At 70.3% G+C, this 54980-nt stretch carries 61 protein-coding genes (1 of these 61 only partly in view); 45 read left to right on the top strand and 16 right to left on the bottom strand.

Features of this window, described 5'->3' with window-relative positions; all coding sequences use genetic code 11:
• Together SOM19_RS10925 and SOM19_RS10920 are read right to left on the bottom strand one after the other, a co-directional pair.
• Positions 1–106: the 5' end (the start) of a GntR family transcriptional regulator gene (locus SOM19_RS10925; RefSeq protein ID WP_320486541.1), read on the bottom strand. It extends 266 nt beyond the left edge of the window; only the first 106 of its 372 coding nucleotides appear in the window; it begins with the start codon at positions 104–106; its stop codon lies beyond the left edge, outside the window.
• A complete protein-coding gene (locus SOM19_RS10920; protein WP_320486540.1) occupies positions 103–1026 on the bottom strand; it encodes a hypothetical protein in 924 nt (307 codons plus the stop codon). Before SOM19_RS10920 ends, SOM19_RS10925 begins: the two co-directional genes overlap by 4 nt.
• Positions 1027–1270: 244 nt before the next feature.
• On the opposite strand from SOM19_RS10920, the gene murC reads away from it, so the two are divergent.
• From murC to SOM19_RS10870, 10 genes are all read left to right on the top strand, one after another.
• Entirely contained in the window at positions 1271–2704 is a 1434-nt protein-coding gene (murC, locus tag SOM19_RS10915) for a UDP-N-acetylmuramate--L-alanine ligase (protein WP_320486539.1), read from the top strand.
• Positions 2705–2710: 6 nt separating this feature from the next.
• A complete protein-coding gene (locus SOM19_RS10910) occupies positions 2711–3718 on the top strand; it encodes an FtsQ-type POTRA domain-containing protein (protein ID WP_320486538.1) in 1008 nt (335 codons plus the stop codon).
• Between the two features lie 165 nt (positions 3719–3883).
• The gene (gene ftsZ, locus SOM19_RS10905) at positions 3884–5026 is read left to right on the top strand and encodes a cell division protein FtsZ (protein WP_320486537.1); all 1143 of its coding nucleotides are present in this window, start codon (positions 3884–3886) and stop codon (positions 5024–5026) included.
• A gap of 31 nt (positions 5027–5057) precedes the next feature.
• Positions 5058–5765: a YggS family pyridoxal phosphate-dependent enzyme gene (locus SOM19_RS10900; protein ID WP_320486536.1), complete on the top strand. Its 708-nt coding sequence runs from the start codon at positions 5058–5060 to the stop codon at positions 5763–5765.
• Between the two features lie 32 nt (positions 5766–5797).
• Complete coding sequence (locus SOM19_RS10895) at positions 5798–6259, top strand: cell division protein SepF (RefSeq protein ID WP_320486714.1); 462 nt, start codon at positions 5798–5800, stop codon at positions 6257–6259.
• A gap of 9 nt (positions 6260–6268) precedes the next feature.
• The gene (locus tag SOM19_RS10890) at positions 6269–6568 is read left to right on the top strand and encodes a YggT family protein (RefSeq protein ID WP_320486535.1); all 300 of its coding nucleotides are present in this window, start codon (positions 6269–6271) and stop codon (positions 6566–6568) included.
• 134 nt (positions 6569–6702) lie between these two features.
• Positions 6703–7287, top strand: a complete 585-nt coding sequence (locus SOM19_RS10885) for a DivIVA domain-containing protein (protein WP_320486534.1) — start codon at positions 6703–6705, stop codon at positions 7285–7287.
• Between the two features lie 10 nt (positions 7288–7297).
• Positions 7298–7897: a signal peptidase II gene (gene lspA / locus SOM19_RS10880; protein ID WP_320486533.1), complete on the top strand. Its 600-nt coding sequence runs from the start codon at positions 7298–7300 to the stop codon at positions 7895–7897.
• A gap of 1 nt (position 7898) precedes the next feature.
• Positions 7899–8819 (top strand): RluA family pseudouridine synthase, encoded by a 921-nt coding sequence (locus tag SOM19_RS10875; protein WP_320486532.1) that lies wholly within the window; start codon positions 7899–7901, stop codon positions 8817–8819.
• Positions 8820–8910: 91 nt separating this feature from the next.
• Positions 8911–9432, top strand: coding sequence for a GNAT family N-acetyltransferase (locus SOM19_RS10870; RefSeq protein ID WP_320486713.1), 522 nt, complete (start codon positions 8911–8913; stop codon positions 9430–9432).
• A gap of 6 nt (positions 9433–9438) precedes the next feature.
• Here SOM19_RS10870 and SOM19_RS10865 read toward each other — a convergent pair whose 3' ends face one another.
• Entirely contained in the window at positions 9439–9921 is a 483-nt protein-coding gene (locus tag SOM19_RS10865) for an NUDIX hydrolase (protein ID WP_320486531.1), read from the bottom strand.
• Between the two features lie 67 nt (positions 9922–9988).
• Between SOM19_RS10865 and SOM19_RS10860 the strand changes: the two genes are divergently transcribed.
• The 7 genes from SOM19_RS10860 to SOM19_RS10830 all read left to right on the top strand — a co-directional run bounded on the left by SOM19_RS10860 (position 9989) and on the right by SOM19_RS10830 (position 19352).
• Positions 9989–10594: an RNA polymerase sigma factor gene (locus SOM19_RS10860; RefSeq protein ID WP_320486530.1), complete on the top strand. Its 606-nt coding sequence runs from the start codon at positions 9989–9991 to the stop codon at positions 10592–10594.
• Positions 10569–11648, top strand: coding sequence for a hypothetical protein (locus tag SOM19_RS10855; RefSeq protein WP_320486529.1), 1080 nt, complete (start codon positions 10569–10571; stop codon positions 11646–11648). Before SOM19_RS10860 ends, SOM19_RS10855 begins: the two co-directional genes overlap by 26 nt.
• Before the next feature lie 249 nt (positions 11649–11897).
• A complete protein-coding gene (gene dnaE / locus SOM19_RS10850) occupies positions 11898–15368 on the top strand; it encodes a DNA polymerase III subunit alpha (RefSeq protein ID WP_414683650.1) in 3471 nt (1156 codons plus the stop codon).
• A 75-nt stretch (positions 15369–15443) separates the two neighbouring features.
• A complete protein-coding gene (locus tag SOM19_RS10845; protein ID WP_320486527.1) occupies positions 15444–16430 on the top strand; it encodes a hypothetical protein in 987 nt (328 codons plus the stop codon).
• 29 nt (positions 16431–16459) lie between these two features.
• The gene (gene hisD, locus SOM19_RS10840; protein ID WP_320486526.1) at positions 16460–17761 is read left to right on the top strand and encodes a histidinol dehydrogenase; all 1302 of its coding nucleotides are present in this window, start codon (positions 16460–16462) and stop codon (positions 17759–17761) included.
• A gap of 32 nt (positions 17762–17793) precedes the next feature.
• On the top strand, positions 17794–18285 hold the full coding sequence (nrdR, locus tag SOM19_RS10835; protein ID WP_320486525.1) for a transcriptional regulator NrdR: 492 nt from the start codon (positions 17794–17796) through the stop codon (positions 18283–18285).
• Positions 18286–18329: 44 nt separating this feature from the next.
• On the top strand, positions 18330–19352 hold the full coding sequence (locus SOM19_RS10830; RefSeq protein WP_320486524.1) for a quinone-dependent dihydroorotate dehydrogenase: 1023 nt from the start codon (positions 18330–18332) through the stop codon (positions 19350–19352).
• Between the two features lie 18 nt (positions 19353–19370).
• On the opposite strand, the gene SOM19_RS10825 is transcribed toward SOM19_RS10830, so the two are convergent.
• A complete protein-coding gene (locus SOM19_RS10825; RefSeq protein WP_320486523.1) occupies positions 19371–19970 on the bottom strand; it encodes a DUF3043 domain-containing protein in 600 nt (199 codons plus the stop codon).
• Between the two features lie 49 nt (positions 19971–20019).
• On the opposite strand from SOM19_RS10825, the gene SOM19_RS10820 reads away from it, so the two are divergent.
• The 6 genes from SOM19_RS10820 (at position 20020) to SOM19_RS10795 (ending at position 25979) form a co-directional block, all read left to right on the top strand.
• Positions 20020–21420: a dipeptidase gene (locus tag SOM19_RS10820; RefSeq protein ID WP_320486522.1), complete on the top strand. Its 1401-nt coding sequence runs from the start codon at positions 20020–20022 to the stop codon at positions 21418–21420.
• A gap of 86 nt (positions 21421–21506) precedes the next feature.
• Positions 21507–21872, top strand: coding sequence for a HesB/IscA family protein (locus tag SOM19_RS10815; RefSeq protein WP_320486521.1), 366 nt, complete (start codon positions 21507–21509; stop codon positions 21870–21872).
• 161 nt (positions 21873–22033) lie between these two features.
• Positions 22034–22924, top strand: a complete 891-nt coding sequence (gene ctaC, locus SOM19_RS10810; protein ID WP_320486520.1) for an aa3-type cytochrome oxidase subunit II — start codon at positions 22034–22036, stop codon at positions 22922–22924.
• Between the two features lie 2 nt (positions 22925–22926).
• Entirely contained in the window at positions 22927–24690 is a 1764-nt protein-coding gene (ctaD, locus tag SOM19_RS10805; RefSeq protein WP_320486519.1) for an aa3-type cytochrome oxidase subunit I, read from the top strand.
• Entirely contained in the window at positions 24691–25155 is a 465-nt protein-coding gene (locus SOM19_RS10800) for a cytochrome c oxidase subunit 4 (protein WP_320486518.1), read from the top strand.
• A 59-nt stretch (positions 25156–25214) separates the two neighbouring features.
• A complete protein-coding gene (locus SOM19_RS10795; RefSeq protein WP_320486517.1) occupies positions 25215–25979 on the top strand; it encodes a PP2C family protein-serine/threonine phosphatase in 765 nt (254 codons plus the stop codon).
• A 21-nt stretch (positions 25980–26000) separates the two neighbouring features.
• Here the strand turns inward: SOM19_RS10795 and SOM19_RS10790 are convergent, their stop codons facing one another.
• From SOM19_RS10790 to ctaE, 5 genes are all read right to left on the bottom strand, one after another.
• Complete coding sequence (locus SOM19_RS10790; protein ID WP_320486516.1) at positions 26001–26423, bottom strand: rhodanese-like domain-containing protein; 423 nt, start codon at positions 26421–26423, stop codon at positions 26001–26003.
• A 197-nt stretch (positions 26424–26620) separates the two neighbouring features.
• Positions 26621–28468 carry a cytochrome bc1 complex cytochrome b subunit gene (qcrB, locus tag SOM19_RS10785; protein ID WP_414683642.1) on the bottom strand — a complete coding sequence of 616 codons (1848 nt, stop codon included), beginning with the start codon at positions 28466–28468 and terminating at the stop codon, positions 26621–26623.
• Complete coding sequence (gene qcrA / locus SOM19_RS10780; RefSeq protein ID WP_320486515.1) at positions 28465–29544, bottom strand: cytochrome bc1 complex Rieske iron-sulfur subunit; 1080 nt, start codon at positions 29542–29544, stop codon at positions 28465–28467. The genes qcrB and qcrA overlap by 4 nt, the downstream gene beginning before the upstream one ends.
• Before the next feature lie 34 nt (positions 29545–29578).
• A complete protein-coding gene (qcrC, locus tag SOM19_RS10775; RefSeq protein ID WP_320486514.1) occupies positions 29579–30382 on the bottom strand; it encodes a cytochrome bc1 complex diheme cytochrome c subunit in 804 nt (267 codons plus the stop codon).
• Positions 30383–30402: 20 nt separating this feature from the next.
• Complete coding sequence (gene ctaE, locus SOM19_RS10770) at positions 30403–31044, bottom strand: aa3-type cytochrome oxidase subunit III (protein ID WP_320486513.1); 642 nt, start codon at positions 31042–31044, stop codon at positions 30403–30405.
• Positions 31045–31232: 188 nt separating this feature from the next.
• On the opposite strand from ctaE, the gene trpD reads away from it, so the two are divergent.
• The 5 genes from trpD (at position 31233) to SOM19_RS10745 (ending at position 35737) form a co-directional block, all read left to right on the top strand.
• The gene (gene trpD / locus SOM19_RS10765; protein ID WP_320486512.1) at positions 31233–32294 is read left to right on the top strand and encodes an anthranilate phosphoribosyltransferase; all 1062 of its coding nucleotides are present in this window, start codon (positions 31233–31235) and stop codon (positions 32292–32294) included.
• A gap of 101 nt (positions 32295–32395) precedes the next feature.
• Entirely contained in the window at positions 32396–32887 is a 492-nt protein-coding gene (locus SOM19_RS10760; protein ID WP_320486511.1) for an aromatic ring-opening dioxygenase LigA, read from the top strand.
• Between the two features lie 31 nt (positions 32888–32918).
• Complete coding sequence (locus tag SOM19_RS10755) at positions 32919–33914, top strand: PHP domain-containing protein (protein WP_320486510.1); 996 nt, start codon at positions 32919–32921, stop codon at positions 33912–33914.
• Between the two features lie 28 nt (positions 33915–33942).
• Complete coding sequence (locus SOM19_RS10750; protein WP_320486509.1) at positions 33943–34449, top strand: ClbS/DfsB family four-helix bundle protein; 507 nt, start codon at positions 33943–33945, stop codon at positions 34447–34449.
• 10 nt (positions 34450–34459) lie between these two features.
• Positions 34460–35737: an MFS transporter gene (locus SOM19_RS10745; protein WP_320486508.1), complete on the top strand. Its 1278-nt coding sequence runs from the start codon at positions 34460–34462 to the stop codon at positions 35735–35737.
• A 4-nt stretch (positions 35738–35741) separates the two neighbouring features.
• Here SOM19_RS10745 and SOM19_RS10740 read toward each other — a convergent pair whose 3' ends face one another.
• Together SOM19_RS10740 and SOM19_RS10735 are read right to left on the bottom strand one after the other, a co-directional pair.
• A complete protein-coding gene (locus tag SOM19_RS10740; RefSeq protein ID WP_320486507.1) occupies positions 35742–36683 on the bottom strand; it encodes a 5'-3' exonuclease in 942 nt (313 codons plus the stop codon).
• Between the two features lie 62 nt (positions 36684–36745).
• A complete protein-coding gene (locus SOM19_RS10735) occupies positions 36746–37354 on the bottom strand; it encodes a dihydrofolate reductase family protein (protein WP_320486506.1) in 609 nt (202 codons plus the stop codon).
• Between the two features lie 163 nt (positions 37355–37517).
• Here SOM19_RS10735 and SOM19_RS10730 point away from each other — a divergent pair, with 163 nt between their 5' ends.
• Genes SOM19_RS10730 through SOM19_RS10715 form a run of 4 tightly spaced genes read left to right on the top strand, consistent with a single transcriptional unit; the run spans position 37518 to position 41747 of the window.
• On the top strand, positions 37518–38432 hold the full coding sequence (locus SOM19_RS10730) for a hypothetical protein (protein ID WP_320486505.1): 915 nt from the start codon (positions 37518–37520) through the stop codon (positions 38430–38432).
• Positions 38429–39625: an acylneuraminate cytidylyltransferase gene (locus SOM19_RS10725; protein WP_320486504.1), complete on the top strand. Its 1197-nt coding sequence runs from the start codon at positions 38429–38431 to the stop codon at positions 39623–39625. Before SOM19_RS10730 ends, SOM19_RS10725 begins: the two co-directional genes overlap by 4 nt.
• A complete protein-coding gene (locus tag SOM19_RS10720) occupies positions 39622–40494 on the top strand; it encodes an N-acetylneuraminate synthase family protein (protein ID WP_320486503.1) in 873 nt (290 codons plus the stop codon). Before SOM19_RS10725 ends, SOM19_RS10720 begins: the two co-directional genes overlap by 4 nt.
• The gene (locus SOM19_RS10715) at positions 40491–41747 is read left to right on the top strand and encodes a DUF6716 putative glycosyltransferase (protein ID WP_320486502.1); all 1257 of its coding nucleotides are present in this window, start codon (positions 40491–40493) and stop codon (positions 41745–41747) included. Before SOM19_RS10720 ends, SOM19_RS10715 begins: the two co-directional genes overlap by 4 nt.
• 4 nt (positions 41748–41751) lie before the next feature.
• On the opposite strand, the gene SOM19_RS10710 is transcribed toward SOM19_RS10715, so the two are convergent.
• Positions 41752–42315, bottom strand: a complete 564-nt coding sequence (locus tag SOM19_RS10710; RefSeq protein ID WP_320486501.1) for a hypothetical protein — start codon at positions 42313–42315, stop codon at positions 41752–41754.
• Between the two features lie 200 nt (positions 42316–42515).
• Positions 42516–43052: a hypothetical protein gene (locus tag SOM19_RS10705; protein WP_320486500.1), complete on the bottom strand. Its 537-nt coding sequence runs from the start codon at positions 43050–43052 to the stop codon at positions 42516–42518.
• 363 nt (positions 43053–43415) lie between these two features.
• Between SOM19_RS10705 and SOM19_RS10700 the strand changes: the two genes are divergently transcribed.
• The 6 genes from SOM19_RS10700 to SOM19_RS10675 are packed head-to-tail and all read left to right on the top strand — an operon-like array spanning position 43416 to position 47513.
• Complete coding sequence (locus SOM19_RS10700) at positions 43416–43784, top strand: hypothetical protein (RefSeq protein ID WP_320486499.1); 369 nt, start codon at positions 43416–43418, stop codon at positions 43782–43784.
• Positions 43785–43821: 37 nt separating this feature from the next.
• A complete protein-coding gene (locus SOM19_RS10695; RefSeq protein ID WP_320486498.1) occupies positions 43822–44187 on the top strand; it encodes a TraR/DksA family transcriptional regulator in 366 nt (121 codons plus the stop codon).
• A gap of 1 nt (position 44188) precedes the next feature.
• Positions 44189–44626 carry a YchJ family protein gene (locus SOM19_RS10690; protein ID WP_320486497.1) on the top strand — a complete coding sequence of 146 codons (438 nt, stop codon included), beginning with the start codon at positions 44189–44191 and terminating at the stop codon, positions 44624–44626.
• A 52-nt stretch (positions 44627–44678) separates the two neighbouring features.
• The gene (locus SOM19_RS10685) at positions 44679–45455 is read left to right on the top strand and encodes an isocitrate lyase/PEP mutase family protein (protein WP_320486496.1); all 777 of its coding nucleotides are present in this window, start codon (positions 44679–44681) and stop codon (positions 45453–45455) included.
• A gap of 10 nt (positions 45456–45465) precedes the next feature.
• Entirely contained in the window at positions 45466–46374 is a 909-nt protein-coding gene (gene mmuM, locus SOM19_RS10680; RefSeq protein WP_320486495.1) for a homocysteine S-methyltransferase, read from the top strand.
• 44 nt (positions 46375–46418) lie between these two features.
• The gene (locus SOM19_RS10675; protein ID WP_320486494.1) at positions 46419–47513 is read left to right on the top strand and encodes an NAD(P)-binding domain-containing protein; all 1095 of its coding nucleotides are present in this window, start codon (positions 46419–46421) and stop codon (positions 47511–47513) included.
• Between the two features lie 40 nt (positions 47514–47553).
• Here the strand turns inward: SOM19_RS10675 and SOM19_RS10670 are convergent, their stop codons facing one another.
• A complete protein-coding gene (locus SOM19_RS10670) occupies positions 47554–48579 on the bottom strand; it encodes a serine hydrolase domain-containing protein (protein WP_320486493.1) in 1026 nt (341 codons plus the stop codon).
• A gap of 101 nt (positions 48580–48680) precedes the next feature.
• Between SOM19_RS10670 and SOM19_RS10665 the strand changes: the two genes are divergently transcribed.
• Both SOM19_RS10665 and SOM19_RS10660 read left to right on the top strand, forming a co-directional pair.
• The gene (locus SOM19_RS10665) at positions 48681–50099 is read left to right on the top strand and encodes an APC family permease (RefSeq protein ID WP_320486492.1); all 1419 of its coding nucleotides are present in this window, start codon (positions 48681–48683) and stop codon (positions 50097–50099) included.
• 91 nt (positions 50100–50190) lie between these two features.
• Positions 50191–50835 (top strand): NAD(P)H-binding protein, encoded by a 645-nt coding sequence (locus SOM19_RS10660; RefSeq protein WP_320486491.1) that lies wholly within the window; start codon positions 50191–50193, stop codon positions 50833–50835.
• A gap of 6 nt (positions 50836–50841) precedes the next feature.
• Here SOM19_RS10660 and SOM19_RS10655 read toward each other — a convergent pair whose 3' ends face one another.
• Complete coding sequence (locus SOM19_RS10655; protein ID WP_320486490.1) at positions 50842–51135, bottom strand: DUF503 domain-containing protein; 294 nt, start codon at positions 51133–51135, stop codon at positions 50842–50844.
• A 43-nt stretch (positions 51136–51178) separates the two neighbouring features.
• Entirely contained in the window at positions 51179–51388 is a 210-nt protein-coding gene (locus tag SOM19_RS10650; RefSeq protein ID WP_320486489.1) for a DUF1653 domain-containing protein, read from the bottom strand.
• Between the two features lie 45 nt (positions 51389–51433).
• On the opposite strand from SOM19_RS10650, the gene SOM19_RS10645 reads away from it, so the two are divergent.
• The 5 genes from SOM19_RS10645 (at position 51434) to SOM19_RS10625 (ending at position 54953) form a co-directional block, all read left to right on the top strand.
• Positions 51434–52483, top strand: a complete 1050-nt coding sequence (locus SOM19_RS10645) for a zinc-dependent alcohol dehydrogenase family protein (protein ID WP_320486488.1) — start codon at positions 51434–51436, stop codon at positions 52481–52483.
• A gap of 138 nt (positions 52484–52621) precedes the next feature.
• Positions 52622–53362 carry a glucose 1-dehydrogenase gene (locus SOM19_RS10640; protein WP_320486487.1) on the top strand — a complete coding sequence of 247 codons (741 nt, stop codon included), beginning with the start codon at positions 52622–52624 and terminating at the stop codon, positions 53360–53362.
• Positions 53363–53420: 58 nt separating this feature from the next.
• Entirely contained in the window at positions 53421–54005 is a 585-nt protein-coding gene (locus SOM19_RS10635; RefSeq protein WP_320486486.1) for a TetR/AcrR family transcriptional regulator, read from the top strand.
• Between the two features lie 124 nt (positions 54006–54129).
• Positions 54130–54297 carry a hypothetical protein gene (locus SOM19_RS10630; protein WP_320486485.1) on the top strand — a complete coding sequence of 56 codons (168 nt, stop codon included), beginning with the start codon at positions 54130–54132 and terminating at the stop codon, positions 54295–54297.
• Complete coding sequence (locus SOM19_RS10625) at positions 54294–54953, top strand: PH domain-containing protein (RefSeq protein ID WP_320486484.1); 660 nt, start codon at positions 54294–54296, stop codon at positions 54951–54953. Before SOM19_RS10630 ends, SOM19_RS10625 begins: the two co-directional genes overlap by 4 nt.
• The last annotated feature ends 27 nt before the right edge of the window (positions 54954–54980 follow it).

Here is a 54980-nt window from a genome sequence, read left to right as displayed (position 1 = left end):
GCAGCCGCGATCCGGCCGAGACCTCTCCCGACGCGACGGCGTCGACGAGCTGAGCGCGCAGCTGCTCGAACGGCGGGACGGGGGAGGCGGGGTCGACGACGATCATGCGGCGACCGGGACGGGGGGCTGGCGGAGGAACGCCGGGTAGAGGCGGTGGGAAAGACGACCCTGTTGCAGCGTGTACACGAGCTGGAGGACAGGGACGCCCCACCAGGGGAACGCTCCGAGCGTCGCCTCCCACCCCGTGGACGCGAACGGAAGACCTGCCCGGAGGAGGATCGAGAGCGCGAGCCCGAACGGCAGCCACGCGGCCATCGCGGTTCCCATCCGGAGGGTGGACAGGGCATCGCTGCGGAAGAGGTCGTCCCATGCGAGCTCGAGAGTGTCGGTGGCGGGCTGGGGCTGCGCGAGAACCCGGCTCTCTGCGGCCCGCCCGACCAGCGCCGCTGCGACGCCGAGCAGCACGGCGGCTCCCAGCCAGACGAGCAGAGTCGGCTGAACGGCTCCGAGACCGACGGCGACAACCACGCCTGCGAGGAGGAGGCCCGTGCCCCCGAGGACCGCTGCCGGGATCCGCGCGCGCCAGCGACCGATGTAGTCGGCGGTGGTCAGGGTCTGAGCTCGCGCGACGCGGGGCGCTGTCGGGGCGGGGGAGAAGAGGCGCTCCCGCGTGTTGACGACGGCAGCCGAGACCGTCATGACTCCGAGGAGGACGGCGAGGGCGACGAACCAGAGGAAGAACGGGCTCGCTCCGAGCGGCGTCAGGACGAACATCGACGCCACGACGGCCAGAGCGGCCAGGAGGCCCCACATGTTGGCGCGAGTCAGGGCGCGAGTACGGGCCCTGATGCTGCGTTCCGTGGTCGCCGCGCCGAGGGGAAGGCGGGCGCGCAGCGACATCTGAGCGACCCGGCCCGCTCCCCAGTCGGCGGGACGCGTGACGACGAGGAAGACGATCGGCACCAGCATGAACACCGCCAGAAGAAGGCCGTTGAAGATCTCCATCGGCATGTAGAAGGGCTCCATGCCTCCTTTGTATTCGGTCTGTACCAATGTGTCAACACAGACGGGGCGTCTCCACCAGCGGCCCGGCCCGGCGCGGTCCGGATTCAGGAGACGCGCCGTCAGCACGTCACCGGCCCGGCACTACCGCGGCGTGTCTCCTGAATCCAGTACGGCACGGGCCGGCGATGGGGGCCGGCCGAGGTCCGCGCCGCGGCCAGCGCGCCGGGACCTCGGGGGACCGTCCCCAACTTAGGATTGACGGGTCATGATCAGACCCGACCTCACGCTGCCCATCCCCGAGAACATCGAGGCCGCCCACTTCATCGGAATCGGCGGCTCCGGGATGTCGGGCATTGCCCGCATGTACCTGGAGCGCGGCATCCGCGTGTCCGGTTCGGACCGCGCCGACAGCCCCGGACTCCGCACGCTCGCCGACCTCGGCGCGACCGTCTACGTCGGCCATGACGCCGCGAACCTTGCCGACGACGTCGACACCGTGGTGCACACCGGCGCGATCTGGCCCGAGAACCCCGAGTTCGTGCTCGCCAAGGAGCGCGGACTGCACGTGATCCACCGCTCGCAGGCGCTGCACTGGCTTATCGGCGGCCGCCGGCTGGTCTCGGTCGCGGGCGCCCACGGCAAGACGACCTCGACCGGCATGATCGTGACGGCGCTGCGCGCGCTCGACGCCGATCCGACGTTCGTCAACGGCGGCGTCATCGCCCAGCTGGGCGTGTCGAGCGGCAGCGGCTCGGACGACCTCGTCGTGATCGAGGCCGACGAGTCCGACGGCACGTTCCTGCTCTACGACACGTCCGTCGCGCTCATCACCAACGTCGACCCCGACCACCTGGATCACTGGGGATCGCGTGAGGCGTTCTACGAGGCGTTCGCCCGATTCGCGAACGAGGCCCGTGAGGCCGTGGTGATCTCGTCGGATGACGCCGGCGCCCGCCTGGTCACGCAGCAGCTGACGCATCCGCACGTGGTCACGTTCGGCGAGGCGGAGGACGCGACGGTGCGCGTCGCCGACATCGTCACAGACGGTCCCGTCGCGTTCTCGGTCACGCACCAGGGTGCGACGGTCGCCGCGCGGCTTCCCGTGCCCGGCGCCCACAATGCCGTCAATGCCGCCGGCGCGATCGCGGTGCTCATCACTCTCGGCTTCGCCCTCGAGCCGGCCGTCCGAGCGGTCGAGGAGTTCGCCGGGACCGTGCGCCGCTTCGAGCTGCACGGCACCGAGCGGGGAGTGAGCGTGTACGACGACTACGCGCACCACCCGACCGAGGTCGCGGCGGCGCTGTCCGCCGCCCGGACGGTGGTCGGCGAGGGCCGCATCATCGCGATCCAGCAGCCGCACACCTACTCCCGCACGCAGGAGATGTATCGCGAGTTCGCCGAGGTGCTCGAGCGATACGCCGACCACACGGTGATGCTCGACGTCTACGGTGCCCGCGAGGACCCGGTGCCCGGCGTCACGGGCGAGCTGGTCAGCGACGCCTTCGCGGATCCGTCGCACGTCCACTACGTCGCCGACTGGCAGGCTGCCGCGGACTACACCGCGACGGTCGCGCGCGACGGCGACTACGTCATCACGCTCGGCTGCGGCAACGTCAACCTGATCATCCCGCAGGTGCTCGACGCGCTCGAGCGCACCACGTCCGACGGCGACGAGCGCCGCCCGGGCTCGGGGGAGTAGAGCCGGATGCGCCGGCCGTCCCCGCTGCCGTCGCCGCCCGCGCGCGGCCCCGAGCGGTCGCCTGCGCCGGACAAGAAGCCGGCTTCCGAGCCTTCGGCGGCCGAGAGCGGCACGGTCGGGCAGTCAGGCCCCCTCGATGCCTCGGGTGCGGTCGGCGCCACCGCACCGATCATCCCCCTCTCGGCGCCGACGCCCCTGCCGCTCCCGGCCGGCGTGGGAGAGCCTGACGCGATATCCACGGCCGACGAGCCGGTCGGTCTCCGCGAGGTGTGGCAGGCGGCACGCGCGCGGCGCAAGGCCCTTCGCGCCGAGGTGCGCCGTTTCACCGTGCGCCAGCGACGCCGGCGTGCGCTCTGGCTCGGAGCGGCGGCATCCGTTGTCGTCCTCGCCCTGGCGACGCTGGGGGCGGCGTACAGCCCGCTCTTCGCCGTCCAGACGATCACGGTCATCGGCGCCGCTCAGCTCGACGAGGCGGTTGTGGAGGCCGCGCTGGCCGACCAGCTGGGCACCCCCATGCCCCTCGTCGACGAGAGCGCCGTGAAGGCCGCGCTCATCACGTTCCCGCTCGTCGAGTCGTACACGCTCGAGGCGCGACCGCCGCACGAGCTCGTGGTGCGGCTCGTGGAGCGCACCCCGATCGGCCTGATCGAGACGCGCGCGGGCTACACGCTCGTGGACGCGGCCGGAGTGGCCCTGTCGACCTCGGCTTCCCCGAGCGCGGGCGTCCCCGTCCTCGACATCCGCGGTGGCGCCGGCTCGGAGGCCTTCACCGCCGCCGGCCAGGTGATGCACTCGCTGCCCGATGCCATCCGGGCGCAGGTCACCGCCGTCACCGCCTCGACGCCGGACGATGTCACGCTCACCCTCGGCGGCACGAACACGGAGGTCGTCTGGGGGAGCGCCGAGGCCTCGGCGTACAAGGCGCTGGCCCTCGAGAAGATCATGGCGGCCCGGCCGCCGGCCGGTGTGAGCGTGTACGACGTGTCATCCCCGAGCGCGATCGTCGTCCGCTGACCTGGATCGACCTGGTTTGCGACGGGATGTCGCGACACGCCCACGGGCATCCCGGCCAGGCGCAGGGCTCCGCTTACTTTCAATTCAGGAATTGCATACCGGGCAATTCTTTATACCTCTACTAGAGGTTGAAGGTTAGACAGGTCCAGGGCTACGGAGGCCGGCATGAGCCAGAACCAGAACTACCTCGCCGTCATCAAGGTGGTCGGAGTCGGCGGGGGCGGCGTGAACGCCGTGAACCGCATGATCGATCTCGGCCTGCGCGGCGTCGAGTTCATCGCCATCAACACAGACGCCCAGGCGCTGCTGATGAGCGACGCCGACGTCAAGCTCGACGTCGGTCGCGAACTCACCCGCGGCCTCGGCGCCGGCGCGGATCCCGAAGTCGGCCGACGCGCCGCCGAGGACCATGCGGAGGAGATCGAGGAAGCCCTGCGCGGCGCCGACATGGTCTTCGTCACCGCGGGTGAAGGCGGCGGGACGGGCACGGGCGGAGCGCCCGTGGTCGCCAAGATCGCCAAGTCGATCGGCGCTCTCACCATCGGCGTCGTGACCAAGCCGTTCTCCTTCGAGGGACGCCGTCGTCAGAGCCAGGCCGAGACCGGCGTCTCCAAGCTCAAGGAAGAGGTCGACACCCTCATCGTGGTGCCGAACGACCGACTCCTCGAGATCAGCGATCGCGGCATCTCGATGATCGAGGCGTTCGCCACGGCCGACCAGGTGCTCCTCGCCGGTGTCCAGGGCATCACCGACCTGATCACCACGCCGGGCCTCATCAACCTCGACTTCGCCGATGTGAAGTCCGTCATGCAGGGCGCGGGCTCCGCGCTCATGGGCATCGGCTCCGCCCGCGGCGCCGATCGGGCGATCAAGGCGGCCGAACTCGCCGTCGAATCGCCGCTGCTCGAGGCCTCGATCGAGGGCGCGCACGGCGTGCTGCTGTCGATCCAGGGCGGATCGAACCTCGGCATCTTCGAGATCAACGACGCCGCCCAGCTGGTGAAGGAGGCCGCGCACCCCGAGGCCAACATCATCTTCGGAACGGTGATCGACGACACCCTCGGAGACGAGGTGCGGGTCACCGTGATCGCGGCCGGATTCGACGGCGGCGAGCCCCAGTCCCGCATCGAGCCCATCACCGCGGCCCGTGTCGTTCCGGCGGCGCCCGCTGTGCCGGTGCTCGCCGCGGATGAGGCCGCCAAGGGCCGCGACGCTGAGCCCGTCTCGGTGGGCGCGGCGCTGCCCGAGTCGTCGTACGACTCGGGGTTCGGCGACGACGACCTCGACATCCCCGACTTCCTCAAGTAACGCCTCGACGGGCTCAGGAGCCTCCACCGCCGTGACACAGTCCACTGAGCCCGCCGATGCGATCGCCGCCCGCCTCGCCGACGTCGACGCCCGCATCGCGGACGCCGCGCGCGCTGCCGGGCGGGATCCGGCCGCGCTCACTCGGATCGTGGTGACCAAGTTCCATCCGCCGTCGCTCGTGGAGACCCTGTACGGGCTCGGAGTGCGCGACGTCGGCGAGAACCGGCAGCAGGAGTTCAGCGCGAAGGCGGAGGAGGTCGGTCCGCTCGACGGGCTGAGATGGCACTTCATCGGGCAGGCGCAGACCAACAAGGCCCGCGCGATCCGGAGAGCGGCATCCGCCGTGCACTCGGTGGACCGCGCGCGGCTCGCCGACGCCCTGGACGCGTCGGCCGAACCCGATTCGGCCATCCTGGACGTGCTCCTGCAGGTGAACCTCACGGACGACGCCGGACGCGGTGGCATCGCGCCCAGTGAGCTCGAGCCGCTCGCCGCTCACGTCGCCGGACTGCCCACGCTGCGCGTGCGCGGCATCATGGCCGTCGCACCGCTCGAGCAGGCTGCCGCGGCCGCGTTCGAGCGGCTCTCGTCGCTCGCCGCCACCGTCCGGGCCGTCGTCCCGGACGCCGACTGGATCTCCGCCGGTATGACGGCGGATTTCACCGAAGCGATCGCAGCAGGCGCGACACACCTGCGGATCGGCTCGGCAATCACGGGCCCCCGGCCCCTGCACGGTTAACCTCGGAACAGATGAGCACTACGGAGGATGCGATGTCGAACCCGCTCAAGAAGACCATGGTGTACCTGGGCCTCGCCGACGAGGAAGAGGTCTACGAGGAGCCGGCCCCGCAGCCGCGCGGCCGCAAGACGGATGTCGTCGTGGAGAAGTCCGCGCCGGTCACGCCGCTGCACCGCCCGACGGTCGTGCGCCAGCCCGCCCCGTCGGCGATCAGCGAGATCCTCACGGTGCATCCCAAGCAGTACCGCGACGCCCAGGTCATCGCCGAGAACTTCCGCGACGGCATCCCCGTCATCATCAACCTCTCGCAGATGAGCGACGCCGACGCGCGCCGGCTGATCGACTTCGCCAGCGGCCTCTCGCTGGGCCTCTACGGCCGTATCGAGCGCGTCACGAGCAAGGTCTTCCTGCTGTCGCCCGAGAACGTCGCGGTGTCGGGTGACGGGACCGTCGCTCAGGCGGATCCGGAATCCGTTCCGTTCTCACAGCCGTAGTCTGGACTCGTGGCCGTCGTCCAACTCATCGCCTCGATCCTCAATCTCGCGCTCCTCCTGTATGTCTTCGTGTTGCTCGCGCGGCTGATCATCGATTGGATCCCCTTCTTCAACCGCGAGTGGCGCCCGAAGGGCGCCGGACTCGTGGCCGCAGAGCTCGTGTACACGGTCACCGACCCGCCGATCCAGCTCTTCCGTCGCTTCATTCCGCCGCTCCGGGTGGGCGCGATCGCGATCGATTTCGGGTTCGCGCTCACGATGCTGCTGTGCTTCATCCTGCTGAGCGTCACGCGCGCCGTCGCGAGTTGACCCGAGGACGCGGGGCATGCCGAATCCCTTCGACACTCTCAGGATGCCCCGACTATGCTTGATGGATGCGACCAGCCGTCGGCCGGTCCGCCCCCGACATCGGCCAGCGACCTGAGCTCGAAAGAGGAATCACCATGGCATTGACCCCCGATGACGTCGTCACCAAGCAGTTCCAGCACGTCCGTTTCAAGGAAGGTTTCGACCCCGATGAGGTCGATGACTTCCTCGACGAGATCGTCGTCGAGTGGCGCAAGTCCATCGCCGAGGCCGACGAGCTGAAGGCCAAGCTTGCCGCGTACGAGTCGGGTGCCTCTGCCCCGGCCCGCCCTGCCGAGCCGGTCGCCGCGGCGGCGCCTGCGCCGTCCCCCCTCACCGAAGCGCCCGCCGCCACCGGTGCAGCCAGCGCCGGAATCATCGAGCTCGCGCAGCGCCTGCACGATGAGCACGTCGCCGAGGGTCGCGCCCAGCGCGATCAGCTCATCGCCGACGCGAAGGCCCAGGCGGCCACCATCGTCTCCGAGGCCGAGTCCCGCGGCCGCGACGAGGTCGCCCGACTCGACCGCGAGCGTTCGCAGCTCGAGGGACGCATCTCCGAACTCCGCAACTTCGAGCGCGACTACCGCGCTCAGCTGCGCAGCTACATCGAAGGCCAGCTGCGCGACCTCGAGACCACGGCCACCTCCTCCGGCTCCACGCCGGTGTCGGCCATCGGTCTCTAGGCTCGCCCTTTTGCCAGGTCGACCCCCCCTTCGCAAGGCGGCGGCCGGCGCCATCATCGCGACTCTCGCGGTGCTGGTGCTGGCCGCCGACCAGTTCACGAAGCATCTCGCGCTTCAGAACCTGCCGTACGAGCAGCCGGTACCGGTGCTCGGCGACTTCCTGATCTTCTACCTCGTCCGCAATCCCGGAGCCGCGTTCTCGCTGGGCGAAGGCGTGACCTGGATCTTCACGATCGCGCTGGCGGCCGTCGCCGTCGTCATCGTGTGGCTCGCCGCCACGCGTGTGAAGTCGCGGCTGTGGGCCGTTGCGCTCGGGCTGCTCCTCGGCGGCGTGCTCGGCAACCTCACCGACCGCCTGCTGCGCGAGCCGGGGTTCGCTGTCGGCCACGTGATCGACTTCATCAACACCCCGTGGATGATGCCGGCGATCTACAACATCGCCGACATCTTCATCGTGACGATGATGATCGGCGTCGCGCTGCTCGTCCTGGTCGGCCTGCACTTCGATGGATCGCGCGAGGTCCGCCAGGAGGCAGCGAGCACTCAGGACACGGCAGCTCCGGGCGACGAAGAGGCGGATGCCGCGGCATCCGATCCTCCGAAGGTCTGACATGGAGTCGCGCAGCCTTCCGGTGCCCGACGGTCTCGATGGAACCCGTGTCGACGCCGCGCTGGCGAAGATGCTCGGATTCTCGCGGACGTTCGCCGCTGAGGTCGCCGACGCCGACGGCGTGACCATGGACGGCCGCACCCTGACGAAGTCGGACAAGCTTCGCGCCGGAGCATGGCTGGACGTGTCGTGGGCGCCCAAGGAGGAGCCGCGCGTCATCCCGGTCGACGTGCCCGACCTGTCCATCGCGTACGACGACGACGACATCGTCGTGGTCGACAAGCCGACCGGTGTCGCGGCGCATCCCTCGGTGGGATGGGAGGGTCCGACCGTGCTCGGCGCTCTCGCCGCCGGTGGGTTCCGCATCGCCACGACGGGCGCCGCAGAGCGCCAGGGGGTCGTCCACCGCCTCGACGTCGGCACCAGCGGGCTCATGGTGGTGGCCAAGACCGAGCATGCCTACACGGTCCTCAAGCGCGCCTTCAAGGAACGCGAGGTCGAGAAGATCTACCACGCGGTCGTGCAGGGGCATCCCGATCCGCTCGCCGGCACGATCGACGCGCCGATCGGCCGTCATCCTTCGCACTCGTGGAAGTTCGCCGTGACGCCCGACGGCAAGGACTCCGTCACGCACTACGAGACCCTCGAGGCGTTCCGGCGGGCGGCGCTGCTGGAGATCCACCTGGAGACCGGTCGCACCCACCAGATCCGCGTGCACATGGCCGCACACCGGCACCCGTGCGTCGGCGACCCGCTCTACGGTGGCGACCCGACGCTCGCCGCGCGGCTCGGCCTCACCCGCCAGTGGCTGCACGCCCATCAGCTGTCGTTCGCCCACCCCTCGTCGGGCGAATGGGTCACCTTCCGGTCGGACTATCCGGCCGACCTGGCGCACGCGCTCGAGGTGCTGCGGTCCGACTGATGCGCATGTCCCCGGTGGGTGCCACGCTGGTCGCGTGACGACAGGACTCGTGAAGGTCGTTCCGGCGGAGAAGTTCGCGGACGTCAAGACGATGGTCGGGCCCAAGCGGGAAGACGCGAACGTCTGCTGGTGCCTGAGCTACCGCATCCCGTCGAAGGAGAACATCGCCCTTCGCGGGGTCGGTCGAGGCGAGAAGGTGCGCGCGCTGATGAGGCAGGGTCCTCCCGGTGTGCTGGCCTACGACGGCGACGAGGTCGTCGGCTGGGCGGCGGTGCATCCGCGCGCCGACACGTCGTTCGCGACGAACCGCAGGATTCCCCACGTCGACGACCTCGACGTGTGGTCGGTGTGGTGCATCCGCGTCCGTCCCGGGCATCGCGGGAGGGGGATCGCCCACGCCCTGCTCGACGGTGCCGTGGAGTTCGCGAAGAAGGGCGGGGCTCCGGCGATCGAGGGTTACCCGGTGGACAACAAGGGAGAGAAGGTCGATCTCACGATGGCGTACGTCGGCACGCGCCGGCTCTTCGAGAAAGCCGGGTTCCGCAAGGCGGCCGACACCGACTCGGTGCTGAACGGCTTCCCGCGCGTGGTCATGCGCCTCGAGCTGCGGTGATCGGGCTCAGCTCGGCGGCCGGCCGCCTTCGAAGCGGGCGGGGTCGTCCTCGGGCAGGGCGAGTGCGATCCGGCGCACGTGATCGGGATCGAGGTCGCCCAGCTCCTCGAGGCCGCGGAAGCGCACCTCGGTGAGTTCTCCGTCGGCGGGATGGGGCTCGCCCGAGACCCACGCGCAGCGGAAGACGAGGTCGAGGTAGTCGACTTCGTCGCCGTTCGCGTAGGTCACCCGGGGGATCGTGTGCACGAGCGCCAGCCGCTCGGCGCGGACGACCACACCCGCTTCCTCCCAGCACTCGCGGACGGCGGCGTCGGCGGGCTCCTCGCCGGGGTCGACGATGCCGGAGACGCACTGCAGGCGCCCGTTGTCGGCGCGGCGGCCGATCAGGACCTTCTCGTCGCGGAAGACCACGGCAGTCACTCCGACGAGGGAGATCGGCGCCGTGCCGATTTTCTGGCGCAGCTCGAGGACGAAGTCGGGAGTCGGCATTCCCTCACCCTAGGCTCGCTCCGACATGAATCGTGAACCGTCCCGCCGGGATCGGGCAATACCTGTTGTGAGCACAGACAGCGAGATCATCCGCCGGTCCTTCGACGCCCCCTCGGCCTTCGCCGAGCTCTTCGAGCGGCATGCACGGGTGATCGGCGCTTTCGCTGCGCGGCGGGTCGGGTCGCACACGGCGGACGACGTCCTGAGCGAGACCATGCTCGTCGCCTTCCGCCGCCGGCGGGACTTCGACGTCGCGTGGGATTCGGCCAAGCCATGGCTGCTGGGCATCGCCTCGCGCGTGATCAAGAAGCATCACGCTCAGGAGGCGGCGCAATGGCGCTCGTTCGAGGCATCCGTCACCCGTGGCGAGCATCAGAGTGACGGTGCCATCGAGCAGGCGGCTTCGCGAGCGGATGCCTCGGCGGCCGTGCGCGCCCTGGCGCCGCGCATCGCGGCCCTCGCTGCGCGGGACCGCGACACGCTGCTGCTGTATGCGTGGGGCGACCTCACCTACGAGGAGGTCGCCGTCGCGCTGGGGGTGCCAGTTGGAACCGTGAGATCACGGCTCAACCGCGTCCGCCGCAAGCTCGCACCGCCGGGCTCTCACACGTCTGCCCGGCTGACCTGGATGGCGAAGGAGGAGGGCCATGGAGCTCTTGGAACGAGTGCGTGAGATCGGGGCCGATGCCGCCTCCCTGGGCGACGACGGGGTGAACGCCGCGCGCCAGGCGCTGCTCCGCGAGATCGCAAGGGAGGAGCGGGTCACCCCCGCCCGCGAGGCTCGGGTGCGGCGCTGGATCGGGGGATCGGCGCTCGTGGGCGGGATCGCGGCAGCGGCTCTGGTGGTGGGCGTCGTCGTCGTGCCCACGGCTGCGCCGACGGCCTCCGCGGCGCAGCTGGTGATGGAGAAATCGGCCGACGCGACGATCGAGGCGAGCGAGGAGGTCGTTCCCCGGGGCGGCTATACGCGCATCGACACCGCGTTCAGCTGGGCGACGACCTACGACGAGCAGATGCCGGACGGCGCCGGCTTCAACAACGCGATGCGTGCCGAGGCGGAGGCGCTCCTCATCGTCGAGGACCGGATGAGCACCTACGTGCCGGCTGATCCCGACGATGAGTGGGTGCGCGAGCGGGTGCCGTATCGCGTCGTCGAGGCACTCGGTCCGCGGGCGTCGGAAGCGCGAACCGCCTGGGAGACGGGGATGAACCCCGGAGCGGGGCTCGCCGGGGTGACGCGGTATCCGGGCGGGGTCGCCGAAGGCGGCCGCGACGGCGACACGGTGACGTACTACCTGGACAGCCGGGAGCTGTACGCGGATCTGCCCTCCGATGCCGAGAGCGTCGTCGCCTGGTTCGAAGAGCGCTACGGGGCGGAGGGGCAGCCGGATGGCATGGGCCACTTCTTCGTCGAGACGCTCGGAGACCTCAACTCGTTCAACCTGGCACCGGCGGAGGCCCGCGCCGGAATGCTGCGCGCCTTCGCATTGCTCGACGGCGTCGAGGTCGTCGCCGTCGACGGCGATCGCACCACCCTGGCCTACACGCGTGATTTCGAGGCCGGCCCGTCGCGCGTCGAGTTCGTCCTCGACACCGCGCGCGGGTACATCCCGGAGTCCACGCACTGGGGGATGGGGGAGTACGGCGCTGCGGTGGGCATCGAAGGAGCGCCCGATTGGCAGTCACGGACCGTGTCCGTCGTCTCGGTGGTGGACTCGGCGCCCTGACCGGGCCTGGGTTCGGTGCGCGTCTGTGCACCGGAACGGATGCCGCTCCCCGCGCGCCGGGGAGCGGCATCCGTCGTCTCTGCATGCCAGGGAGTGCCGCACTCTCACCTTCGAGTCGAGGGTTAAGACACCTCTCGCGTCAATCCGGCGCACCTGCGCGTGCCCGTCCGGAGCGTCGGCGGCCGTCCGTAGACTCGGTCCGTGGCATCCGACTCCTTCGTTCACCTGCACGTGCACAGCGAGTACTCGATGCTCGACGGAGCGGCCCGCGTCGGCCCGATGATCCAGGAGGCCGTGCGCCTGGAGATGCCGGCGATCGCCGTCACCGACCACGGCAACACCTTCGCCGCGTTCGAGTTCTACAAGACCGCGAAGGAAGCGGGCATCAAGCCGATCATCGGCATCGAGGCTTACGTGACGCCCGGCACCCATCGCTCCGACAAGGCCCGCGTCCGGTGGGGCACGCCCGAGCAGGGCAACGACGACGTGTCGGGCTCCGGCGCGTACACGCACATGACCCTGCTCTCGCAGTCCACCGAGGGCATGCACAACCTCTTCCGGCTGTCCTCCCTCGCGAGCATGGAGGGGTACTACTTCAAGCCCCGCATGGACCGCGAGCTGCTGCAGACCTATGCGAAGGGGCTCATCGCGACCACCGGCTGCCCTTCCGGCGAGGTGCAGACGCGCCTGCGGCTCGGCCAGTACGACGCGGCCCGCGCCGCCGCCGCCGAGTTCCAGGACATCTTCGGCAAGGAGAACTACTTCGCCGAGATCATGGACCACGGACTCTCGATCGAGCGTCGCGTGATGACCGATCTGCTGCGGATCGCCAAGGACCTCGACATCCCGCTCGTCGGCACCAACGACCTGCACTACACGCATCAGCACGACGCGAAGAGCCACGCCGCCCTGCTGTGCGTGCAGTCCGGTTCGACGCTCGACGACCCGAAGCGCTTCAAGTTCGACGGCGACGGGTACTACGTCAAGTCCGCGGCCGAGATGCGCCAGGTGTTCCGCGACAACCCCGAGGCCTGCGACAACACCCTGCTGATCGCGGAGCGGTGCGAGGTGGAGTTCAACACCAGCGCCAACTACATGCCGCGCTTCCCCGTGCCCCCCGGCGAGACCGAGGATTCCTGGTTCGTCAAAGAGGTCGAGCAGGGCCTGCACGTGCGCTACCCCGCCGGCATCCCCGACGCGGTGCGCACGCAGGCCGAGTACGAGACCGGCGTCATCCTGCAGATGGGCTTCCCGGGCTACTTCCTCGTCGTCGCCGACTTCATCAACTGGGCCAAGCGCAACGGCATCCGCGTGGGTCCGGGCCGAGGCTCGGGCGCCGGCTCCATGGCCGCCTTCGCGATGGGGATCACCGACCTCGACCCGCTGCAGCACGGACTGATCTTCGAGCGCTTCCTCAACCCCGACCGCGTCTCCATGCCCGACTTCGACGTCGACTTCGACGACCGCCGCCGCGGCGAGGTGATCCAGTACGTCACCGAGAAGTACGGCGACGAGCGGGTCGCGCAGATCGTGACGTACGGCACCATCAAGGCGAAGCAGGCCCTGAAGGATGCGGGCCGGGTCCTGGGCTTCCCGTTCAGCATGGGGGAGAAGCTCACCAAGGCGATGCCCCCGGCTGTCATGGGCAAGGACATGCCACTGGAGGGCATGTTCGACAAGGACCACCCCCGCTTCAAAGAGGCATCCGAGTTCCGTGCCCTCATCGAGACGGATGCCGAGGCGAAGACCGTCTTCGACACCGCGGTCGGCCTCGAGAACCTCAAGCGCCAGTGGGGCGTCCACGCCGCCGGCGTCATCATGTCGAGCGAGCCGCTGATCGACATCATCCCGATCATGAAGCGGGAGCAGGACGGCCAGATCGTCACGCAGTTCGACTACCCGTCGTGCGAGTCCCTCGGCCTCATCAAGATGGACTTCCTGGGGCTTCGCAACCTCACGATCATCAACGACGCCCTCGACAACATCGAGGCCAACCGCGACACCGTGCTCGTCCTCGAAGACCTCGCGCTCGACGACCCGGCGGCCTACGAGCTGCTCTCGCGCGGCGACACGCTCGGCGTGTTCCAGCTCGACGGCGGCCCGATGCGGTCGCTGCTGCGCCTCATGCGGCCCGACAACTTCGAGGACATCTCGGCCGTCATCGCGCTGTACCGCCCCGGTCCCATGGGCGCGAACTCCCACATCAACTACGCGCTGCGCAAGACCGGCCAGCAGGAGATCACTCCGATCCACCCGGAGCTCGCCGAGCCGCTCGCCGACATCCTCGACACCAGCTACGGCCTGATCATCTACCAGGAGCAGGTGATGGCGATCGCGCAGCGGGTCGCCGGCTTCACACTCGGCCAGGCCGACATCCTGCGCCGCGCGATGGGCAAGAAGAAGAAGTCCGAGCTCGACAAGCAGTACGAGGGCTTCTCCAGCGGAATGCACGCGAACGGCTTCTCCGAGGCCGCCGTCAAGATGCTGTGGGACATCCTGCTGCCCTTCTCCGACTACGCGTTCAACAAGGCGCACTCCGCGGCCTACGGCCTGATCGCCTATTGGACCGCGTACCTCAAGGCGCACTATCCGGCCGAGTACATGGCCGCGCTGCTCACGAGCGTGGGCGACGCCAAGGACAAGCTCGCGGTGTACCTGAACGAGTGCCGCCGCATGGGCATCAAGGTGCTGCCGCCCGACGTGGGGGAGTCGATCCGCTACTTCGCGGCCGTCGGCGAGGACATCCGCTTCGGCCTCGGCGCGGTGCGCAACGTGGGCGCGAACGTGGTCGACTCGATCGTGGCCTCACGGGCGGAGGCGCCGTTCGAGTCGTTCCACGACTTCCTCGGCAAGGTGCCCGTGCACGTCGCCAACAAGCGCACGGTCGAGTCGCTCATCAAGGCCGGCGCCTTCGACTCGCTCGGCGACACCCGCCGCGCGCTGATCGAGATCCACGAAGACGCCGCGGAGGCGGCGGTCGACGCCAAGCGCAAAGAGGCGACGGGGGCGATCGGCTTCGACTTCGACAGCCTCTACGACCAGGCGGAGGAGATGGTGCCGGCGAAAGTGCCGCCGCGCCCCGAGTTCACCAAGAAGGACAAGCTCGCCTTCGAGCGCGAGATGCTCGGACTCTACGTGTCGGATCATCCCCTCGCCGGGCTCGAGATCCCGCTGGCGAAGCACGCGTCGACCAGCATCCACGACCTTCTGGCGTCGGAGGACATCAACGACGGCGATCAGGTCACCGTCGCGGGCCTGGTCACGAGCGTGCAGCATCGCGTGGCGAAGGCGAGCGGCAACCCGTACGGCATGATCACCGTCGAGGACTTCAACGGCGAGGTCACCGTCATGTTCATGGGCAAGACGTACACGGAGTTCTCGTCGATGCTCGTCGCCGACTCGATCCTCGTCGTGCGCGGCCGTGTGTCGCGCCGTGACGACGGGCTCAACCTGCACGCGCAGTCCGCCTTCACACCCGATCTGGGGTCGATGGACGAGTCCGGACCCCTCACGCTGGTGGTCCCCGAACATCGCGCGACCGAGCGGCTCGTCACCGAGCTCGCGGCGGTGCTGAACCGTCACAGGGGCGGCACCGAGGTCACGCTGCGCTTGCATCGCGGCTCGGCCGCGAAGGTGTTCGAGGTGCCGATGCCGGTGCGTGTGACGGCCGACCTCTACGGGGAGCTGAAGGGTCTGCTCGGCCCGCAGTGCCTCGGGTGATCTCATCTCCGTCTCATAGGGCGTGAGTAGCATGAAGACGACGTATGCCGCCGTGCGCGGCCGGAAGGGAACATCGTGACCGACGATCAGCTGAATGAGGACTTCGACCGCGACGAGGCGCCGGTGCACACCGAAGAGCCTCCCCAGTACGGGGTCGGCCCGTTCTCGATCCGCGAGGTCGCCCTCGTCGGAGTGTGGGTCGTCGCCTTCGTCGTCTCCTTCTTCTCGATCAACGAGGGCCGGTTCGACTCGGTCTGGACGTCGAGCCTGCTGTGGGTGCTGGCGATCGCCGTGCCGACGGTCGCGGTCTTCCTGATCGTGCTGCGGCGGCTCTCGCCCGACGGCATCCGCCGTGTCGGATCGCTGGGCATCGATCAGTTCGCCTCGGTCGCCTTCTCGGTCGCTGCCGTCGTGTGGCTCCAGCTGGTGTGGGAGACCGTCTCGTTCGCGATCGAGACCGGCGCATGGTTGCGGACGTGGGTCATCTGGGTCGAGCTGGTCCTGATGCTCGCCGGCGTCGTCCTGACGGTGCTCGGGCCGCTGATCCCGCCGTTCGAGCAGGACTTCCGCGGCCGCGCCGAAGTGCCCGCCCACCGCAACGCCCGCCCCATCCGTCCCGTCTCGCCGCGTCCGGCAGCTGCGCCCCGCACGAACGAGTCCGAGACGTCCGACTTCGCTGCCTACGCTCCGCCGGCCGGTGCCGCCCCGGAGCTCAGTGACGCTCGCCGTGCGGATGCCCAGCCCGAGACCTCCACCGTCACCACGGCGTGGGAGCCCGCACACTCGCGCGACACCTTCGAGCCCGTCGAAACGCCCTCGACGACCGTCGAGCCGGTGCAGGCCGACCAGCCCGTCGACGAGGCCCCTGCCCGCCAGCAGGCCTTCTGGGCCCTCGTGCCCGAGGAGCGCGACGTCGTCGACGAGATCGGGATCCCGGTGTTCCGCATCGGCCCGAGCGCCTGGGCCCTCGTCATCGAGGATCGCGGCGAAGCGTTCGTCGTGCGCCACGAGGACGGCCGCGTCGGCTACCTGCACGACGTCAGCGGGGTCACACGCGGGTGAGCGCCGACGACGGCCGCTAGCGTAGAAGGATGCTCCGGACGATCGACCTGCGCGGGCGAGTGCTCTCACCCGCCGAACTGCTCGAGACCGTGCCACGGGCGACCGAGGCGCGGGACGAGGCCCTGGCCACCGCCGCGAGGATCGTGGCCGATGTCGCGTCGCACGGTGAGACCGCGCTGCGCGATCAGGCCGAGCGGTTCGACGGGGTGACGGGCCACGAGCTCCGCGTTCCCGCGGCGCACCTCGACGAGGCGCTCGATGCGCTCGACCCCGCCGTGCGCGCCGCGCTCGAAGAGGCGATCGCGCGGGTGCGCGAGGCATCCGCTGCCCAGGTGCCGGCGCCGACGACGACCGAACTCGGCCCCGGCGCCCGTGTCACGCAGCGCTGGCAGCCCGTCCGCCGCGTCGGCCTCTACGTTCCCGGCGGCAAGGCCGTCTACCCCTCGAGCGTCGTGATGAACGTCGTTCCCGCGCAGGTGGCGGGCGTGAGTGAGATCGCCCTGGCGTCCCCGGCGCAGCGCGAGCACGGCGGGCGTGTGCACCCCGTGATCCTCGGAGCCGCCAAGCTCCTCGGGGTCGACGAGGTCTACGCGATGGGCGGCGCCGGGGCGATCGGCGCCCTCGCGCACGGTGTGCCCGCGCTCGGGCTCGAACCGGTCGACGTCGTCACCGGGCCCGGCAACAACTTCGTCGCGGCCGCCAAGCGCGCCGTGGCGGGTCTGGTGGGGACGGATGCCGAGGCCGGCGCCACCGAGATCCTCATCGTCGCCGACGACAGCGCCGATGCGCGCCTGGTCGCGGTCGATCTCATCAGCCAGGCCGAGCACGACGAGCAGGCGTCCGCCGTGCTGGTCACCGACTCGGAGCGGCTCGCCGAGGCCGTCGCCGTCGAGATCGGCCCCCGGGCAGCGGCAACCCGCCACGCCGATCGTGTCGCGGCCGCACTGGGAGGGCCCCAGTCGGCGATCGTCCTGGTCGACGACCTGGCTGCGGCGACCGCGTTCAGCAACGCCTACGCCCCCGAGCACCTCGAGCTGCACCTCGAGGACCCCCACCCCGAGGCGTTCGTCCACGCGGGGGCCATCTTCATCGGGCCCGACTCGCCCGTGAGCCTCGGCGACTATCTCGCCGGCAGCAACCACGTGCTCCCCACCGGGGGGCAGGCGCGCTACTCGGCGGGTCTGTCGGCAGCCACCTTCCTGCGTCCGCAGCAGCTGATCGAATACGACCGCGCGGCGCTGGCGGTCGTCCGGGACGCGATCGTGACGCTCGCCGAGGCCGAGGCGCTCCCGGCGCACGGCGAGGCGGTCGTGGCGCGCTTCGAGGCGTAGGCGCCCGTCTCGGGGCGTAGTCTGTCTCTGCCATGCACTGCCCGTTCTGCCGTCACTCCGATTCCCGGGTCATCGATTCGCGTACGAGCGACGATGGCCTCAGCATCCGTCGCCGTCGTCAGTGCCCCGAGTGCGGCGGGCGCTTCACCACGATCGAGACCGCGAGCCTCAATGTGATCAAGCGGTCCGGCGTCATCGAGCCGTTCAGCCGCGAGAAGGTCATGTCGGGCGTCCGCAAGGCATGCCAGGGACGCCCCGTGACCGAGGCCGACCTCGCCGTGCTGGCCCAGACCGTCGAGGAGACCGTGCGCCAGACCGGTGCCTCGCAGCTCGACACGAACGAGATCGGACTGGCGATCCTCGGGCCCTTGCGCGAGCTCGACGAGGTCGCGTATCTGAGGTTCGCGAGCGTGTACCAGGCGTTCGACTCGCTCGAGGACTTCGAGTCCGCGATCGAGCAGCTGCGCGCCGATCACGGCCGCGCGGACGCCTGGGGGCCGGCGGCCTCCGCGTCGACCGACTGACACGTCGTCGGAGACCGGGGGAGTGACCGGATAGCCTGGAGGCGATGTATCCCCTCCTCTTCCGGACCGTCCTGTCGCGCATGGACCCCGAGACGGCCCACCACGCGGCAATGGCTGTCATCAGGGTGCTGGGCGTTCCGCCCTTCTCCTGGATCGCACGCTCGTTCACCCGCCCCGACCCCGCGCTGTCGACCTCCGCGCTCGGTCTGCGGTTCGACTCGCCGTTCGGCGTCGCGGCCGGGTTCGACAAGGACGTCAAGGGCGCGGCCGGACTCTTCGCACTCGGCTTCGGGCATGTCGAGGTCGGCACCCTGACCGCCGTCCCGCAGGAGGGGAACCCGCGGCCGCGGCTGTTCCGCCTCATCCCCGACCGCGCCGTGGTGAACCGCATGGGATTCAACAACCACGGTGCGCAGGCGGCGGCCCGCCGGCTCGAGAAGCTGCGCCGTCGGCGACGCCGCGGTGTGATCGGTGTGAACATCGGCAAGAGCCGCGTCGTGGATGTCGCCGACGCCACCGCCGACTACGTCCGGAGCGCTGCCCTGCTGTCGCCGCTCGCGGACTACCTCGTGGTGAACGTGTCCTCGCCCAACACCCCCGGTCTGCGCGGACTGCAGGCCGTGGAGACCCTTCGCCCGCTGCTCGAGGCCGTGCGCGACGCCGCCGGACGCACCCCGCTCCTGGTCAAGATCGCGCCCGACCTGCCCGACGACGAGGTGTCGGCGGTCGCCCGCCTCGCCGTCGATCTCGGACTGTCCGGTCTCATCGCGACGAACACGACGATCTCGCGCGAAGGACTCGCGACCGACCCGGCGGTCGTCGCCGCAGCCGGTGACGGCGGCCTCTCCGGCGCTCCGCTGCGGGCTCGCGCCCTCGAGGTGCTGCGGCTCGTGCGCGATGCCGTGCCGGCCGATTTCTGCGTGATCTCCGTCGGAGGCGTCGAGACCGCCGCTGATGTGCGCGAGCGACTGGATGCCGGCGCCACCCTCGTGCAGGGGTACACGGCGTTCCTGTACCGCGGCCCGCTGTGGGCGCGCCAGATCAGCCGCGGGCTCGCCGCGCGCTGACCGTTCCGCCCCAGGAGATCAGGACGGGCGCTGGCCGCGCTTGACCTGCGGCTTCGGCAGGCGCAGGAAGCGCATCTGCACGGTGCGCATGGCCGCGTACCAGCCCAGGCCCTTCTCGATCTTGTCGGCGCCGAACTTCTTCTTGACTGCGCGTTTGGTGTTGATCGACGTCAGCACCATGTCGCCGATCACGAAGAAGATGAAGATCCACAGCGCGACGAACGAGTAGAACTGCACGTCGCGCACCGGGATGAAGGTCGCGAGGATCACGACCACCATGGCGGGCATCACCGCCTCGCCGAGGTGCCAGCCGCCGTCGACGTAGTCGCGCACGAACTTGCGCTGCGCGCCCTGGTCGCGCGCCGGGAGGTAGCGCGGATCGCCGGCTGCCATGCCGACGCGGGCCTTCTCGCGCTGCGTGGCGAGGTCGGCCTTGGCGCGCGCCTTCGCCTCCTTGGTGTCGGGCACGAGCGGGCGCTTGCGGGCGGCCTCCTGCTCGGCACGGGTGGGCGTCGCGCGGCCCTTGCCGCTCGGTTCGCTGCCGACGGGAACGCCGTTGAGCACCGTTCCGTCGGAGGGGGCGTCGCTGGACGCGGGTGCTGAAGGGTTCTTGGCCACGATGATCCTCGGAAGTGCGTAGGAAGGGGGTGCACTTAAGATTACCCGCATGACGTCTGAGCTCTCCCGACAGGATGCTGTGCGCGACGCCGCGGCATCCGGCACCCCTTCCGCCCTCGCCGACCTGGGTGCGCTCGTGCGCATCCCCTCGGTCGCCTTCCCCGGGTTCGACCCTTCGCAGGTCCGCCGCAGCGCCGAGGCCGTGGCCGACCTGGTGCGGGGCCTCGACCTGTTCGACACCGTCGAGATCCGCAGCGCTGCGGTGCCCGGCACGGACGAGCAGGGGCATCCCGCCGTGCTCGCCACCCGCCCCGCGCGCAACGGACGGCCGACGATCCTGCTGTACGCGCACCACGATGTGCAGCCCGTCGGCGACGAGTCGCTGTGGGAGTCGCCGCCGTTCGAGCCCACTCTGCGCGGCGGACGTCTGTACGGCCGGGGCGCCGCCGACGACAAGGCCGGCATCATGGCCCACATCGCGGCGCTCCGGGCGCTCAAGGAGGCGGTCGGGGACGACTTCGACCTCGGGGTCGCACTCTTCTTCGAGGGGGAGGAGGAGGCCGGCTCCCGGTCGTTCGCCCCGTTCCTCGCCGACAACGCCGACGCGCTGCGCGCCGATGTGATCGTCGTCGCCGACTCCGGCAACTGGGACGACAAGACCCCGGCGCTGACCGTGTCGCTGCGCGGGAACACCCGCTTCACCCTGCGCGTGAAGACGCTGGACCACGCCTCCCACTCGGGCATGTTCGGCGGCGCCGTGCCCGACGCCATGATGGCGACCGTCACGCTCCTCTCGACGCTGTGGGACGAGGACGGCGCCGTGGCGGTCGAAGGGCTGACCGAGCGGGATGCCGAGACCCCGGCGTACAGCGAGGAGACCCTGCGCGACGAGGCCGGGCTGCCCGACGGCGTCTCGCCGATCGGACGCGGCACGATCCTCAGCCGGATCTGGAACAAGCCGTCCATCACCGTGACGGGCATCGACGCGCCCAGTGTGGTCAACGCCTCGAACACCCTGATCCCCGAGGTCGCCGTCGTGCTCAGCTGCCGGATCGCCCCCGGCCAGAGTGCTCGCGACGCCTACGCCGCGATCGAGGCGCACCTGAAGGCGAACGCGCCGTTCGGCGCGCAGCTCGAGTTCCGCGATCAGGACTACGGCGACGCGTTCCTCGTCGACACGTCGGGGTGGGCGGTCGAGGCCGCGCGCGAGGCACTTCAGGAGGGCTACGGCGTCGAATCCGTCGACATCGGAGTGGGGGGATCCATCCCGTTCATCGCCGATCTCGTCCGGGAGTTCCCCGGCGCGCAGATCCTCGTGACGGGCGTCGAGGACCCGCACGCCCGCGCGCACAGCCCCAACGAGTCACTGCACCTGGCCACGTTCCGCAACGCGGTGCTGTCCGAGGCGCTCCTGCTCGAGAAGCTCGACCGGCGCGAGGCTCAGGCCTAGACACGCCCGGCTCGGAGCCGTCTCCCGGCGGACGGGCGTAGAATTGCCGCATCCCGCCGCATTCGCGGCCCGTCCGGAGGAGTGCCATGACCGACACTGCACTGTCGACCGACCAGACCGCTCGCGAGCACGGCGTGCTGCTGACCGATGCGGCATCGCTCAAGGTGAAGAGCCTCCTCTCGCAGGAGGGACGCGACGACCTTCGCCTGCGCGTCGCCGTCCAGCCGGGCGGATGCAGCGGCCTGATCTACCAGCTGTACTTCGACGAGCGCTATCTCGAGGGCGACAAGACGGTCGACTTCGACGGCGTCGAGGTGATCATCGACGACATGAGCGTCCCGTACCTCGACGGCGCGTCGATCGACTTCAAGGACACGATCGCGGAGCAGGGCTTCACGATCGACAACCCGAACGCGGCCGGCAGCTGCGCGTGCGGAGACAGCTTCCACTGATCCGAGCGGAATTCCTGCAGGCCCGGCGCGCTCCTCGGAGCACCCCGGGCCTGCGGTTTTCCGCCCATTCGACCCGTTTCAAGCTGGGCGCTTGGCCTGAATCCCCTGGATGCTTGCCCTAGACTGGCGGGAGTCCTATTCGTGACCCGGAAAGGTGCACCGTGCCCTCGAAACGCCGTCTCCGCTGGGCTGTTCTCCCTGTCGGGATCGCAACGGCCGCAGTGCTCGCCGGATGCACCCCGACGGAGCTGCACGGCTTTCTGCCCGGCTTCGTCGAGAGCGGCCAGCCCGCGACGAACCGCACCGACATGGTCGCCGGCCTCTGGGTCAACTCGTGGATCGTGCTGCTCGCCGTCGGCGTCATCACCTGGGGCCTCATGGGCTGGGCGGCCATCGCCTACCGGCGCCGTCGCGGTCAGGTCGGGCTCCCGGTGCAGCTGCGCTACAACATGCCGATCGAGATCTTCTACACGGTCGTGCCGCTGATCCTCGTGATCGGCTTCTTCGCGTTCACCGCTCGCGACCAGACGATCCTCGAGACCCAGACCGACGATCCCGACGTCTCGATCGTGGCGATCGGAAAGCAGTGGGCGTGGGACTTCCAGTACGACGGCGAGGACGAGGAGAACTCGGACGCCGTGTGGACGATGGGTGTCCAGGCCCAGACCGACGATGAGGGCAACGTCATCAGCGAACTGCCCACGCTCGTCCTCCCCGTCGACCAGACGGTGCGGATCAAGCTGCAGTCGCGCGACGTGATCCACTCGTTCTGGATCATCGACTTCCTGTACAAGAAGGACATGTACATCGGGAAGGACAACTACTGGTCGTTCACTCCGACCCGCGAGGGGGAGTACGCCGGCAAGTGCGCCGAGCTGTGCGGCCAGTACCACTCGATGATGCTCTTCAACGTCAACGTCGTGAGCGAGGCGGAGTACGAGGACTACCTCGAATCGCTGCGCGCTGCCGGCCAGACGGGCGACATCAACGACGAGTACGACCGACTGCAGAACCTGCCCGGCACGGGTGCGAGTTCCGAGGGAGACCACTGATCATGGCGACGACGCTTCCGTACGAGGAGACGACGCAGGGTCGACCGACCACTCTGCCGCCTCGCCAGGCCGCTCTGCTCAGCGCAACGCGCGTCGAGCAGAAGGGCAACATCGTCGTCAAGTGGATCACCTCCACCGACCACAAGACGATCGGCTACATGTACCTGATCGCCTCGGTGATCTTCTTCCTGCTCGGCGGCGTCATGGCGCTGATCATCCGCGCAGAGCTCTTCGAGCCGGGCATGCAGATCATCCCGACGAAGGACCAGTACAACCAGCTGTTCACGATGCACGGCACGATCATGCTGCTGATGTTCGCGACGCCGCTGTTCTTCGGCTTCGCCAACGCGATCATGCCCCTCCAGATCGGCGCCCCCGACGTCGCGTTCCCGCGACTGAACGCCTTCTCCTTCTGGCTCTTCCTCTTCGGCTCGACGATCGCCGTCGCCGGCTTCCTCACCCCCCAGGGTGCGGCCGCCTTCGGCTGGTTCGCGTATCAGCCGCTCGCCAATGCCAGCTTCTCGCCCGGCGTCGGCGGAAACCTGTGGATGCTCGGCCTCGGCATGAGCGGCTTCGGGACGATCCTCGGCGGCGTGAACTTCATCACCACGATCATCACGATGCGCGCGCCCGGCATGACCATGTGGCGGATGCCGATCTTCACCTGGAACACGCTGGTCACCAGCATCCTGGTCCTGATGGCCTTCCCCGTGCTCGCCGCCGCGATCCTGGCCGCCGCCGCGGACCGCGTGCTCGGCGCCCACATCTACGACCCCGCGAACGGCGGCGTGCTGCTGTGGCAGCACCTGTTCTGGTTCTTCGGGCACCCCGAGGTGTACATCATCGCGCTGCCGTTCTTCGGCATCGTCTCGGAGATCTTCCCGGTCTTCAGCCGCAAGCCGATCTTCGGCTACAAGACGCTCGTGTACGCGACCATCGCCATCGCGGCCCTCTCGGTGGCGGTGTGGGCGCACCACATGTACGTCACCGGCGCGGTGCTCCTGCCGTTCTTCGCCCTGATGACGATGCTCATCGCGGTGCCGACAGGGGTGAAGATCTTCAACTGGATCGGCACCATGTGGCGAGGGTCCGTGACCTTCGAAACGCCCATGATGTTCGCCCTGGGCTTCCTCGTCTCGTTCGTCTTCGGCGGACTGACCGGCGTCATCCTCGCCTCCCCGCCGCTCGACTTCGCACTCTCGGACTCCTACTTCGTGGTCGCGCACTTCCACTACGTCGTCTTCGGCACCGTCGTGTTCGCGATGTTCGCCGGGTTCTACTTCTGGTGGCCCAAGTGGACCGGCAAGATGCTCAACGAGCGTCTCGGCGTCGTGCACTTCTGGATGCTGTTCATCGGCTTCCACATGACGTTCCTCATCCAGCACTGGCTGGGCGTCGACGGCATGGTGCGCCGCTACGCGGACTACTCGGCGGCCGACGGCTGGACGTGGCAGAACCAGGTGTCGACCGTGGGCGCGATGCTTCTCGGCGCGTCGATGATCCCGTTCCTCTTCAACGTCTGGATCACGGCGCGGAAGGCACCTCGTGTCACCGTCAACGACCCGTGGGGCTACGGCGCTTCGCTCGAGTGGGCGACGTCGTGCCCGCCGCCTCGCCACAACTTCACGTCGATTCCCCGGATCCGCAGCGAGCGGCCCGCTTTCGACCTGAACCACCCCGAGGCGGGCATCCCCGTGGGCGTGGGACCGGCGAAGGACGCCCCCGAAGCCCCGGTCGTCGATCTCGCCGAAGGAGAGGTGAAGTAAGTGCGTACGAACACCGGACTCTGGTGGCTCCTGACCGTCTTCTTCCTGCTGGTCGCGGTCATCTACACCGGCTGGAACCTGCTCTCGCACTGGGACACGAACCTGACGGGCGGCCAGTCCTACTGGGAGACCGTCACCCTCTCGATCGAGTGGGTCGGCAGCGTCGCGCTCCTCTTCACGGCTCTGATGAGCGCCCTCATCGCGTTCTACATCGGTCGCGTGCACAAGGCACAGGGCGGCGAGCTGCCCGAAGACATCCTCACCTCGGACATCGACGACGGCGACCCCGAGGTCGGCGAGTTCAGCCCGTGGTCCTGGTGGCCCATCGTGCTCGCGTTCTCGGCCGCCCTCGGCATGATCGGGCTCGCTGTCGGCGCGTGGATGTTCCCGATCGGCCTCGCCGTGTTCGCCGTCGCGATCGTGGGCTGGGTGTACGAGTACTACCGCGGGTACTTCGCCCGCTGATCGTGCCTCTCAGGCCCTCACGGGTGCGGCTTCATGCCGCCGCCGTCTCCGATACCGGAGTGCATCGCACCGTGAACCAGGATGCCGCCTTCACGGCGTCCTGGGGCGGCGCGGTGGCGGACGGTGTCGGCGGGGGGCCGGCGGGAGATCTGGCCTCGGCGGCGTTCGTGCACCGGCTCGCGGCCGGTCGCGGCAGCCTCCCCGTGGACGCCGAGACACTCGCGGTGAGCGTGCGGACTGCGAACTGGGACCTGCGCGCCCACGTCGAGCGCGACCCCGCGCTGTCGGGGATGGCGACGACCTTCACCGGCGTCTTCGTCTCGGAAGCCGACACGCTGCTGCTGGCCCACACGGGCGACTCCCGGGCGTATCTCCTGCGGGACGGCCAGCTGACCCAGCAGACGCGGGACGACTCGTACGTGCAGGTGCTCGTCGATCGTGGGCTGGTCCGCGAGGAGGACGCAGCGTCCCATCCCCGTCGAAATCTCATCACCGCCTCACTGAGCGGCGGGGAGCGGGACCGGGTGACCGTGGTCGAGCACGACGCGCGTCCCGGTGACCGCTGGGTGCTGTGCAGTGACGGCCTCAGCGACTACGTGCCGCACGCGGACATCGAAGAGGTCGTCGCGTCCCACGAGCACGCGGCCGACGCGGCTCAGGCGGCGGTGGCACTCGGACTCGCTGCCGGCACACGTGACAACGTGACGGTGGTCGTCTGCGACGTCGAGGTCGGAGATGTGGCGCCGGCGATCGCTCCACGGCCGCACACCTCGTTCTACGGTGCGGCTGCGGCGAGGTTCACGGAAGGCCTGGAGACGGCCTGAGTCGCCGTCCGGCGGCTCCGATCAGCGCGCCACCGGCTGACGGACGACCATGACCTGGGCGTCGAACACCCGGGGGAGCGGGCCCTCGTCGTTCTCGGTGGGCTGGCCTTCGCGCACCCAGTACTCGTACCCGCCGATCATCTCCTTGACGCTGTAGCCGAGCTTGGCGAACTCCAGCGCCGCCTTCGCCCCTGCGTTGCAGCCCGGGCTCCAGCAGTAGACCACGACGGGCACGGCGGGATCGAACTCGGCCGCAGCGCGCTTGGCGATCTCGGCACGCGGAACATGCACCGCGCCGGAGATGCGTCCCTGCTGCCACGCCTCGGCACTGCGCACGTCGACGAGCACGAATCGTTCGCCGGCCTTCTGCGCGGCGTACACGTCGGAGGCGTCGGTCTCGAGGGAGAGCTTGGCGGAGAAGTAGTCGAATGCCGTCGTCGTCATGGCTTCAGGCTATGCGGTGCGCGCTGATCGATATGGCGGATGCGCGGCCATCCGTCGGCGGATTCCTGCCGATGACGGCTGCACTCAGTGCGTCGCGCGCCGACCCGGCGGGACCTGGCTCGGCACCGACGCAGGATGCCCCGGCCACGAGCTCCCGTGAGGGGTCGTGCCGGGGCATCCGGGCGGAAGAACAGCGGCTACTGCCCGTTCTCCTTCTCGCGATTGCGGGCCTTCTTCTCGCCGTCCTCGGGCACGATGATGTTCGAGGGCCGGACGGCGGTCTCGCTGTTGCGACCGTCGTCGATCGGGGTGTGGGGAGCGTCGGGGACTCCGGCGCGCTCGTGCGCCGCCTGGAGCTCGGCGTCCTCCTCCTCGGCGATGTGGTCGAGCGAGTGGTGCTGGTGGGCGAGCGCCGCATCGAGCTCCGCCTGGGTGACGGGGGAGAGGCGGTCCTCGAAGAACCAGCGCGAGATCGACGCACGGACGTTCTCGTGCCACGGGATGCGACCCTGCGCATTGGGGCGCACGACGAGCGGCTCGTAGTTCTCGATGTCGACGAGCTTGTAGCGCTCGTACTCGTCCACCGGCTGGTGGACCTCGATGTACTCGCCGCCCGGGAGGCGCACGATGCGGCCCGACTCGTAGCCGTGCAGCGCGATCTCGCGGTCCTTCTTCTGCAGCGCGATGCACATGCGCTTGGTGACGAAGTACGCCACGATCGGGCCCAGGATCAGAAGCGCCTGGAGCGTGTGGATGACGCCTTCCATCGTGAGCCAGAAGTGGGTCGCGATGATGTCGGAGGCGGCGGATGCCCACAGGACCGCGTAGAACGTGACGCCGGCGGCGCCGATCGCGGTGCGGGTCGCCGCGTTGCGCGGACGCTGGGCGATGTGGTGCTCCCGCTTGTCGCCCGTGACCCACGCCTCGATGAAGGGGTAGATCAGGACGAGCACGATGAACACGCCGATCACGGCGAGCGGGACGAGGATGTTGAACGACCAGGTGCGGTCGAGGAACACGATCTCCCAGCCCGGCGGGACGAGGCGCAGCGCGCCGTCGGCGAATCCGATGTACCAGTCGGGCTGCGTTCCGGCCGACACCGGGGACGGGTCGTAGGGGCCGTAGTTCCAGATCGGGTTGATCGTGAAGAGCGCCGCGATGAGCGCGATCACGCCGAACGTGATGAACAGGAAGCCGCCCATCTTCGACATGTACACCGGCATCATCGGGTAGCCGACGACGTTGCTGTTCGCACGGCCGGGGCCGCCGAACTGGGTGTGCTTGTTGATCACCATCAGCATGAGGTGAAGGACGAGCAGGCCGACCAGGATCGCGGGAAGCAGCAGGATGTGCAGCGAGTAGAGGCGTCCGACGATCGCGGTGCCGGGGAACTCGCCGCCGAACAGCAGGAACGAGGTCCAGGTGCCGATCAGCGGGATGCCCTTGACCATGCCGTCGATGATGCGAAGGCCGTTGCCCGAGAGCACATCGTCGGGGAGCGAGTAGCCGGTGAAGCCCTCGCCCATGGCCAGGATGAACAGCACGAAGCCGATCACCCAGTTCAGCTCGCGCGGCTTGCGGAAGGCGCCGGTGAAGAAGACCCGCAGCATGTGCACGCCGATGCCGGCGACGAAGACGAGCGCGGCCCAGTGGTGCATCTGACGGACGAGGAGCCCGCCGCGGAGGTCGAAGGAGATCTCGAGCGTGGAGGCCATGGCCGCCGACATCTCGATGCCGCGCATCGGGAGGTAGGCGCCGGTGTAGTGGGTCTCGACCATCGACGCCTGGAAGAAGAACGTCAGGAACGTTCCCGTGAGCAGGACGACGACGAAGCTCCACAGGGCGATCTCACCCAGCATGAACGACCAGTGGTCGGGGAAGATCTTGCGGCCGAGCTCCTTGACGAAGCCGGAGAGGCTGGTGCGCTCGTCGATGTAGTTCGACGCGGCGCCGACGAAACGGCCGCCGAGGGGCTTGTCGCGCGGCGGCAGCTGAGCCGGCGGGGCCTCGGTGAGGTTCTCGTTAGGGGCGGTTGCGGTACTCAATGACGCTCCCAGAAGCTCGGGCCGACGGGCTCGGTGAAGTCGCTGCGTGCGACCAGGTAGCCCTCATCGTCGACGGTGATCGGAAGCTGAGGCAGCGGACGGGCCGCCGGGCCGAAGATGACCTTGGCGGCGTCGGTGACGTCGAACTGCGACTGGTGACAGGGGCACAGCAGGTGGTGGGTCTGCTGCTCGTAGAGCGCCACCGGGCAGCCGACGTGCGTGCAGACCTTGGAGTACGCGACGATGCCGTCGTACGACCAGTCCGCACGCTCCGGTGACTCGGTGATGTCCTCGGGCAGGAGACGCATCAGCAGGACGATCGCCTTCGCCTTCTCCTCGAGGTAGCCGTCGCTGTGCGACAGGGCTGCGAGCTCTTCGGGGATGACGTGGACGGCGGAGCCGAGAGTGACGTCGGCGGCGCGGATGGGCTCGCCGCTCGGGTCGTGAGCGAGGCGCGAGCCTTCCTTCCACATCGTGTGCTCGAGGAGAGCGACCGGGTCGCCGCCGATCGGGTGCTCGGGCGAGTCCTGGGGTGCGAGGCCGCGGAAGAGGACGATGCCCGGGGCCACCGAGGCGATGAGCGCGGCGATCATCGAGTTGCGGATCATCACGCGGCGTCCGAAGCCGGACTCCTCGTTGGCTTCGGCGAAGGCCTGGATGGCCGCCTCACGCGTCGTGTCGCGCCCACGGGTCGCGTGCCGCGGCTCCGTGAACTCCTTGTCGGACATGATCGCCTTCGACCAGTGGATCGCTGCGATGCCGATCGCGAGGAGGGCGAGCGCGATGCCGAGGCCGATGAAGAGGTTGTTGTTGCGGATGTCGACCATCCGGCCGCTCTCGATCGGGAAGAGCATGTAGGCGGCGATGGCCCAGATGCTTCCCGCGATCGAGAGGTAGAAGAGCGTGTAGACCGTGCGAACGGCGGCCTTCATGGCCACCGGGTCCTTGTCGGTCATCCGCTCGCGATGCGGAGGGAGCTCCGGGTTGCGCACCGGGTCGCTGACCGCGACGGCGAGCCCGGGGGAGGGCTTCCAGGAAGCCCTCTCGTGCTCGAGCGGGTCGTCCTCGTGTGCCATGCTGCTCCTCGTCAGTTCTTGCGTGTCAGTTCGTTCAGTTGGATTTCGCCGTGATCCACACGGTGAGGGCGATCAGCGAACCGATCCCGAAGATCCAGATGAAGAGGCCCTCGGAGACGGGGCCGAGCGAGCCGAGGGTGAACCCACCCGGGGACTCGTGCTCCTGCAGATAGAGCAGGTACGTGATGATGTTGCGCTTGTCCTCGGTCGTCAGCGTCATGTCGTTGAAGACCGGCATGTTCTGCGGGCCCGTCACCATCGCCGCGTACATGTTGAGCGGGCTCGTGTCGTAGAGCGCAGGGGCGTACTTGCCCTCGGTCAGCGCACCGCCGGCGCCGGCGACGTTGTGGCACATGGCGCAGTTGATGCGGAAGAGCTCGCCGCCCTCCGCCGCGATGCCCTCGCCGTCGAGCACTTCCTCGTCGGGGAAGCTGGGGCCGGGGGCGATGCTCTGGATGTAGGCGCCCACGGCGGCGATCTGCTCATCGGTGAACTGCGCGGGCTTCTGCGGAGCCTGCGGGCCCTGCATCTGCAGCGGCATCCGGCCGGTGCTCATCTGGAAGTGCACCGCGAGTTCGCCGACGCCGTACAGCGACGGTCCGTCGTTCGTGCCCTGGACGTCGAGTCCGTGGCAGGTGGCGCAGTTCGCCTGGAAGAGCTTCTTGCCGTCTTCGACCGTGGCTGCGGTCGTGACCGACGACTCGGTCGTCGTGGCGGCTACGGCCGCCGAGGCACCGGCGTACACGCCGCCGGTGATCAGAAGGCCGATGCCGATGAGTGCGGTTGCGGCCCAAGGGCTGCGACGGCCTTTCGAGCGGCGCGAGGTCTCACGTGCCATGTCGGGAATCAGCTCCGCTCTTATTTCAGGAAGTAGATGACGAGGAACAGGGCGATCCAGACGACGTCGACGAAGTGCCAGTAGTACGACACCACGATCGAGGACGTCATCTCTTTGCGCCCGAAGTTCTTGACGGCGTACGCGCGGCCGATCACGAGGAGGAACGCGATGAGGCCGCCGGTGACGTGGAGGGCGTGGAACCCGGTCGTCAGGTAGAAGGCCGACGCGTAGGAGTTCGCGCTGATGGGCATTCCCTCTGCGACGAGCTGCGCGTACTCCCAGACCTGGCCGGACACGAAGATCGCGCCGAGTGCGAACGTCAGCCAGAACCACTCGACCATGCCCCAGCCGAGCCACCCGCGCTTCTTCGTCGAGTAGGGCTGGAAGCGCTCGGCGGCGAAGACGCCCATCTGGCACGTGACCGAGGACAGCACGAGGATGATCGTGTTGACGGTCGCGTACGGGATGTTGAGCAGCTGGGTCTCTTGCGCCCACAGGTCGGGCGAGGTGCTGCGGAGGGTGAAGTAGATCGCGAAGAGGCCCGCGAAGAACATCACCTCGCTGCCGAGCCAGACGATGGTGCCGACGGCGACCGGATCCGGCCGCTTGACGGACCGCATGGCCTGGGCGTAGGTCGCTGAGGAGGTCGTCACATTCCCCATTATGGCCGATCCTGGGACGCGAATCTCGCATCGGGCGGCATGTACTTGGCCCGACCGGAACTTAGGCCAACCTAAGAGAACACCGCGAGTCCGCCGTGAAGACGGGATGAGGACGCAGAACCGCCCGGGCTGGCATGCCGTGTCACGAAACGGTTGCGATATCGGCCGCGAGGCTAGGCTTCTGCGTTATGGCGGAGCTGTACACCTGGCCGGGCATCCTCACGACACTTCTCGAGCGACGCGACCTCAGCGTCTCGGAGTCGACGTGGGCGATGCGGCAGATCATGTCGGGCGCGGCGACGCCGTCCCAGCTGGGCGGATTCCTCGTCGCGCTGCGCGCGAAGGGGGAGACGGTCGACGAGATCGTCGGGTTCCGAGACGCCATCCTCGAGGCCGCGTTGCCGCTGCCCGTCGACCCGGCGGTGCTCGACATCGTCGGCACCGGGGGCGATCGCTTCGGCACGGTGAACGTCTCGACGATGTCGGCGCTGGTGGCCGCGGCATCCGGAGTCCCCGTCGTCAAGCACGGCAACAAGGCGGCCAGTTCGGCCTCGGGCTCGTCGGACGTGCTGGCCGCACTCGGGATCGATCTCACGATCAGCCCCGAGCAGGTCGCCGAGACGCTGTCGCGCGCGGGCATCACGTTCGCCTTCGCCTCGGCGTTCCACCCCGGATTCCGCCATGCGGGCCCCACTCGCAGCGAGCTCGGAGTGCCGACGGTGTTCAACTTCCTGGGCCCGCTCTGCAACCCTGCGCGAGCCGAGGCCAACGCCGTCGGCGTCGCGCACCTCGACCGCGTGCCGCTCATCACGGGCGTCTTCCGCACGCGCGGGGCCACGGCGCTGGTGTTCCGCGGCGACGACGGCCTCGACGAGCTGACGACGACCGGCCACAGCAGGCTGTGGGAGGTGAGCCGCGGCGACATCCACGAGCACGACCTCGACCCGCGCGACCTCGGCATCCCGCTGGCCGACATCGACGACCTGCTCGGCGGCGACCCGGCGCACAACGCCGAGGTGGTGCGACGGGTGCTGGCCGGCGACAGCGGGCCCGTCCGCGACATCGTGCTGCTGAACGCCGCCGCCGGCATCGTCGCGTACCGGCTCTTCCGCGACGCCACCGAGGTGCAGCGCCCCATGCTCCAGCGGCTCGCCGAGGCCCGCGACTCCGCGGCCGAGGCGATCGACAGCGGTGCCGCCGAGGCCACTCTCGAGCGGTGGGTCGGAGTCACGCGCGAGCTCGCGGCCTGACGGCATGCCCCGGAACGTGCGTCTGCGGCGCGGTCTCTTCCCGAGCAGCCGGGCGCGGGGCTAGCGTGGCATCAGTACGCCGCCACCCTCAGGAGGACGCCATGACCCAGGAACCCCTCGCCACCGCCGACACGATCGAGCCGCCGGCCAAGCAGGTGGGACTCGTGAAGGCCGTGGGCATCCTCGGGATCATCGGAGGCGTCCTGCTGATCGTGGTCGGAATCATCGCGTGGATCGGCGTCACGACCCAGCTCACGGCCGAGAACATCACCATCCCGGACGATGCGGCGGCCTTCCAGGGTCAGCAGGTCACCGGCCCGGTCACGGCCTACGTCCAGGCCGAGGTCATCAACAAGCACGCCCTCGAGGCGTCCGGCGGCAAGACGTACGCCGAACTCCCGCAGGACGATCCGGTGCGGGCCACGGTCATGCAGGCGTCGTTCCTGCGCGCGTCGCTGTTCACGTCGGTCGTCGCGTACGGCGTCGCCCTCTTCGCCGCGGGCATGGGCGTGCTGGCGATTCTGTTCGGCTGGGCGATCCATCGCCTGGCGAGCGTTCCGGTCGTGGTGAAGCGAGCGCCCGTCGCCCCTTGACGATCGGCCCCAGCGGCGTTCGCCTGAACCGATGAATCCCCACGAGGCCCTCACCGAGATCGCCACCCTGCTCGAGCGGGAGCGCTCGTCGCGCTACAAGTCGAAGGCGTTCCGCGCGGCGGCCGACGCGATCGAGCACCTGACCGACGAGCAGCTGGGGGATGCCGCATCCCTTCGCCGTCGCAAGGGCATCGGCGACTCCACCTTCGGCGTGATCCAGGAGGCCCTGGCCGGCGGAGTGCCGGCGTACCTGGCCGACCTCCGGCAGCGCGCGGGCGTGCAGGTGGCCTCGGACCTGCGTGGTCTGCTGCGCGGCGACCTCCACTCGCACAGCGACTGGTCCGACGGGCTCACCCCGATCGAGCTCATGGTCGAGGCGGCGCGCGCCCTCGGACACGAGTACCTGGCGCTCACCGACCACTCGCCCCGCCTGCGCGTCGCGAACGGCCTGTCGCCCGAGCGGCTGCGGGAGCAGCTCGAGGTGGTGGCCGGCATGAGCGGCGGCGGGTTCACCCTGCTCTCGGGCATCGAGGTCGACATCCTCGACGACGGCGCACTGGACCAGGAGCCCGGGCTGCTGGACGAACTGGATGTCGTGGTGGCCTCGGCGCACTCGAAGCTGCGCATGGAGCGCGGCCCGATGACGCGGCGTCTGGTCGCGGCGGCGTCGAGCCGGCACGTGGATGTGCTCGGCCACGTCACCGGTCGGCTCGTGGAGGGCTCGCGCGGCACGCGTCCGCAGTCCACGTTCGACGCGAAGGCGGTCTTCGAGGCCTGCGCGTCGCACGGCGTCGCGGTCGAGATCAACTCGCGGCCGGAGCGCCAGGACCCGCCCGACGAGCTCATCGCGCTCGCGCTGGAGAGCGGATGCCTCTTCTCGATCGACTCGGACGCGCATGCGCCCGGTCAGCTCTCCCTCATCGACCACGGCGCTGCGCGCGCCGAGCGGGCCGGCGTGCCCGCCGAGCGGATCGTGACGACCTGGCCGCTCGACCGGCTGCGCGAGTGGACCTCACGGGACCGCTGATGTCGGGCGACGGGACTACGGTGGCGTCGTGAACTTCACCCGCACCGATCTGACCGATCGCAACGACGCGGAGTTCGCCGAGCTGCTGAGGCTGATCGACGCCCTCCCGGCCGAGCGGCTCGACGCGGAGTTCGCCGGCGGCGCGCGTGACCGCACGGTGCGCGATGTCGTCGCCCACCTGCACGCGTGGCACATCCTGCTCGAGAAGTGGTACGCCGACGGCACGGCCGGTGGTTCGCCCGCCATCCCCGCAGACGGCTATACCTGGAGCCGGCTCGCGGAGCTGAACGAAGCCCTCCGGCAGCAGTGGCAGGCCACGAACCTCGCCGAGCTGATGACGCTGCTGCGCGCCTCCCACGAATCCCTGCAGGCGGTGGTCGCCCTCCACACCGACGAGGAGCTGGCCGACCCGACAGCCTTCGTCTGGACGCAGGGCTCCCCGCTCGGGGAGTTCGTCTGGGAGTGCGGCGGCAACCACTACGTGTGGGCCAGGGGAGTCATCGCGGTCGGGCTCGGGCTCGCGGTGCCCCAATAGACTCGCTGAAGTGACCCCCGACCTCGCCGCTCATGCGCGACGAGGACTCCCGTGGCTCGTGATCGCCGGCGTGATGGTCGCCGCACTGAGCCTGCGTGGCCCGATCGTGGCGACGACCCCGGTGCTCACGCAGATCGAGGATGACTTCGGCATCGGCTCGGCCACCGCGGGACTGCTGACCACCGCGCCCGTGCTGATGTTCGCGGTCCTGACGCCGGTCGCCGCACTCGTGATCCGCCGCGCCGGCGCGGAGCTGGCCCTGCTCATCTCGCTGAGCGGCGTGCTGATCGGCACGCTCGTGCGGGCTCTTCCCGGATTCGGCTGGATGCTGACGGGCATGGTGATCATCGGAGCCTCGATCACGATCGGCAACGTCGTGATCCCCGTCATCATCCGCCGCGACGTGGCGCCCGATCGTGTGGCCCTGGTGACGGCGGCGTACGCGGCGACGCTCAACGCCGGCTCGCTCCTCACCTCGCTCCTGACGGCGCCGATCGCGGCGCTGATCGGGTGGCCGGCCGCGCTGCTGACCTGGTCGCTCATCACCGTCGCCGGCATCGTGCTGTGGACCGTCCACCTCCGGCGCGCGCGGCGCGCGGGCGCGGACGCCGGCGACCGGTACTCGGGCGCGCAGCCGGTCACAGCCCGCCCCACAGCGACAGGCGTCGACCCGGCGGCGCTGACCGGACCGCTGCCCGTCGTCGCCCGCGATCGGTCACTGCTCGGGCGTCCGGTGGTCTGGCTTCTCCTGGCCGCCTTCGGCCTGCAGTGCCTCATCTACTACGCGCTCTCGACGTGGCTGCCGACCTTCGCCGCCGACGAGCTGGGGCTCGATGCGGCCGCAGCCGGCGCGATCGCGTCGGTCTACCAGGGTGTCGGCATTCTCGGCGCCTTCCTCGTGCCGCTGCTGCTGCGCTTCACCCCGCGGATCGTGACGCCGCTCGTGATCTGCGCGTCGTGGCTCACCGTGACGACCGGCCTCGTGTTCGCGCCAGAGCTGCTGTGGGTGTGGCTGGCGGTCGGCGCGATCGGGCACGCGGGCGGGTTCGTCGTGATCTTCTCGGCGCTCGTGGCCGTCGCCCGCAGCGATTCCGAGGCGGCGGGCATGTCGGCGCTCATCCAGGGCGGCGGCTACACCATCGGGGCGCTCGGTGCGCCGCTGATGGGCGGCCTTCTCGAGGCGACCGGAGGGTGGACCGCCGCACTCGTCCTCATGCTGGTGCTGGCCGTCGTGTACTGCGTCGCGCTGCTGGCGGCGGTGGCGGCATCCGCCCGCGCGACGCGCTGACTCCTCAGGCGATGTCGGCCGTGTCGATCCGGTCGAGGGTGTCGACGATCCTCGTCATGGCGGCGCCCAGGGCCCATCGCTCGGCGAGGGCCGCGGCATCCGCCTTTGCTCGCTGGTCGAGCGGACGAAGACGCGAGTCGACCGCGGGGATCGGAAGGTCTCGCACCACCGCGACGACCTTCGGGGCGACGGCGAGGTAGCCGCCGCCGGCCGCGAGCTTGGCGCGCACCCCGGCAGACATGCCCTCACCCGCCTCGGCGGCCGCCAGGATCCCGGGAAGGTCGCCGTGCGCGGCGAGGAGCGTGGCCGCGGTCTTGTCGCCGATGCCGGCCACTCCGGGCAGCCCGTCCGACGAGTCGCCGCGCAGCGTGGCGAAGTCCGCGTACTGGCTCGGCAGCACACCGTACTTGGTCACGACAGTGGCCTCGGTGACGACCTCGAGATTGCTCATGCCGCGTGCCGTGTAGACCACGCGGACGTCGTGGGCGTCGTCGACGAGCTGGAAGAGATCGCGGTCGCCGGTGACGATGTCGACCGGCAGGCCCGCGTCGGTGGCGAGTGTGCCGATCACGTCGTCGGCCTCGTGCTCGGCCACGCCGACGATCCGGATGCCGAGGATCTGGAGCGCCTCGCGGATCACCGGGACCTGCACCTCGAGCGGATCCGGCACGACCTCGACGTCGGGACCGCTCGCGACCACCTCGGCGACGCGGTGGGTCTTGTAGGTGGGAATGAGGTCGACGCGCCACTGCGGCCGCCAGTCGTCGTCCCAGCACGCCACCAGGTGCGTGGGGCGGTACGTCGTCACGAGCTTCGTGATGATGTCGAGGAAGCCGCGCACGGCGTTCACCGGTGTGCCGTCGGGCGCCCGGACCGTGTCAGGCACCCCGTAGAACGCGCGGAAGTACAGCGAGGCGGAGTCGAGCAGCATCAGGCGGTCGGTCACCGCATCATCCTGGCACGCGGTGCCGACGCGCGGGGGAGGAGCGGATGCCTCACCCCGGCGCCTCAGGTGAGCTCGTAGGTGATGTGCGTGACGTGGGCGGTCGGCCGGACTCGAACCGGGACGAGGCGCCGCGGCGGAACGCCGTCGAAGACGCGCACGATGTCGGTGCGCCCGCCGAACCCGAGAGTGAGCGGGGCGACGTGCAGCCGCAGCTCGTCGAGCAGCCCGAGCGCGAGGTACTGGTTGATGGTGTCGGCGCCGCCCGCGATCGCCACGTCGGCGTCACCCGCCGCGGCGCGCGCCCGGGCGAGGGCGGCCTCGGGTCCGTCGGTCACGAAGAAGAACGTCGTGCCGCCCTCCATCGCGAGCGGTTCACGGGCGTGATGCGTGAGGACGAAGACCGGTGCGTGGTACGGCGGCCCGGGGCCCCACCACCCCTTCCAGTCGCCGGTCCACTCGCCGCGGACCGGGCCGAACATGTTGCGGCCCATGATGTAGGCGCGCGCGGCGAGGATCCCCGCCACCTCCTCCTCGTTCTCGTCGCCGTGGACGAACATCCAGTCGTGGAACGCCTCGTCCACACCATCGCCGAACGGGGCGTCCTCGCGCTGGTTCGGGCCGGTGGAGTATCCGTCCGCCGAGATCGAGATGTCTGCCGTCACGCGTGCCATGCCTCCACCCTGGCGGACGGCGGTCGGTCGGGGGAAGGCCTGTGGCGTGATCGCGGCCGCCCCGGTCGTTCACCTGACGGTCGGGTGCCGGTCGCCCGCAGGTCGCCACCTCGTTCACCCCGACCCATCACCGTGGTCGGACCGGTATGGACAGGGGGGTGGCATGGCTCGGACGGACGTTCTCGCATGGGTCGAATCGCCCCTGCAGCTGCTCGGTGCTGCCGAGTGGGCGGATGCGCACGCCACCACAGTGCCGGTGGCCGGCCGGCTCACACCGCAGATGTCCGCCACCGCCGACGAGCTGCTCTCCCGCGGCGCGCGGTTCGGGGCGCTCGAGCCCTACCTCGGGATCCCGTTCTCGCTCCTGTCACGCCACGGTCACTGGCTGGTCGGCGACGGGTTCTCCGGACAGTTCCGGCTGGCCGCATCGCTTCTCCGGCCACACCGCATCACGTTCCTCGACGACGGAGCGCACGTGATCGCCTACGCCGACGCGCTGCTCGGACGGCGGCCCTATGCGCGTCCGGGCATCGAGGAGCGCGGTCTGACGACGCGGGTGGCCCCCTTCGCGCATGAGACGGTGCTGCGACGAGCAGCCGCCGGCCGCGCGGACTTCTTCACCGCCTTCGATCTCGGACACGAGCGCGCCGACGCCCTCCGCGACCGCGGGTTCGGCATCCGGCGTCACGGCTTCGACTGGACCCGCGATGCGGCGCCCGCCGCGCCCGAGCTCGGTGGCCGCATCGTGCTGGGGAGCGCTCAGCCCGTCGACGGCCGGATGCCGCTCGGCGACTACGTCGCGTGGGTGACGGATGCCGCGGCCCCGGGCCCCGCGGTCTATCTGCCGCACCGCCGCGAGACCGCGGACCAGCTCGCTGCCGTCGCCGCCGTGCCGGGGCTCACGATCCGCGAGACGAGCCTCCCCGTCGAGCTGGTGCTGGCCGGAGCCGGCCGCGCGCTCGACATCCGGACCCTGGCATCCAGCACGACGACCACACTTCCGCTCGTGCTCGCCGGGACGGGCTCGACGCTTCGCATCGGCCGCGGGGCCGCGACCGTGCCGGAGCCGGCGGCATGAGCGAGGTCGTCGCGATCATCCCCGCCCGGGGAGGATCCAAAGGCGTTCCGCGCAAGAACCTGCGCCGGGTCGGCGGCATCCCTCTCATCGCCCGGGCCATCGAGGCCGCGCGTCGGTGCCCGTCGATCGACCGGGTGGTCGTCACGACCGACGACGCCGACATCGCGGCCGTTGCGGGCGAGTGGGGTGCCGAGGTCGTCGAGCGGCCCGCGTCGCTCGCCGGGGACGAGGCCACGTCGGAGACAGCGCTCCTCCACGCTCTCGAGGTTCTCGAGGAACGGCGGGTCGACACCGGGGTGGTGGTCTTCCTCCAGGCGACGTCGCCCTTCATCGACGTGTCGGCGCTCGACGAGGCCGTGCACCTCGTGCGCTCCCGGCGCCGGGACAGCGTGTTCTCGGCGGTGGAGACCTACGGCTTCCTGTGGGCGAAGGCGTCCCGATCGGCCGCGACCGCGATCAACCACGACGCCGACCTCCGTCCCCGTCGCCAGGATCGCGAGCCGCACTACCTCGAGACCGGCGCGTTCTACGTGATGCGCGCGGCGGGGTTCCGTGCCGCGGGTCACCGGTTCTTCGGCAGCATCGGCATCGCCGAAGTGGCGGAGCGCACCGCGATCGAGATCGACACGGTGGCGCAGCTCGCGATCGCCCGAGCGCTCGCGCCCCTCATCGACACCCCGACGGCGATCGACGTCGATGCGGTCGTCACAGACTTCGACGGCGTCCACACCGACGACTCCGTGCGTGTCGACCAGCACGGCGGGGAGGCCGTCACGGTCAGCCGGTCCGACGGGATGGGTGTCGCGCGGCTGCGCGAGGCCGGCATCCCCGTGCTCATCCTCTCGACGGAGGCAAACCCCGTGGTCGGCGCGCGGGCGCGGAAGCTCCGCGTCGAGGTCGTGCAGGACGTCGCCGACAAGGCACAGGCCCTCCGGACATGGGCGGCGGAGCGCGGCATCCCGCTGGCCCGCATCGCGTATCTCGGCAACGACGTCAACGACCTGGGCTGCCTCGACCTCGTCGGCTGGCCGATCGCCGTGCCCGACGCCCATCCGCTCGTCCTCTCCGCCGCCCGCATCGTGCTGGACCGCCCCGGCGGCGCCGGCGCGGTGCGCGACCTCGCCGAGCGCGTGCTTGCCGGCCGCGCCGCGGCATCCGCTGATCCCCTCACCGCCGCACAGGAGGCACCATGACCGTCACCATCGGATCGCGCGTGATCGGAGGCGGTCGACCCGCCTACGTCATCGCCGAGATCGGCCTCAACCACAACGGCGACGTCGAGTTCGCGAAACGGCTCATCGACGTCGCGGCCGACGCCGGAGCCGACGCCGTGAAGTTCCAGAAGCGCACGCCCGAGCTCGCCACCCCCGAGCACATGCGCGACATCCCGCGCGACACCCCGTGGGGCCGGCTGACGTACCTGAACTACCGCCGTCGCATCGAGTTCGACCGCGAGCAGTACATCGAGATCTCGGACCACGCGCTCCTGCGTGGCCTCGAGTGGTTCGCGTCGCCGTGGGACGAGCCCAGCGTCGCGTTCCTCGAGGACCTCGGCGTGACGGCTCACAAGGTGGCGTCCGCGTCGCTCACCGATCACGGGCTGCTGAGCGCGCTGCGCGACACCGGAAAGACGATCATCCTCTCCACCGGCATGTCGACGATCGAGCAGATCGACGCCGCCATCGACGTGGTGGGCACCGAGCGCCTGCTGCTCATGCACGCCACTTCGACGTATCCGATGGAGCCGAACGAGGCGAACCTGCGGATGATCCCCGCCCTGCGGGAGCGCTTCCCCGGCGTGCCGGTGGGGTACTCGGGCCACGAGCGCGGACTGCAGATCTCCCTCGCCGCGGTGGCCCTCGGCGCCGTCGCGGTCGAGCGCCACATCACGCTCGACCGCACGATGTGGGGCTCGGACCACGCCGCGTCGCTCGAGCCCGCGGGCCTGCAGCACCTGGTGCGCGACATCCGCGTGATCGAGGCGTCGCTCGGCGACGGCGTGAAGCGCGTCTACCCGGGCGAGCTCGCGCCGATGGCGAAGCTGCGCCGCGTCCCGGCGTGACGGCGCCGCGCCGCATCGTAGCCCTCGCCGACACCGACTCCTACGTCAAGTGGGCGGCGGCGCTGCTCGGCACGCTGGACGCGGGATGGGATGCCTCGATCCTCGTCGTCGAGACGCCACTGGTCGTCAGCGACCCGCAGCTGGACGCCGCACTGAGCGGGAGCGATCTGCCGAGTGATCGCGTGTCGCGCGTCGGGTGGGACGCGCTCACGCCACGGCTGTCGACGCTCGGCGCCGACGTCGTGGTGCTCGCGGGCCGCGGTCCGCTCGTGCGCGTCCTGGCGCGCGAGGTGGCGACGCTCAGCCCGCGACCCGTGATCGTCGCCGGGCTGCCCGGCATCTCGATCCCGGCGACGCGCAAGGCGATCGCCTACCGCGCCCAGGCCGACCTGTTCGTCCTCCACTCTCATCGGGAGTGCCGGGACTTCGCGGCCCTGTCGGTGGAGCGCGGGATGCCCCAGCGGTTCGCCCTCGCGACCCTCCCGTTCGCGCGAGGAGGTGCCGAGCTCTCGCAGACCCCGAAGGGGACGGATCTGATCTTCGCGCCGCAGGCGAAGGTGCCCGCCGACCGCCCCGATCGCATGCGGATCGCCCGGCTGCTCGTGCGCACCGCCGACGCCGACCCGTCGCGCCGCGTGGTGGTCAAGCTCCGAGCGGAGCGCGGCGAGCAGCAGACGCACGCCGAGCGCGACGCCTACCCCGACCTGCTCGCGAGCCTCGGCCCCCTCCCGCCGAACCTCGTCACCTCGACCGCCTCGATGCACCGGGCGCTCGATCGGGCCGAAGGCCTCGTGACGGTGAGCTCCACCGCCGCGATCGAGGCCATCGCACGGGGGATCCCGGTGATCGCGCTCGACACCTTCGGCGTGGCGCCCGAGCTGATCAACGAGGTGATGGCGGACGCCGGATTGCTCTCGGGCGAACAGGACGTCGTCGCGCGCCGATTCCGGCATCCGGATGCCGCGTGGCTCGACGACAACTACTTCCACGACGCCGCCGACGACGACTGGACGACCTGCACCGCGGAGCTCGTGGCGGAGAGGCGCGGGGGCACACTCGAGCCCAAGTCGCCGCTCGCACGCCGGGGAGGGGCTCTCCGCGATGCGTGGGAGCGGAAGTCCGTCCTGGGACCCCTGGACCGCACCTTCGCGGGCGCGGTCGCGATGGTGATCGGGATGCCGCTGCGCTTCGCGGTCCGGGTCCTTCAGCGTCTGCGCGACCTGGTGATGGTGCCCCGCACCGCCGCGCGCTGACGGGTCAGCAGCCCGGGCCGGAGGGGTTCTCCCGACACGTCTCGTCGACGAGCGCCGTGCGCACCTCGACGACCCGGACGTCGTAGCCGGCGCTCGTGGCGGTCACGAACCCGTCGACCGGCCGCCAGTACCCGTTGCCGAAGTCGACGGACGCGGCGTACTGCACCGAGACCGCGACCGCGTAGGTGCCGCGTTCGCGATACACGTGGCTGGTGGCCGTCGGCGTGAACTGCGCCTGACCGAGCTGCGCCCAACTCGCCCCGCCGTTCGGCGCGCTGGCGGAGGACCCGTCGCCGTACTCGAAGAGGAACGAGGCGGGGGTGAAGCGCACCGTCACGTCCCAGTCGAGCACCGTTCCCGGCAGGCGCTGCTCGGATGCCGCGGCCACGATGTTGGTCGGCATCCCCTGCACGCCGAAGCCGGCGGGTTCGCCCGAGAGGGACGGTGCGGCGGGCCGGAACGACGCGAGATCGGCCAGCGTGACGTCGGGGAGCCCTGCCACCTCGTAGCCCTCGCGGCAGCCGAGCGGCCCGCACTCCTCCCGCGCGGGCGGAGCCGGCTCGGGCACGGGCTGCGACGGTCGGGGGAGCGAGCCGTCGCTTGCGACCGGCGGCTTCGAGCCGGGGCGCGTGGCGCCGGCGGAGACATCGACCTGGGAGCCGGAGTTGGTTGCGTCGCATGTGGAGGTCCAAGTGCCGACGTCCTCACACACATCCGTGTGTACGACCGGCGAGCCGCCGACAGATAGCAGAGCCAGAACCGCAACCGCTAGGACGTGCACGTTGGAGTTCCAGCCCGCGGACCGATCGATTGGACGAGAAGACCTGTTGGCGATGTGTCGTCGGGGGCGAGCTCGACGGACAAGCTTTGCACCGCGGTCCGGTCGTCATCGACCAAGGACTCACCAGATGAACTGAGAACCTCGATCGCAGAGACGTCGAGACAGACGGCGAGTGTCACCCCGTCGTCATTCTCTGTGTCCAACTCGACGAGCTGTACGGATGACGAGCCACTCACTGATGCGCCGTCTGCGTGATAACTGGTCAGACCTTTGCGATCGGAAGCGTTTAGCTCACCCGTGGTCCACGCGTACACGTCCTCGAACGTCTGGGGATCGCTCAGGTCCACCCGGTTGAGCGCATCGACGTAGGCGCGGTACGTCTCTTCCGCCGCGGCGAATGCCTCGGCCTCGCTCGAGAATCCCGGGGTCGGCTCGCTCGAGGGGACGGGGATGGGGCTGCAGCCGACGAGGGCCGCCACGAGAACGGCCACCGCGAGGGTCAGCGAGGCCGTTCGCGAAGTCACGCCACCACGGTATCCGCGATGGGATCGGGGTCTGCCGACTTATCCACATGCCGGTCCGGCGCGCGCGCTGCACCCGCTCGAACGGCCGGGTGGGGAGGAGCCGGCGGTCGAGTGGGGGCCCATGACCGCCGGCTCTGGGCGACTCGAAGAGGCCGCCCCTTGTGCCCCTGGGGGTGGGCACGAGGCGGGGCCCCGCCGGGCGTCGCGCCCGCCGGTGCCCGCGGTGTCGGACCGGGCCGTCACCGGGGCGGCCGACGTCGTGGAGACATCCTCAGAATCCCACTTCGACCTGGGAATCAGCTTTGTTCGACAGCGTTCGGAGAGCCCATGGACCACGGCTCCGGCGACTGAGATCATGACCTCATGAAGATCGGGAAGCTCCTCGTGGCCGCGGGGCTGGCAGCGGCGATCCTCGGGCTGGGTGCCTGCACGTCGCCCGCCGGCCCGGTGATCGCGCCGATCACGCGAGACGTCGGATCCCTCCAGGGTGAGACGGTCGAACTCGTCGTGGGTCAGGCTCTCAACATCGACACGGGCGACCTCGACGTCACGAGCTACGAGGGCGAGGTCGCCGACCCGGCGATCGCCGAGTTCGTCGCCGGCAGGGAGTCGTACGGGGCCGTCTACAACCCCGGGGTGAAGGCGCTGGCGGAGGGGACGACGACCGTCGTGCTGTCCGACAGCGACGCCGCGACCGAGGACGTCACCTTCACCGTCGAGGTCCGGCCCTGACACCCCATCGCGGTGCGGCCCGCGTACGCTCGAACCGATGGTCTCCCACCCCGCTCCCGACGAGCGCGACGCGCAGCTCAGCGCTCTCCATGCCGACGCCGTCGCACGTCTGAGCGCTCTGGACGACTCGATGAGGCAGCTGCGCTCCGACCGCGGTGCCGACGTCGCCGACGACGAGCACGATCCGGAAGGCGTCACGCTGTCGTCCGAGTGGGCCCGTCTGGCCGGCCTGCGCGCGGGGGTCGCGCGCGAACTCGATGAGATCGACGGCGCCGTCGATCGCCGGGCCGCGGGGGCCGACGGCATCTGCGCGGACTGCGGCCGGGGCATCCCGATCGAACGACTCCTCGCGCGTCCGACCGCGACCCGCTGCGTCGACTGTGCGGCGAAGGCGGGAGGCTGACGTGTCGTTCGGCGCCGCCGCCTCCCGCGACACCCCGAAGCCCGGCTTCCCGCGCGTCCGCCCCACAGACCCCTGCCCGTGCGGCAGTGGCGGGAGGTACGACGGATGCTGCGGCCCGCTGCTGCAGGGCGCTCCCGCCCCCTCGGCCGAGCGCCTGATGCGGTCGCGCTACACGGCGTTCGTCGTCGGTGACAGCCGCTACCTCTCCGACACCTGGCACCCCGGCACGCGGCCCGACGACCTCGAGCTGGATCCCTCGCAGCGCTGGACGGGGCTCCAGATCGTCGCGGTGGAGGCGGGCGGCCCGGGCGACCCGCGCGGCGTCGTGGAGTTCCGGGCGGAGTGGAGGTCCGGGCGGGAACGCGGCGTGCTGGAGGAGCGGAGCAGGTTCGTGCACCGCGGCGAACGCTGGTGGTACCTCGACGGGAACGTCGCGTGATCGACCGGTGACGACGGGCCCGCACCCGTCGCTGCGCCGTTAGCGTGGACGCATGAGCACTCAGGTCGACAAAGCCCAGTCCCTCGCGCGTCTGCATGCCGCGCCCGAGATCCTCCGCGTCGTGAACGTGTGGGACGCCGTCTCCACCAAGACCATCGCCGCACTGCCCGAGACCCGCGCGATCGCCACCGCGGGTCACTCGATCGCCGCCAGCTACGGCTACCGGGACGGCGAGATCCCCCTCGACGTCGCGCTCGACATGCTGGGGCGCATCGTCGAGGCGGCCGGCGACCTGCCGGTGTCGGCCGATCTCGACGCCGGACACGGCAACCCCGGCGAGACCATCCGTCGTGCGATCGGCAAGGGCGTGGTCGGCGCGAACGTCGAGGACCGGCTCCAGCCGCTCGCGGACTCCGTCGCCGCGGTCGAGGCGATCATCGCCGCCGGAGCGGCCGAAGGCGTGCCCTTCGTGCTGAACGCGCGCACCGACGCGATCGTGCGTGGCGGCGATCGCCCGCTGCAGGAATCGATCGCCGACGCGATCGAGCGCGGGCGGGCGTACCTCGGCGCGGGTGCCGACCTGGTGTTCGTGCCGGGCATCCTCGACGCCGACACGACGCGCGCGCTGGTCGAGGGGATCGGCGAGCGCAAGGTCAGCGTGATCGGGCTTCCCGGAGCACTCAGCGCCGCCGAGTACGAAGCGCTCGGGGTCGCCCGCATCTCGTACGGTCCGATGACGCAGCGCGTCGCGCTGACCGCGCTGCAGGATGTCGCGGCCGACCTGTACCGCGACGGCGTGATCCCGTCCTCGACGCGCAGCCTCAACTGATCGGACGCGCATGACCGGGTTCGCCGATGCGCTCGCCGCCGGGCCGGTCGTGCTCGACGGCGGGCTCGGCACGCTGCTCGAGGCGCGCGGGCACGACCTGACCTCGTCACTGTGGTCGGCGCAGCTGCTGCTCCAGGCGCCGTCCGAGATCCGGGCGGCGCACGCCGAGTACTTCCGGGCCGGCGCCCGGATCGCGATCACCTCGTCGTACCAGGTCAGCTACGAAGGACTCGCCGCCGTCGGCCTCGATCGCGACGACGTGGGCGCACTGCTCACGCGCAGCGTCGAGGTGGCTCGCGAGGCTCGCGCCGATGCCGGTCTGTCGGAAGCGGAGGCGTGGGTCGCGGCATCCGTCGGTCCCTACGGCGCCAGCCGTGCGGACGGCAGCGAGTACACCGGCGACTACGGCCTGAGCGTTGCCGAGCTGCGCGCCTGGCACCGGCCGCGTCTGCGGGCTCTCGCGGCCACCGGAGCCGATGTGCTCGCCGTCGAGACGCTGCCGTCGCTGGCCGAGGTCGAAGCGGTGTGCGCCGAGCTGTCCGGCCTCGGCGTGCCCGCCTGGGTGAGCGTGACGGTGGGGCCGGCCGGGCGCCTCCGGACAGGGGAGACGATCGCGGATGCCGCGGCTGTCGTCGCCCGCACGCCCGAAGTCATCGCCTTCGGCGTGAACTGCTGCGCCGTCGCCGATGTGGGTCCGGCGCTCGCCGAGCTGCGGGGCGCCACCGAGCTCCCCGCCGTCGTCTATCCCAATAGCAGCGAGGAGTGGGACGCCGGACGGCGCGCCTGGTCGGGCGCGCCGGCGCCCGTCCACGAGTACGCGCCCGCCTGGGTCGATGGGGGAGCACGCCTGATCGGCGGGTGCTGCCGGGTCGGTCCGGACGAGATCGCACGGATCGCCCGGGCCGTCGCCCACCGCTGAGCGACGCCGGGAATCGGCAGCGCGCGTGCGCTGTTGTCCTCGCCATGGAGCCCGCACCCGTCGACGTCGTCGTGATCGGCGCCGGGCAGGCCGGGCTCTCCGCCGCGTATCACCTGCACCGTCGCGGATTCGTTCCGCTCGGGCGGGCCCAGGCCGAGGACGAGACCTTCGTCGTGCTGGACGCGAACGCCGAAGCCGGCGGCGCGTGGCAGCACCGGTGGGAGTCGCTGCGGATGGCCACGGTGAACGGCATCCACGAGCTTCCCGGGTTCCCCGTGCCGCCCGCCGACCCGCGGGCGGCGAGTCGCGAGGTGCTCCCCACGTACTTCGCGGAGTACGAAGACCGCTTCGCGCTCGACGTGCTGAGGCCCGTGCGCGTGCGCGCGGTGCGGCGCGAGGACGACGACCCGGCCGGGCGGCTCGTGGTCGAGACGGACCGAGGCACGTGGGCGGCGCGGTACGTGGTGAACGCGACCGGCACCTGGAGCCGCCCCTTCTGGCCCCGCTACCCCGGCCAGGAGCGGTTCCGAGGGCGCCAGCTCCACGTCGCCGACTACGTCTCCCGCGACGAGTTCGCGGGCAGGAGAGTGGTGATCGTCGGCGCCGGGGTCTCGGCGGTGCAGCTGCTGGATGAGATCTCGCACGTGGCCGACACCTACTGGGTGACCAGACGCGAACCGGACTGGATCGAGGACGACTTCGACGTACCCGCGCGCGTCGCCGCCATCGCGGGTGTCGAGGATCGGGTAAGCCGCGGCTTGCCGCCGGGCAGCGTGATCTCGGTGACCGGGATGCACTGGACACCGTGGGCGCGCGCGGCCGAGGAGCGCGGCGTCCTGGTGCGGCATCCCATGTTCTCCGCGATCGAGGAGGACGGCGTGCGGATGCCCGATGGCACGCTCGTGGAGGCAGACGTGATCCTGTGGGCGACGGGATTCCGGCCGGCGCTCGATCACCTCGCCCCGTTGCGGCTGCGCACCCCGGAGGGCGGCATCCGCGTCGCGGACGGACGCTCGCTCGATGAGCCGCGCCTGTTCCTGATCGGGTACGGCCCGTCGCAGTCGACCGTCGGAGCGAACCGCGCCGGCCGCGCGGCCGTCCGGGCCATCGTGGGGGAGCGGTCCGCGGTCGCGGCCTGACAGCACCGCACCGCTCGGCAAGGGCGCTCGACCCGCGCGGTCAGCCCTTGAGGCGGTCCGCGTATTCGCGGATGACGCCCCAGGCGCCCTCCGACGTGTTGGACACGATCGACACGGTGGTGCGCGTCTCCGGGTCGAAGCGCGTGCGGATGGACACGCCCGCGTCGTAGCCCTCCAGCACGATGCCGGGTCCGTCGAGGTCGAGCCAGAATCCGAGCCCGTACCGGAGGCCCTCCGAGGGGACCGTGTGGCGCGGCCGCCACATCTCGGCCACGGACGCCTCGGTGAGCACCGCACCGTCGGCCAGCGCTCGCCACAGGCGGCTCAGGTCGGCGGCGGTCGTGAACGCGCCGCCGTCGCCGTTGCCCCGCACCGGCAGGTGCAGCACGTTGGAGCGCAGCGACGCCGGATCCTCGTACACGTAGCCGATCGCGGCGTCGCCGGGCAGTTCGTCCAGTCGCAGGAAGCCGGTGCCCTCGAGGCCGGCGGGAGCGAACACGCGCGACGACACGAGGTCATGGAACGGCATCCCGCTCGCGCGCTCGGCGATGATCGCGAGCACGATGAAGCCGCCGTTGTTGTACGTGAAGTGCTCGCCCGGCGCGGACTTCTGCGGGAAGCCGTCGACGGCCCGGACGAACGCCTCGGTCTGGGCGAGCTCGTTGAGGGGGACGGTGAGCACGTAGTCGTCGACCTCCCAGTCGGCGTCCTCGTCGAGGTAGTCGCCGATCCCCGAAGTGTGCGACAGGAGGTGCTCCACCGTGACGTCGTCGGCGATCAGGGGCAGGTCGCCGCCCAGGATGCCGCGCACCGCCGTGTCGAGCTGCAGCGTGCCGTCCTCGACGAGGCTCATCACGGCGAGCGCGGTGAACGCCTTGCTCGCGCTGGCCATGCCGAAGCGCATCCCCACGTCGTTCGCGATGCCGTGCGCCCGGTCGGCGAGACCGTACGCCTGCGCGAACAAGGGCGAGCCGTCGACGTCGACGGAGACCACGCCGTTCATCTTGTCGGTGCGCGCACGGTCGTCCAGAGCGGCGGCGAGGGTGTCGAGGTCGAGGTGCGACATGGGGCTCACGCTACGGCGTGGGTGGGACCGGCGCCAGGCGGGTACGGTGGCAGGCGGGTCCGCTCCGACGGCGGACGAGTCCGTCGCCGGGAGGTCGTCGCATGGGAATCGCGCAGGAGCTGTTCCGCCGGAAGCCGGTCACCGCACCGGTGGCGGCGCCCGGAGGTCTCACCCGCGGCATCGGGACGTTCCAGCTCGCGATGCTCGGTGTCGGAGCGACGATCGGCACCGGCGTCTTCTTCGTGATGCACGAGGCCGTTCCCCTCGCGGGGCCCGCCGTCATCCTCGCCTTCGTGATCGCCGCGCTCGCAGCCGGCCTCTCCGCCGTCTGCTACGCCGAGATGGCGTCGGCGGTGCCGGTCTCGGGCTCGACTTACTCCTACGCGTACGCGACGCTCGGCGAGATCGTCGCGATGGGTGTCGCGGCCTGTCTCATGCTCGAGTACGGCGTGTCGACGGCCGCGGTGGCGTCGGGCTGGAGCGGCTATCTCGATCGCCTCATCGGCGACCTGTTCGGCTGGAGCCTTCCTGCCGCGCTCACCGTCGGTCCCCTCGAGGGCGGGGTCATCAACCTTCCTGCCGTGGTGCTCGTGGGCCTCTGCGCGCTCCTGCTGATCCGCGGGACCAAGGAGTCGGCGACGGTCAACGCGGTGATGGTCATCATCAAGATCGGCGTGCTGCTGATGTTCGCCGCCATCGCGATCACCGCCTTCAACGCCGACAACTTCGCCGACTTCGCCCCGCACGGGGCCGCCGGGGTCACTGCTGCCGCCGGCACGATCTTCTTCACCTTCATCGGTCTGGACGCCGTCTCGACGGCCGGAGACGAGGTGCGGGATCCGCAGCGCTCGCTCCCGAGGGCGATCCTCATCGCGCTGGCGGTCGTCGTCGCGGTGTATCTGTTCGTGGCCGTCGCCGCCGTCGGCGCACAGCCGTGGCAGGACTTCGAGGACCCCGGTCAGCAGAGCGCCGGCCTGGCGGTGATCCTGGGCGATGTGCTCGGCGCCTCGTGGCCGGCGACCGTCCTCGCGGCCGGTGCCGTCATCTCGATCTTCTCCGTGACGCTCGTGACCCTCTTCGGCCAGACCCGCATCCTGTACTCGATCGGACGGGACGGTCTGCTCCCGAAGGCGTTCGCGCGGGTGGATCCGCGCACGCACACCCCGGTCTTCTCGACCATCGTCGTCGCCATCGCCGTCGCACTCCTCGCGGGACTCATCCCGCTGTCGAGCCTGTGGGACCTGGTCTCGATGGGCACGCTCGTGGCCTTCATCGTCGTGTCGGTCGGGGTCATGGTGCTGCGGCGCACGCACCCCGACCTTCCGCGCGCCTTCCGGGTGCCGGGCTACCCCGTCACTCCGGTCCTCGCGATCCTTGCGTGCCTGTACCTCATCACCGGGCTGGGCTGGTCGACGTACGCCTGGTTCGCGGTGTGGGTCGCCGTGGTCCTCGCGTTCTACCTGCTGTGGGGCCGGCGCCACAGCGCGCTCGCCGCCACGGTGCGCAGGCTCGAGGAGTGAACGACATCGTTCTCGCCGTCACTTCTCAGCGCAACCGCCCCGCCGACGGTCCCGCGGCGTAGCGTGGACGGAAAGACGGAAGGAGGCCTCCATGGCCCGCATTCTCCTCTTCGGCGGCCACGGCAAGGTTGCGCTGCTGCTCGAGCCGCTGCTCGTCCGGCAGGGGCACACGGTGACCGCCGTCATCCGCAACGCCGAGCACGAGGCAGACGTGGCCGCGACCGGAGCGACGCCGCTCGTCGCCGACATCGAGGTCTTCGACCTCGACCAGCTCACCAACCTGGTCAGCGGCAATGACGTCGTGGTCTGGTCGGCGGGCGCCGGCGGCGGCAGCGCCGCGCGCACCTACGCGGTCGACCGCGATGCCGCGATCAGGTCCATGGACGCCGCCGTCGCCGCGGGCGTGACCCGCTACCTGATGGTCTCGTGGATCGGTTCCCGCGCCGACCACGGGGTCGCGCGCGACAACTCGTTCTTCGCGTACGCCGACGCCAAGTGGGCCGCCGACGCGCACCTGCAGGAGTCCGGGCTCCAGTGGACGATCCTCGCCCCGGGCACGCTCACGCTGGATCCGCCGACCGGTCTCATCGAGGTCGACCCGGACGGGCGGGGAGAGGTGACGAGAGCGGATGTCGCGGCCGTGGTGGCCGCGGCCATCGACGACGACACGACGATCGGCCGCAGCATCCGCTTCGGCAACGGCCGAGTGCCGATCGCCGAAGCCATCGCGGGCTGAAGCGGGTCAGTCGTCGCTCGAGTGAAGTCCGCGATGCGCTGAGAGAAGGGTCAGCTCGGGGTGGTCGGCCACGAGCCGCTCCGCCCGGTCGAGCACGTCGCGGACGTGGGACGAGCCCGCCGCGACCACCGACACCCCGACCACGGACCGTCGATGCAGATCGTGCTCGCCGACTTCGGCCGCCGCCGCCTCGGTGCGGCGACTCAGCTCGGCGATGAGCGGCCGCAGGACGCTGCGCTTCTCCTTGAGCGACCGCACGTCGCCCAGCAGGAGGTCGAACTCGATCCAGCCGATCCACATCGCCCCATCGTGCCAGTCCCGTGGGAATGGGCGCGGGTGGCCGTCACTCCACCGGGGCGAAGCGAGGGCCGTGGTAGTCGCCGCGGTCGACGTGCTCGGTCCACATCGAGATCGGTCGCACCCACAGCCCACGGCTGCCGGAGAGCGCGCGGTAGACGACATGCTCCTCCTCGGTCTCGCTGTGCCGCGCGACGCCGATCACCTCGTACTCGGCGCCCTTGAAGTGGCGGTAGGTCCCGGGCTCGATCGTCATGCGCCCAGGCTACGACGCCGGCGCGGTGCGTCGTAGGCTCGTCGCATGCTTGCCACCGTCATCCACGCCGCCCGCGACATCCGCGTCGAGGAAGTCCCCGATCCCGTCCTCTCCACGGGCGCCGACGCCATCGTCCGCGTCGTCGCCTCGTGCGTCTGCGGCTCGGACCTCTGGCCGTACCGCGGGGTGACCGAGACCGATGAGCCCCACCGGATCGGCCACGAGTTCGTCGGCGTCGTGGAGTCCGTCGGCGACGAGGTGCGCGCCGTGAAGCCCGGCGACTTCGTCATCGCGCCCTTCTACGTGTGCGACGGCACCTGCGCGAACTGCGTCAACGGGGTGAGCACGTCGTGCCTCACCGGAGGCTGGTGGGGGAGCGACGACCGCTTCGGCGGCTTCGCCGACGGCGGCCAGGGCGAGCGCGTCCGCGTGCCGCTGGCAGACGGCACGCTGGCGGTCGTCCCGGGTCCGGTCTCGGACGACGAGATCCCGGGGCTCCTGACGCTCAGCGACGTCATGGGCACCGGGCATCACGCCGCGATCTCCGCCGGCGTCGGCCCGGGCGATGCGGTGGCCGTCGTGGGGGACGGCGCGGTGGGCCTCTGCGCCATCATCGCGGGCAAGCGCCTCGGTGCGACGACGATCATCGCGATGTCGCGGCACCCGCAGCGCCAGGCCCTCGCCCGCGAGTTCGGTGCGACCCATGTCGTCGAGGAGCGGGGTGACGACGGCGTCAAGGCCGTGCGCGCGCTGACCGGAGGCATCGGCGCCGACCGGGTGCTCGAGTGCGTGGGGACCAAGGAGTCGATGGACCAGGCGCTCCGCTCCGCGCGGCCCGGCGGCATGGTGGGATACGTCGGCGTACCGAACGGCGGTCCCGAGCTTCCGATCCGCCAGATGTTCGGCCGCAACGTCGGCGTGAACGGCGGCGTCGCGCCGGTGCGCGGCTACATCGAGGAACTCCTTCCCGATGTGCGGTCCGGCGCGATCACGCCTGGCAGGGTCTTCGATCTCGTGCTGCCGCTCAGCGAGGCGGCCGAGGCCTACGCCGCCATGGACGAGCGCCGAGCCACCAAGGTGCTCCTGCGCCCGTAGGGCGATTCGTCTCCGGTCGGATTCGACCCAGCCGGCCCCTTCGCTATTCGACAGTTGTAGAATAGTTCCAGGCGTCGACGCCACCTGCCGGCGCCTCGGGCGAACAGCCCGTCACTCGATTCAGAGGAGGGTGCCGACATGGCACGCGTTGCAGGAAAGGTCGCGCTGATCAGCGGAGGAGCTCGGGGCATGGGGGCATCGCACGCCCGCCTGCTGGTCGAAGAGGGGGCGAAGGTCGTGCTCGGCGACCTGCTCGACGCCGAAGGTGAGGCGCTCGCTGCCGAGCTGGGTGACGCCGCGCGCTACGTGCACCTCGACGTCACGAGCTACTCCGACTGGGAGACCGCCGTCGAGCTCGCGGTGCGGGAGTTCGGCCGGCTCGATGTCCTCGTGAACAATGCGGGTATCGCGAACTTCGGGTCGATCGAGGAGTACACCCTCGACCAGTGGGACAAGATCATCGCCATCAACCTCACCGGCGTCTTCTACGGCATCAAGGCGGCGATCGAGCCGCTCAAGAGCAGCGGCAAGGGCTCGATCATCAACATCTCCTCGACGGCCGGCATCCAGGGCTATGAGGCGCTGCCCGGGTACAACGCGGCCAAGTTCGGCGTCCGCGGACTCTCGAAGAACGCCGCCCTCGACCTCGGCCGCTACAACATCCGCGTCAACTCGGTGCACCCGGGCGTCATCCGCACTCCGATGACCGACGAGCTCGACACGCCGCAGAGCCACGTCGCACTGCACCGCGTCGGAGAGCCCATCGAGCTGTCGAACCTCGTGCTGTTCCTGGCGAGCGACGAGTCGAGCTTCTCGACGGGTTCGGAGTTCATCGCGGACGGCGGCGAGACCGCCGGGCTCGCCCACTACGATTCCTGAGCGTGAGGGAGCGGATGTCTCGGCCGAGGCATCCGCTCCCGGCCCGAGAGGAGGCGACGTGCGGGAGGATCCGCGGCAGACCCGGACACGTGAGGCGCTGGGTTCCGCGCTCGTGCGGCTGCTCCAGGTGCAGCCCCTCGACGAACTCTCCGTGGCCGCTCTGTGCCGGGAGGCGGGCGTGCACCGCACCACCTTCTACGGTCACGCGGACGGCGTCGACACCTTCGCCGTCGCCTGGTTCACGCGCGACATCGACGATCTGAGCGCTGTCGCGCCCGCCGCGGAGTCGCCGCGCGACGTCGCCGGCGAGTACCTCCACGCGCTGCGCGCGACCCTGCAGCACGTCGCAGCTCAGCGGACCGTCTTCCGTGCCATGTTCGCGTCGGGTTCGAGGGGCGCCCTCCGCAGCGCGCTCGAGGAGCGCCTGCGCAGCCGTGCCGCCCTGGCGATCGACGTGCTCGACGCGCACGGGGCGGCCGGCCTTCCGTCGGGCGGCCGGGCGCGTGTCGAGGCCTCCGCCTTCATCGCCGGCGGACTCGTCGGCGTGATCGAGGCGTGGACGCAGGAGAGCGACGACGACGCGGACGCGGCCGGCGCCCGGGTGCTCGCGCTGATGCCCCGATGGTGGCCGCTCGCCGGGTGATCACGACCGGATCCCGCGACGCGCCGTGCCGAGATCCCAGCGACGCGGGTGATCTGCGGTAAAATCGTATGAGTTGCGCTCCGGGGGGAACGCCTTGTACTCGTCGACGTAAAGGACCCCCGCCGTGAAGCTCGTCAGGCGCATTGCCATCGCCCTCATCGTCGCGTTCGCCCTCTTCTACCTCGTGACGCGTCCGCAGGACGCCGCAGACGCGGTGCAGGGCGCTGTGGGCGCCGTCTGGGGAGCCGGCACCGCGGTCACCCAGTTCTTCGTGTCGCTCAGCGGCGGATGAGCCTGCTCGACCCGCGCATCGAGCGGCACCTCATCGCCGATCAGGGCGAGGTGGTGATCGACGAGGTGCGCAAGCACTGGGCCGCGATCGTCGGCGCGAGCCTCGAGCTCTTCGCGGGCACCGTCGTGCTGCTGCTGGCCTTCTTCGCGCGGCAGGCGTGGTGGCTGCCGCTGATCCTCGGCGGTGCGATCGTGCTGCACGCATGGTGGCGGATCCTGGAGCAGCGCATGGACCGGCTCGTGATCACCAACATGCGCGTCTTCCGGGTGCACGGCATCCTGTCGCAGCGCATCGCGACCATGCCGCTCTCGCGCATCCTCGACGTGTCGGTGCACAAGCCCATCGTCGGGCGCATGGTGGGGTTCGGGCACTTCGTGTTCGAGTCGGCGGCCCAGGAGCAGGGTCTGCGCGAAGTGCGATTCGTGGGGGATCCCGACGAGCGCGGACTGACGATCCAGCGTGTGATCCAGCAGGCCGGCCTGCGCGGGTTCGTCGCACAGCAGCCCCTCCCGCTGTCGCAGGCGCCGGTGCGCATGCCGCCGAGACCACCGCTGCCCGCCCCCGACTGGCGCGACTCGCAGGACTACCCGACCGCGCCCGTACCCCCGTTCCACCCCGATCGCACGACCACCGCGCCCATCGATCTGCCCCGCTGAGGAACATCACGGCCGCCTGCCGCGTTC

Source organism: Microbacterium sp. CFBP9034 (assembly GCF_034045255.1).
Taxonomy (GTDB): domain Bacteria; phylum Actinomycetota; class Actinomycetes; order Actinomycetales; family Microbacteriaceae; genus Microbacterium.
Note: the sequence above shows the minus strand (reverse complement) of the source record. Positions and strands in the feature narration are given on the sequence as shown.

Bases quoted from the DNA above. Each gene is read 5' to 3' on its own strand.
- SOM19_RS10920 (WP_320486540.1), bottom strand. From the start codon at position 1,026: ATGGAGCCCTTCTACATGCCGATGGAGATCTTCAACGGCCTTCTTCTG.
- murC (WP_320486539.1), top strand. From the start codon at position 1,271: ATGATCAGACCCGACCTCACGCTGCCCATCCCCGAGAACATCGAGGCC.
- SOM19_RS10910 (WP_320486538.1), top strand. From the start codon at position 2,711: ATGCGCCGGCCGTCCCCGCTGCCGTCGCCGCCCGCGCGCGGCCCCGAG.
- ftsZ (WP_320486537.1), top strand. From the start codon at position 3,884: ATGAGCCAGAACCAGAACTACCTCGCCGTCATCAAGGTGGTCGGAGTC.
- SOM19_RS10895 (WP_320486714.1), top strand. From the start codon at position 5,798: ATGTCGAACCCGCTCAAGAAGACCATGGTGTACCTGGGCCTCGCCGAC.
- SOM19_RS10885 (WP_320486534.1), top strand. From the start codon at position 6,703: ATGGCATTGACCCCCGATGACGTCGTCACCAAGCAGTTCCAGCACGTC.
- SOM19_RS10875 (WP_320486532.1), top strand. From the start codon at position 7,899: ATGGAGTCGCGCAGCCTTCCGGTGCCCGACGGTCTCGATGGAACCCGT.
- SOM19_RS10870 (WP_320486713.1), top strand. From the start codon at position 8,911: ATGGTCGGGCCCAAGCGGGAAGACGCGAACGTCTGCTGGTGCCTGAGC.
- SOM19_RS10865 (WP_320486531.1), bottom strand. From the start codon at position 9,921: ATGCCGACTCCCGACTTCGTCCTCGAGCTGCGCCAGAAAATCGGCACG.
- SOM19_RS10855 (WP_320486529.1), top strand. From the start codon at position 10,569: ATGGAGCTCTTGGAACGAGTGCGTGAGATCGGGGCCGATGCCGCCTCC.
- dnaE (WP_414683650.1), top strand. From the start codon at position 11,898: ATGCTCGACGGAGCGGCCCGCGTCGGCCCGATGATCCAGGAGGCCGTG.
- hisD (WP_320486526.1), top strand. From the start codon at position 16,460: ATGCTCCGGACGATCGACCTGCGCGGGCGAGTGCTCTCACCCGCCGAA.
- nrdR (WP_320486525.1), top strand. From the start codon at position 17,794: ATGCACTGCCCGTTCTGCCGTCACTCCGATTCCCGGGTCATCGATTCG.
- SOM19_RS10830 (WP_320486524.1), top strand. From the start codon at position 18,330: ATGTATCCCCTCCTCTTCCGGACCGTCCTGTCGCGCATGGACCCCGAG.
- SOM19_RS10820 (WP_320486522.1), top strand. From the start codon at position 20,020: ATGACGTCTGAGCTCTCCCGACAGGATGCTGTGCGCGACGCCGCGGCA.
- SOM19_RS10815 (WP_320486521.1), top strand. From the start codon at position 21,507: ATGACCGACACTGCACTGTCGACCGACCAGACCGCTCGCGAGCACGGC.
- ctaD (WP_320486519.1), top strand. From the start codon at position 22,927: ATGGCGACGACGCTTCCGTACGAGGAGACGACGCAGGGTCGACCGACC.
- SOM19_RS10790 (WP_320486516.1), bottom strand. From the start codon at position 26,423: ATGACGACGACGGCATTCGACTACTTCTCCGCCAAGCTCTCCCTCGAG.
- qcrA (WP_320486515.1), bottom strand. From the start codon at position 29,544: ATGGCACACGAGGACGACCCGCTCGAGCACGAGAGGGCTTCCTGGAAG.
- qcrC (WP_320486514.1), bottom strand. From the start codon at position 30,382: ATGGCACGTGAGACCTCGCGCCGCTCGAAAGGCCGTCGCAGCCCTTGG.
- ctaE (WP_320486513.1), bottom strand. From the start codon at position 31,044: ATGGGGAATGTGACGACCTCCTCAGCGACCTACGCCCAGGCCATGCGG.
- trpD (WP_320486512.1), top strand. From the start codon at position 31,233: ATGGCGGAGCTGTACACCTGGCCGGGCATCCTCACGACACTTCTCGAG.
- SOM19_RS10760 (WP_320486511.1), top strand. From the start codon at position 32,396: ATGACCCAGGAACCCCTCGCCACCGCCGACACGATCGAGCCGCCGGCC.
- SOM19_RS10755 (WP_320486510.1), top strand. From the start codon at position 32,919: ATGAATCCCCACGAGGCCCTCACCGAGATCGCCACCCTGCTCGAGCGG.
- SOM19_RS10735 (WP_320486506.1), bottom strand. From the start codon at position 37,354: ATGGCACGCGTGACGGCAGACATCTCGATCTCGGCGGACGGATACTCC.
- SOM19_RS10730 (WP_320486505.1), top strand. From the start codon at position 37,518: ATGGCTCGGACGGACGTTCTCGCATGGGTCGAATCGCCCCTGCAGCTG.
- SOM19_RS10725 (WP_320486504.1), top strand. From the start codon at position 38,429: ATGAGCGAGGTCGTCGCGATCATCCCCGCCCGGGGAGGATCCAAAGGC.
- SOM19_RS10720 (WP_320486503.1), top strand. From the start codon at position 39,622: ATGACCGTCACCATCGGATCGCGCGTGATCGGAGGCGGTCGACCCGCC.
- SOM19_RS10700 (WP_320486499.1), top strand. From the start codon at position 43,416: ATGAAGATCGGGAAGCTCCTCGTGGCCGCGGGGCTGGCAGCGGCGATC.
- SOM19_RS10695 (WP_320486498.1), top strand. From the start codon at position 43,822: ATGGTCTCCCACCCCGCTCCCGACGAGCGCGACGCGCAGCTCAGCGCT.
- SOM19_RS10685 (WP_320486496.1), top strand. From the start codon at position 44,679: ATGAGCACTCAGGTCGACAAAGCCCAGTCCCTCGCGCGTCTGCATGCC.
- mmuM (WP_320486495.1), top strand. From the start codon at position 45,466: ATGACCGGGTTCGCCGATGCGCTCGCCGCCGGGCCGGTCGTGCTCGAC.
- SOM19_RS10675 (WP_320486494.1), top strand. From the start codon at position 46,419: ATGGAGCCCGCACCCGTCGACGTCGTCGTGATCGGCGCCGGGCAGGCC.
- SOM19_RS10670 (WP_320486493.1), bottom strand. From the start codon at position 48,579: ATGTCGCACCTCGACCTCGACACCCTCGCCGCCGCTCTGGACGACCGT.
- SOM19_RS10665 (WP_320486492.1), top strand. From the start codon at position 48,681: ATGGGAATCGCGCAGGAGCTGTTCCGCCGGAAGCCGGTCACCGCACCG.
- SOM19_RS10660 (WP_320486491.1), top strand. From the start codon at position 50,191: ATGGCCCGCATTCTCCTCTTCGGCGGCCACGGCAAGGTTGCGCTGCTG.
- SOM19_RS10655 (WP_320486490.1), bottom strand. From the start codon at position 51,135: ATGTGGATCGGCTGGATCGAGTTCGACCTCCTGCTGGGCGACGTGCGG.
- SOM19_RS10650 (WP_320486489.1), bottom strand. From the start codon at position 51,388: ATGACGATCGAGCCCGGGACCTACCGCCACTTCAAGGGCGCCGAGTAC.
- SOM19_RS10645 (WP_320486488.1), top strand. From the start codon at position 51,434: ATGCTTGCCACCGTCATCCACGCCGCCCGCGACATCCGCGTCGAGGAA.
- SOM19_RS10640 (WP_320486487.1), top strand. From the start codon at position 52,622: ATGGCACGCGTTGCAGGAAAGGTCGCGCTGATCAGCGGAGGAGCTCGG.
- SOM19_RS10625 (WP_320486484.1), top strand. From the start codon at position 54,294: ATGAGCCTGCTCGACCCGCGCATCGAGCGGCACCTCATCGCCGATCAG.